The organism is Sinorhizobium sp. 6-70 (genome assembly GCF_030124375.1).
Classification (GTDB): domain Bacteria; phylum Pseudomonadota; class Alphaproteobacteria; order Rhizobiales; family Rhizobiaceae; genus Sinorhizobium.
Genome location: NZ_JASKLS010000008.1, coordinates 223,994 through 280,407, shown reverse-complemented (window position 1 = coordinate 280,407; position 56,414 = coordinate 223,994). Strand labels below are relative to the sequence as shown.

At 61.8% G+C, this 56,414-nt stretch carries 52 protein-coding genes and 1 pseudogene (2 of these 53 running past the window's edge); 25 read left to right on the top strand and 28 right to left on the bottom strand.

Going from position 1 to position 56,414, the window contains the following annotated elements; all coding sequences use genetic code 11:
• The 4 genes from rplI to rpsF all read right to left on the bottom strand — a co-directional run.
• Window positions 1-458: the 5' portion of a 50S ribosomal protein L9 gene (gene rplI, locus QN222_RS17860; RefSeq protein ID WP_283961432.1), read on the bottom strand. Its footprint begins 118 nt before the window's first position; only the first 458 of its 576 coding nucleotides appear in the window; it begins with the start codon at window positions 456-458; the stop codon falls past the left edge of the window.
• A 35-nt stretch (window positions 459-493) separates the two neighbouring features.
• Window positions 494-1,447 carry a DUF2232 domain-containing protein gene (locus QN222_RS17855; RefSeq protein WP_283961431.1) on the bottom strand — a complete coding sequence of 318 codons (954 nt, stop codon included), beginning with the start codon at window positions 1,445-1,447 and terminating at the stop codon, window positions 494-496.
• Window positions 1,448-1,633: 186 nt separating this feature from the next.
• Complete coding sequence (gene rpsR / locus QN222_RS17850) at window positions 1,634-1,882, bottom strand: 30S ribosomal protein S18 (RefSeq protein ID WP_025426448.1); 249 nt, start codon at window positions 1,880-1,882, stop codon at window positions 1,634-1,636.
• Window positions 1,883-1,906: 24 nt separating this feature from the next.
• On the bottom strand, window positions 1,907-2,353 hold the full coding sequence (rpsF, locus tag QN222_RS17845) for a 30S ribosomal protein S6 (protein WP_034854248.1): 447 nt from the start codon (window positions 2,351-2,353) through the stop codon (window positions 1,907-1,909).
• Between the two features lie 356 nt (window positions 2,354-2,709).
• On the opposite strand from rpsF, the gene QN222_RS17840 reads away from it, so the two are divergent.
• The gene (locus tag QN222_RS17840; protein WP_283961430.1) at window positions 2,710-3,042 is read left to right on the top strand and encodes a four-helix bundle copper-binding protein; all 333 of its coding nucleotides are present in this window, start codon (window positions 2,710-2,712) and stop codon (window positions 3,040-3,042) included.
• A gap of 25 nt (window positions 3,043-3,067) precedes the next feature.
• Here the strand turns inward: QN222_RS17840 and QN222_RS17835 are convergent, their stop codons facing one another.
• Window positions 3,068-4,111 (bottom strand): aldo/keto reductase, encoded by a 1,044-nt coding sequence (locus tag QN222_RS17835; RefSeq protein WP_283961429.1) that lies wholly within the window; start codon window positions 4,109-4,111, stop codon window positions 3,068-3,070.
• A 301-nt stretch (window positions 4,112-4,412) separates the two neighbouring features.
• Between QN222_RS17835 and fabD the strand changes: the two genes are divergently transcribed.
• The 7 genes from fabD (at window position 4,413) to gmk (ending at window position 11,462) form a co-directional block, all read left to right on the top strand.
• The gene (gene fabD / locus QN222_RS17830) at window positions 4,413-5,357 is read left to right on the top strand and encodes an ACP S-malonyltransferase (RefSeq protein ID WP_283961428.1); all 945 of its coding nucleotides are present in this window, start codon (window positions 4,413-4,415) and stop codon (window positions 5,355-5,357) included.
• Window positions 5,358-5,383: 26 nt separating this feature from the next.
• Window positions 5,384-6,121, top strand: coding sequence for a 3-oxoacyl-[acyl-carrier-protein] reductase (gene fabG, locus QN222_RS17825; RefSeq protein ID WP_283961427.1), 738 nt, complete (start codon window positions 5,384-5,386; stop codon window positions 6,119-6,121).
• A gap of 333 nt (window positions 6,122-6,454) precedes the next feature.
• Entirely contained in the window at window positions 6,455-6,691 is a 237-nt protein-coding gene (locus QN222_RS17820) for an acyl carrier protein (RefSeq protein WP_003531676.1), read from the top strand.
• A 220-nt stretch (window positions 6,692-6,911) separates the two neighbouring features.
• On the top strand, window positions 6,912-8,177 hold the full coding sequence (fabF, locus tag QN222_RS17815) for a beta-ketoacyl-ACP synthase II (RefSeq protein ID WP_180940617.1): 1,266 nt from the start codon (window positions 6,912-6,914) through the stop codon (window positions 8,175-8,177).
• 326 nt (window positions 8,178-8,503) lie between these two features.
• Window positions 8,504-9,709 carry an endolytic transglycosylase MltG gene (gene mltG / locus QN222_RS17810; protein ID WP_283961426.1) on the top strand — a complete coding sequence of 402 codons (1,206 nt, stop codon included), beginning with the start codon at window positions 8,504-8,506 and terminating at the stop codon, window positions 9,707-9,709.
• A gap of 202 nt (window positions 9,710-9,911) precedes the next feature.
• A complete protein-coding gene (locus QN222_RS17805; protein ID WP_283961425.1) occupies window positions 9,912-10,799 on the top strand; it encodes a YicC/YloC family endoribonuclease in 888 nt (295 codons plus the stop codon).
• 3 nt (window positions 10,800-10,802) lie between these two features.
• Complete coding sequence (gene gmk / locus QN222_RS17800) at window positions 10,803-11,462, top strand: guanylate kinase (RefSeq protein ID WP_283961424.1); 660 nt, start codon at window positions 10,803-10,805, stop codon at window positions 11,460-11,462.
• A gap of 37 nt (window positions 11,463-11,499) precedes the next feature.
• Here gmk and rsmA read toward each other — a convergent pair whose 3' ends face one another.
• From rsmA to lptF, 6 genes are all read right to left on the bottom strand, one after another.
• Window positions 11,500-12,330 carry a 16S rRNA (adenine(1518)-N(6)/adenine(1519)-N(6))-dimethyltransferase RsmA gene (rsmA, locus tag QN222_RS17795; protein ID WP_283961423.1) on the bottom strand — a complete coding sequence of 277 codons (831 nt, stop codon included), beginning with the start codon at window positions 12,328-12,330 and terminating at the stop codon, window positions 11,500-11,502.
• The gene (gene pdxA, locus QN222_RS17790) at window positions 12,330-13,358 is read right to left on the bottom strand and encodes a 4-hydroxythreonine-4-phosphate dehydrogenase PdxA (RefSeq protein ID WP_283961422.1); all 1,029 of its coding nucleotides are present in this window, start codon (window positions 13,356-13,358) and stop codon (window positions 12,330-12,332) included. The genes rsmA and pdxA overlap by 1 nt, the downstream gene beginning before the upstream one ends.
• 9 nt (window positions 13,359-13,367) lie before the next feature.
• Complete coding sequence (locus tag QN222_RS17785; RefSeq protein WP_283961421.1) at window positions 13,368-14,306, bottom strand: peptidylprolyl isomerase; 939 nt, start codon at window positions 14,304-14,306, stop codon at window positions 13,368-13,370.
• A 296-nt stretch (window positions 14,307-14,602) separates the two neighbouring features.
• Complete coding sequence (locus tag QN222_RS17780; RefSeq protein ID WP_283961420.1) at window positions 14,603-16,951, bottom strand: LPS-assembly protein LptD; 2,349 nt, start codon at window positions 16,949-16,951, stop codon at window positions 14,603-14,605.
• Entirely contained in the window at window positions 16,951-18,033 is a 1,083-nt protein-coding gene (gene lptG, locus QN222_RS17775) for an LPS export ABC transporter permease LptG (protein ID WP_180940625.1), read from the bottom strand. Before lptG ends, QN222_RS17780 begins: the two co-directional genes overlap by 1 nt.
• Window positions 18,030-19,202 carry an LPS export ABC transporter permease LptF gene (gene lptF, locus QN222_RS17770; protein WP_283961419.1) on the bottom strand — a complete coding sequence of 391 codons (1,173 nt, stop codon included), beginning with the start codon at window positions 19,200-19,202 and terminating at the stop codon, window positions 18,030-18,032. Before lptF ends, lptG begins: the two co-directional genes overlap by 4 nt.
• 306 nt (window positions 19,203-19,508) lie before the next feature.
• Here lptF and QN222_RS17765 point away from each other — a divergent pair, with 306 nt between their 5' ends.
• On the top strand, window positions 19,509-20,996 hold the full coding sequence (locus QN222_RS17765; protein ID WP_283961418.1) for a leucyl aminopeptidase: 1,488 nt from the start codon (window positions 19,509-19,511) through the stop codon (window positions 20,994-20,996).
• A gap of 33 nt (window positions 20,997-21,029) precedes the next feature.
• On the top strand, window positions 21,030-21,479 hold the full coding sequence (locus QN222_RS17760; protein WP_283961417.1) for a DNA polymerase III subunit chi: 450 nt from the start codon (window positions 21,030-21,032) through the stop codon (window positions 21,477-21,479).
• 65 nt (window positions 21,480-21,544) lie between these two features.
• On the opposite strand, the gene QN222_RS17755 is transcribed toward QN222_RS17760, so the two are convergent.
• Complete coding sequence (locus tag QN222_RS17755; protein ID WP_283961416.1) at window positions 21,545-22,471, bottom strand: Gfo/Idh/MocA family oxidoreductase; 927 nt, start codon at window positions 22,469-22,471, stop codon at window positions 21,545-21,547.
• A gap of 199 nt (window positions 22,472-22,670) precedes the next feature.
• On the opposite strand from QN222_RS17755, the gene QN222_RS17750 reads away from it, so the two are divergent.
• Entirely contained in the window at window positions 22,671-23,513 is an 843-nt protein-coding gene (locus QN222_RS17750; RefSeq protein WP_283961415.1) for a GNAT family N-acetyltransferase, read from the top strand.
• A gap of 56 nt (window positions 23,514-23,569) precedes the next feature.
• Here the strand turns inward: QN222_RS17750 and QN222_RS17745 are convergent.
• A pseudogene (locus QN222_RS17745) lies at window positions 23,570-25,458 on the bottom strand (ABC-F family ATP-binding cassette domain-containing protein).
• A 309-nt stretch (window positions 25,459-25,767) separates the two neighbouring features.
• Here QN222_RS17745 and QN222_RS17740 point away from each other — a divergent pair.
• Window positions 25,768-26,061: a hypothetical protein gene (locus tag QN222_RS17740; RefSeq protein ID WP_336621032.1), complete on the top strand. Its 294-nt coding sequence runs from the start codon at window positions 25,768-25,770 to the stop codon at window positions 26,059-26,061.
• Window positions 26,062-26,134: 73 nt separating this feature from the next.
• Window positions 26,135-26,419: a hypothetical protein gene (locus QN222_RS17735; protein WP_283961413.1), complete on the top strand. Its 285-nt coding sequence runs from the start codon at window positions 26,135-26,137 to the stop codon at window positions 26,417-26,419.
• 104 nt (window positions 26,420-26,523) lie between these two features.
• On the opposite strand, the gene QN222_RS17730 is transcribed toward QN222_RS17735, so the two are convergent.
• Window positions 26,524-27,600, bottom strand: a complete 1,077-nt coding sequence (locus QN222_RS17730) for a GGDEF domain-containing protein (RefSeq protein ID WP_283961412.1) — start codon at window positions 27,598-27,600, stop codon at window positions 26,524-26,526.
• 254 nt (window positions 27,601-27,854) lie between these two features.
• Here QN222_RS17730 and QN222_RS17725 point away from each other — a divergent pair, with 254 nt between their 5' ends.
• Window positions 27,855-30,503 carry a non-ribosomal peptide synthetase gene (locus QN222_RS17725; RefSeq protein ID WP_283961411.1) on the top strand — a complete coding sequence of 883 codons (2,649 nt, stop codon included), beginning with the start codon at window positions 27,855-27,857 and terminating at the stop codon, window positions 30,501-30,503.
• On the opposite strand, the gene QN222_RS17720 is transcribed toward QN222_RS17725, so the two are convergent.
• Window positions 30,444-30,956 carry a DinB family protein gene (locus tag QN222_RS17720; protein ID WP_283961410.1) on the bottom strand — a complete coding sequence of 171 codons (513 nt, stop codon included), beginning with the start codon at window positions 30,954-30,956 and terminating at the stop codon, window positions 30,444-30,446. The two genes, QN222_RS17725 and QN222_RS17720, sit on opposite strands and share 60 nt — an antisense overlap.
• Window positions 30,957-31,253: 297 nt before the next feature.
• Here QN222_RS17720 and ndk point away from each other — a divergent pair, with 297 nt between their 5' ends.
• Entirely contained in the window at window positions 31,254-31,676 is a 423-nt protein-coding gene (gene ndk / locus QN222_RS17715; RefSeq protein WP_153441477.1) for a nucleoside-diphosphate kinase, read from the top strand.
• Between the two features lie 229 nt (window positions 31,677-31,905).
• Here ndk and QN222_RS17710 read toward each other — a convergent pair whose 3' ends face one another.
• Both QN222_RS17710 and QN222_RS17705 read right to left on the bottom strand, forming a co-directional pair.
• A complete protein-coding gene (locus QN222_RS17710; RefSeq protein WP_283961409.1) occupies window positions 31,906-32,409 on the bottom strand; it encodes a hypothetical protein in 504 nt (167 codons plus the stop codon).
• Complete coding sequence (locus tag QN222_RS17705; RefSeq protein ID WP_283961408.1) at window positions 32,406-32,966, bottom strand: CGNR zinc finger domain-containing protein; 561 nt, start codon at window positions 32,964-32,966, stop codon at window positions 32,406-32,408. The genes QN222_RS17710 and QN222_RS17705 overlap by 4 nt, the downstream gene beginning before the upstream one ends.
• Before the next feature lie 67 nt (window positions 32,967-33,033).
• Here QN222_RS17705 and QN222_RS17700 point away from each other — a divergent pair, with 67 nt between their 5' ends.
• Window positions 33,034-33,930 carry a branched-chain amino acid ABC transporter permease gene (locus QN222_RS17700; RefSeq protein ID WP_283961407.1) on the top strand — a complete coding sequence of 299 codons (897 nt, stop codon included), beginning with the start codon at window positions 33,034-33,036 and terminating at the stop codon, window positions 33,928-33,930.
• On the opposite strand, the gene QN222_RS17695 is transcribed toward QN222_RS17700, so the two are convergent.
• The 5 genes from QN222_RS17695 to QN222_RS17675 form a co-directional block, all read right to left on the bottom strand.
• Window positions 33,931-34,401, bottom strand: coding sequence for a molybdenum cofactor biosynthesis protein MoaE (locus QN222_RS17695; RefSeq protein ID WP_283961406.1), 471 nt, complete (start codon window positions 34,399-34,401; stop codon window positions 33,931-33,933). It lies immediately after the preceding gene.
• Window positions 34,402-34,405: 4 nt separating this feature from the next.
• Window positions 34,406-34,666, bottom strand: coding sequence for a molybdopterin converting factor subunit 1 (moaD, locus tag QN222_RS17690; RefSeq protein ID WP_283961405.1), 261 nt, complete (start codon window positions 34,664-34,666; stop codon window positions 34,406-34,408).
• A complete protein-coding gene (gene pgsA / locus QN222_RS17685; RefSeq protein ID WP_283961404.1) occupies window positions 34,663-35,250 on the bottom strand; it encodes a CDP-diacylglycerol--glycerol-3-phosphate 3-phosphatidyltransferase in 588 nt (195 codons plus the stop codon). Before pgsA ends, moaD begins: the two co-directional genes overlap by 4 nt.
• Window positions 35,251-35,652: 402 nt before the next feature.
• The gene (gene uvrC / locus QN222_RS17680) at window positions 35,653-37,677 is read right to left on the bottom strand and encodes an excinuclease ABC subunit UvrC (protein WP_283961403.1); all 2,025 of its coding nucleotides are present in this window, start codon (window positions 37,675-37,677) and stop codon (window positions 35,653-35,655) included.
• Window positions 37,674-38,438 carry an SDR family oxidoreductase gene (locus QN222_RS17675; protein ID WP_283961402.1) on the bottom strand — a complete coding sequence of 255 codons (765 nt, stop codon included), beginning with the start codon at window positions 38,436-38,438 and terminating at the stop codon, window positions 37,674-37,676. Before QN222_RS17675 ends, uvrC begins: the two co-directional genes overlap by 4 nt.
• A gap of 362 nt (window positions 38,439-38,800) precedes the next feature.
• On the opposite strand from QN222_RS17675, the gene QN222_RS17670 reads away from it, so the two are divergent.
• On the top strand, window positions 38,801-39,439 hold the full coding sequence (locus QN222_RS17670; protein WP_283961401.1) for a porin family protein: 639 nt from the start codon (window positions 38,801-38,803) through the stop codon (window positions 39,437-39,439).
• A gap of 165 nt (window positions 39,440-39,604) precedes the next feature.
• Here QN222_RS17670 and QN222_RS17665 read toward each other — a convergent pair whose 3' ends face one another.
• Genes QN222_RS17665 through QN222_RS17650 form a run of 4 tightly spaced genes read right to left on the bottom strand, consistent with a single transcriptional unit; the run spans window position 39,605 to window position 42,278 of the window.
• On the bottom strand, window positions 39,605-40,198 hold the full coding sequence (locus QN222_RS17665) for a glutathione S-transferase (RefSeq protein ID WP_283961400.1): 594 nt from the start codon (window positions 40,196-40,198) through the stop codon (window positions 39,605-39,607).
• Between the two features lie 17 nt (window positions 40,199-40,215).
• Window positions 40,216-40,929, bottom strand: a complete 714-nt coding sequence (locus QN222_RS17660) for a ribonuclease T(2) (RefSeq protein ID WP_283961399.1) — start codon at window positions 40,927-40,929, stop codon at window positions 40,216-40,218.
• Window positions 40,926-41,357: a hypothetical protein gene (locus QN222_RS17655; RefSeq protein ID WP_283961398.1), complete on the bottom strand. Its 432-nt coding sequence runs from the start codon at window positions 41,355-41,357 to the stop codon at window positions 40,926-40,928. The genes QN222_RS17660 and QN222_RS17655 overlap by 4 nt, the downstream gene beginning before the upstream one ends.
• Window positions 41,358-41,408: 51 nt before the next feature.
• Window positions 41,409-42,278 (bottom strand): 23S rRNA (adenine(2030)-N(6))-methyltransferase RlmJ, encoded by an 870-nt coding sequence (locus QN222_RS17650; RefSeq protein ID WP_283961397.1) that lies wholly within the window; start codon window positions 42,276-42,278, stop codon window positions 41,409-41,411.
• 69 nt (window positions 42,279-42,347) lie between these two features.
• Here QN222_RS17650 and QN222_RS17645 point away from each other — a divergent pair, with 69 nt between their 5' ends.
• From QN222_RS17645 to QN222_RS17630, 4 genes are all read left to right on the top strand, one after another.
• A complete protein-coding gene (locus QN222_RS17645; RefSeq protein WP_283961396.1) occupies window positions 42,348-44,480 on the top strand; it encodes a molybdopterin oxidoreductase family protein in 2,133 nt (710 codons plus the stop codon).
• 67 nt (window positions 44,481-44,547) lie between these two features.
• On the top strand, window positions 44,548-45,144 hold the full coding sequence (locus tag QN222_RS17640) for an NUDIX domain-containing protein (RefSeq protein ID WP_283961395.1): 597 nt from the start codon (window positions 44,548-44,550) through the stop codon (window positions 45,142-45,144).
• A gap of 99 nt (window positions 45,145-45,243) precedes the next feature.
• Window positions 45,244-47,853 (top strand): bifunctional lysylphosphatidylglycerol flippase/synthetase MprF, encoded by a 2,610-nt coding sequence (gene mprF, locus QN222_RS17635; RefSeq protein WP_284005516.1) that lies wholly within the window; start codon window positions 45,244-45,246, stop codon window positions 47,851-47,853.
• Window positions 47,850-49,223 carry an AcvB/VirJ family lysyl-phosphatidylglycerol hydrolase gene (locus tag QN222_RS17630; RefSeq protein WP_283961392.1) on the top strand — a complete coding sequence of 458 codons (1,374 nt, stop codon included), beginning with the start codon at window positions 47,850-47,852 and terminating at the stop codon, window positions 49,221-49,223. The genes mprF and QN222_RS17630 overlap by 4 nt, the downstream gene beginning before the upstream one ends.
• 12 nt (window positions 49,224-49,235) lie before the next feature.
• Here the strand turns inward: QN222_RS17630 and purN are convergent, their stop codons facing one another.
• Window positions 49,236-49,898, bottom strand: coding sequence for a phosphoribosylglycinamide formyltransferase (purN, locus tag QN222_RS17625; RefSeq protein WP_283961391.1), 663 nt, complete (start codon window positions 49,896-49,898; stop codon window positions 49,236-49,238).
• Window positions 49,895-50,965, bottom strand: coding sequence for a phosphoribosylformylglycinamidine cyclo-ligase (purM, locus tag QN222_RS17620; protein WP_283961390.1), 1,071 nt, complete (start codon window positions 50,963-50,965; stop codon window positions 49,895-49,897). The genes purN and purM overlap by 4 nt, the downstream gene beginning before the upstream one ends.
• 251 nt (window positions 50,966-51,216) lie before the next feature.
• On the opposite strand from purM, the gene QN222_RS17615 reads away from it, so the two are divergent.
• The 4 genes in view from QN222_RS17615 to ppx are tightly spaced (at most 58 nt apart) and all read left to right on the top strand, a layout consistent with a single transcriptional unit that may run on beyond the window.
• Complete coding sequence (locus QN222_RS17615) at window positions 51,217-52,338, top strand: AI-2E family transporter (RefSeq protein WP_283961445.1); 1,122 nt, start codon at window positions 51,217-51,219, stop codon at window positions 52,336-52,338.
• Between the two features lie 25 nt (window positions 52,339-52,363).
• Window positions 52,364-53,053: a DnaA regulatory inactivator HdaA gene (gene hdaA / locus QN222_RS17610; RefSeq protein WP_283961389.1), complete on the top strand. Its 690-nt coding sequence runs from the start codon at window positions 52,364-52,366 to the stop codon at window positions 53,051-53,053.
• 58 nt (window positions 53,054-53,111) lie between these two features.
• A complete protein-coding gene (locus QN222_RS17605) occupies window positions 53,112-55,304 on the top strand; it encodes an RNA degradosome polyphosphate kinase (RefSeq protein ID WP_336621031.1) in 2,193 nt (730 codons plus the stop codon).
• Between the two features lie 11 nt (window positions 55,305-55,315).
• Window positions 55,316-56,414, top strand: partial view of an exopolyphosphatase gene (gene ppx / locus QN222_RS17600; RefSeq protein ID WP_283961388.1) — the 5' portion only. It continues 425 nt past the right edge of the window; 1,099 of the gene's 1,524 nt are visible here — the first part of the coding sequence; its start codon is at window positions 55,316-55,318; its stop codon lies off the right edge, out of view.

The following is a 56,414-nucleotide window of genomic DNA, read 5'->3' as shown; positions in this document are numbered from 1 at the left end:
CGCTCGGCTTCTTCGGCCGAACGGGCGACATTGACGTCAACGGCGATTTCGACTTCCGCATGCAGGTGCAGCGTCACCTTGTGCAGGCCGATTGCCTTGATCGGGTGGTTGAGGTCGACCTGGTTGCGGTTGATGGCGAAGCCTTCGGCAGCAATCGCCTCGACGATGTCGCGGGCAGCAACCGAGCCGTAGAGCTGGCCGGTTTCACCGGCGGAGCGGACGATGATGAAGGACTTGCCGTCCAGCTTGTCTGCGACCGTCTGGGCTTCGGACTTGCGCTCGAGGTTGCGGGCTTCGAGCGTTGCGCGCTCGGCGTCGAAACGTGCCTTGTTGGCGGCGTTGGCGCGCAGCGCCTTGCCGAGCGGCAGCAGGTAGTTGCGTGCGAAGCCGTCGCGAACCTTTACGGTTTCGCCCATCTGGCCGAGCTTGGCGATGCGTTCGAGGAGAATGACTTCCATTTCGATTTCCTTTCGGTTTGTCGTTGTTTCGTTGGTCAGTTTTTTCCCGCCGGCGTGACCGCGATGGTGCGTCGCGTGTCGGTCAGGCCGGACAGGAGGAAGAACACAGCCGGGATCGTGAAGACGAGCACCGACAGATAGGCGATCCACAGAACGGGAAGCCGCCAGGACTTGCCACGCGTGCGGAAGTGGAACGAGGCAAAGCCGGAGAGCAGGAAGCCCGCGCCGAACGTGCCGCAAATGAGCGCCCCGACGGCCGCCGGCGCTCCGCCGAGAAAGGCGAGGACCAGGCCGGCGAGAAACACGAAAATGGCATTGCGAGGCATCCTCAATGACGAGGGAATGTCTTCGCGCGGACGCAGCGACCTTGCCGACGTCTGGACGATCCGGGTTGCGAGGTAGTAGGCGGCAAACAGCATCAACACCCAGATCGCGCCCTGCACGAGCGGCAGGGCGAGCGTGAACATCGACTTGATCTGCGCGATTGCCGCGGCATCCGGATTGTAGAGCGGCTCCTGTGCCTTAACGGCCTCGATCACCATGTCGATCATGCGGTCCGAGACGCCGGAATCGTAACCGACGATATAGCCGACGATGATCATGCCGACGGTAACGAGCCCGGCGAGGTGGCCGAGGATGTCGGACAACGGATACCAGGCGAGCGCGCCATCGGGGCCGCCGAGTTCGGAGGCCGGGCGCGCAAGGTTTGCGAGGTGGCTGAGCCAGCCGGCCGGAACAAGCGTCACGAGCAGGATCAGCAGCGCGAAATAGGCGGAAACGAGCGTGGCAGCAGTCGCGCCGGCAACGATGATCGCGACGATCGCGGCTGCGTTGCCCCAACCGAGGCCGGCAATCAGGATAGGCAGCGCGGAAGCGGCGTAAAGGACGATCGCAAAGGACGACTGCGTGTTCGCGCCCATCGACAGAAGGGCGGCGGTAATGCCGGCGAGGGCGCCGGTGATCAGCGATGTCCTGTTCCAGATATTCACGTTCGCTGTCCTGCTTCAACGCAGTTAGGGGTCGACTGGGCCCCAACATGGGATTTTGGCGCATGCGCCGGTTCCGATCCGCGCCCACCGCGGAAGGGAGAGAGGCAAGGCACTTACCTGAGGGAAAAGCCTTGCCCCGGAGTCAATTGCCGTCGAGTCATTCGACTGACGGAGAGTCAGTCCACCTTACGATACGACGTAGGGCAGCAGGCCGAGGAAGCGCGCACGCTTGATCGCCTGGGCGAGTTCGCGCTGCTTCTTCTGGGAAACGGCCGTGATGCGGGACGGAACGATCTTGCCGCGCTCGGAAATGTAGCGCTGCAGGAGGCGGATGTCCTTGTAGTCGATCCGCGGAGCGTTCGCACCCGAGAAGGGGCAGGTCTTGCGGCGACGGTGGAATGGACGGCGTACCGGAGCGGAAGAAACTTCAGCCATTGTTTTTATCTCCTAAGCTTCGGGTTACGCGCGGTCTTCACGCGGACGGCGCGGACGGTCTTCACGGTCGCCACGGTCCGGACGCGGGCCACGGTCGAAACCGCCTTCACGCGGGCCACGGCCTTCGCCGCGCGGACGATCGTCGCGATCACGCTTCTGCATCATCGCGGACGGGCCTTCCTCGTGCTTTTCGACGGCGATCGTCATGTAGCGCAGGACGTCTTCGTTGATGCGCATCTGGCGCTCGACTTCGTGGACGGCCGGTGCCGGAGCATCGATGTCCATCAGGACGTAATGAGCCTTGCGGTTCTTCTTGATACGGTAGGTGAGGGACTTCAGACCCCAGTTTTCGACGCGACCGACCTTGCCGCCGTTCGCTTCGATGACGCCCTTGTACTGCTCGACGAGGGCATCGACCTGCTGCGGCGTGATATCCTGCCGGGCAAGGAATACGTGTTCATAAAGAGCCATTGTGGCTTGCCTTTCTTGCGTTAATCAGCCCGGACCTCGGCGGCTAAGCCTCAACGACTGTTCTTAAGGGCCGCGAGGCGGCCGGCAAGAAAGTGTTGTATCGAGACGGTCGAGAGCGGAGACACGGGAGGCCGGAATGCCTTGCATTCCTGGCGGCTTCCAACGCGGAAACCGGCCCTCCGTTCAGCCACCAGCCAGAAGACCGGGTGTTTCGAACAGCGCGCTTATACGGATTTTCTGCCGAAATGCAAGCCGCGATCCGAACTTCGGCGTCCGGGCGCTGTCAGGTACTCCGCCGGAACAATCGCCGGGCATTGCTGTTGGATATCGGCAACTCAAAACAGCGGGAGCCGACGATGGCCCATGTTGATCCAAAAATGCAAGCGTGCATCGACAATTGTCTGGACTGTTATGGCGCTTGCCTGTCGACCGCGATGAACCATTGCCTCCAGGCGGGCGGCGAACATACCGAACCGGCACATTTCAGGCTGATGGCGGCCTGCGCCGAGATCTGCCGGACCGCGGCGCATTTCATGTTGATCGGCAGCCCCCATCACGCGCATCTGTGCCGGGAATGTGCGGAGATCTGCACCGAATGCGCCAAGGATTGCGAGCGCATCGGCGACATGGCCGAATGCGCCGAAGCCTGCTGGCGCTGCGCCGAGAGCTGCCGCCAGATGGCGGCTTAAGTCCGCGCTTGGCGGCGAGAGCCGCTCAGATCGGCGCCGGGTAGAGCCGGTGGAGGCGCCGGAGGCCATTCATCACATCTTGCGAAAGCGTGACAGCCGCACCGCCGATATCGGTGTTCAATTGTTCCATCGACGTTGCGCCGATGATGACCGAAGCCATGAACGGACGTGTCAGGCAGAAGGCGATCGCCATCTGTGCCGGGTCGAGGCCATGCTCGCGGGCAAGCGCCACATAGGCGGCGACGGCGGGCTCCTGGTGCGGCGTGAAGCGGCCGCCAAGATCGCCGTTGATCGATAGGCGGGATCCTGCGGGCTTTGCCCCCTCGACGTATTTGCCGGTCAGAAGACCAGCCGCGAGCGGCGAATAGGCAAGCAGGCCGACATCCTCGTGATGGGACAGTTCCGCCAGATCGAGGTCGTAGGCGCGATAGAGCAGATTGTATTCGTTCTGGATCGTAGCAACGCGCGGCAGGCCATATCTGTTGGAGAGATCGAGCATCTTCATGGCGCCCCAGGCGGTGTCGTTCGAAAGCCCGACGGCGCGAATCTTGCCGGCCTTCACGAGTTCGCCAAGCTTGTCGAGTATCGCTTTCAGGTCGGCGGCGACGTGCTCCTGGTCTTGCCGCGACGGGTCGTAGGTCCAGGCGTTGCGGAAGTGATAATGGCCGCGATTCGGCCAATGAAGCTGGTAAAGGTCCACATAGTCCGTCTTCAGCCGCTTGAGGCTGGCGTTCAGGGCCTCTTCTATACCTTCGGGTGTTGTTGGTCCGCCGTCGCGGATATAGGGACGGCCGGGGCCGGCCACCTTGGTCGCGAGCACCACATCGTCGCGCCGGCCGCGCGCCGCCAGCCAGTTCCCGATGATGCGCTCGGTGTTGCCGTAGGTTTCGGCTGAAAGCGGTGTCGTCGGATAGAGTTCGGCTGTATCAACGAAATTGACGCCGCGGTCGAAGGCGTAATTAAGCTGTCCATGGGCTTCGGTCTGCGTATTCTGTGAGCCCCAGGTCATTGTGCCGAGGCAGATCTCCGAAACCTTGATGCCTGTGCGGCCCAGCGTGTTGTAGCGCATGAAGTAATGTTCCTCGTGGAGGCGGTTTCGCGCCGGCGGGAGGGAAGGGCGCGCCGCCAAATGAATTGAGTGGCGCCGCGGTTGATGGCTTGTCAGCCGGCGCGGCAGCAATGCGCGGCAACTTACGCCTTGATTGACGAAGATCAAGGGCAAAAGCCCGCCGGGAATCGCGAAGGTCAGCCTCTGCGCTTGACTCGCTGTTCAGGAATGTGAATGGAGAGAGAAAATTGGCGCGGATGAGAAACGACCGCGAGAGTTCCGCTTCGCTGCAATCGTTTCGTGATCCAGGGAAGGGCATCCCATGAGCATTGCATTCACGTTCCCCGGGCAGGGCAGTCAGGCTGTCGGCATGGGCAAGGATCTGGCCGACGCCTTTCCGGAGGCGGCAGCCGTCTTCGCCGAAGTCGATGAAGCGCTCGGCGAAAAGCTGTCGGAGGTCATGTGGAACGGGCCGGAGGAAACGCTGACGCTGACGGCAAACGCGCAGCCGGCGCTGATGGCCGTCTCCTTAGCCGTGATCCGCGTGCTTGAAGCCAGGGGGCTCGATCTCAAGACCAAGGTTTCGTTCGTCGCCGGCCATTCGCTCGGCGAATATTCCGCACTTTGCGCTGCCGGAACATTTTCGCTCGCCGATACGGCACGGCTCTTGCGCATTCGCGGCAATGCGATGCAGGCGGCCGTTCCGGTCGGCAAAGGTGCCATGGCAGCCATCATCGGCCTGGAACATGCCGATGTCGAAACGGTTTGTCGCGAAGCAGCGTCGCTCGGCTCCTGCCAGATCGCCAACGATAACGGCGGCGGGCAGCTGGTGATCTCGGGCGAGAAGCAGGCAGTGGAGAAGGCGGCCGCACTCGCCTCCGAAAAGGGCGCCAAACGCGCGCTGATGCTGCCCGTCTCCGCACCCTTCCATTCGTCGCTGATGACGCCCGCCGCCGACGCCATGCGCGATGCACTCGCCAAGGTTGAGAAACGCGATCCCTCCGTTCCGCTCGTGGCGAATGTGCTGGCTGCTCCGGTGAACGATGCCGGCGAGATTGCCCGGTTGCTCGTCGAGCAAGTGACCGGCCAGGTACGCTGGCGCGAGACGGTCGAATGGTTCGCGGCCAATAATGTCACGACGCTTTATGAAATCGGCTCGGGCAAGGTGCTGACGGGACTTGCCCGACGGATCGACAAGACTGTCAACGGCATCGCCGTCAATACGCCCGCCGATATCGACACGGCGCTCGCCGCCCTTCTGGCCTGAGCGCTCCAGTTATAAGGAACAAGCCCATGTTTGATCTTTCCGGCCGCAAGGCTCTCGTCACCGGCGCATCCGGCGGCATCGGCGAGGAAATCGCCCGCATCCTGCACGCACAGGGCGCCATTGTCGGCCTGCACGGCACCCGTGTCGAGAAACTCGAAGCGCTCGCCAACGTGCTTGGCGAGCGTGTCCAGATCTTCCCTGCCAATCTTTCCGATCGCGCCGAAGTCAAGGCACTTGGCGAGAAGGCCGAGGCTGAACTCGGCGGGGTCGATATCCTCGTCAACAATGCCGGCATCACCAAGGACGGCCTTTTCGTCCGCATGAGCGATGAAGACTGGGACAACGTCATCGAGGTCAACCTCACGGCGGTCTTCCGCCTGACCCGCGAGCTCACGCATCCGATGATGCGCCGCCGCTTCGGCCGCATCGTCAACATCACCTCCGTCGTCGGCGTCACCGGAAACCCCGGCCAGGCCAACTATTGTGCCTCGAAGGCCGGCATGATCGGGTTCTCCAAGTCGCTCGCGCAGGAAATCGCCACCCGCAACGTTACCGTCAACTGCGTCGCTCCGGGCTTCATCGAAAGTGCGATGACCGGTAAGCTCAATGACAAGCAGAAGGAAAGCATCATGGGTGCGATCCCGATGCGGCGCATGGGCTCGGGTGCAGAGGTCGCATCCGCCGTTGCATATCTTGCTTCGACCGAAGCGGGCTATGTCACCGGCCAGACCATTCACGTCAACGGCGGCATGGCGATGATCTGATCCGACACCGGTGAAGAACGGCGCGTGTGACCCGTCGCTGACGCTTGGTTCGCCGCCTTCACCGGTCGGTGCCAAATGCCTGAAATTCAATGTTGACCAAGCGAATGTCGGGCATTTTCGCCCTTTGCGGCAGACTTAAACCGTGTTAATCGGGCCATGACTGTGCGCAGTCGACCGGTCCGGCCAGGTGTCCGGCAGCCCTTGCTGCCCTGGGTTTTCCGCGGGTTCGGTTGGATGGATTGCCCGGCGGACCATCTTGGTCTATCAGGCTTGATTGAAAGTGACGGCGCCAACAATGGCGCCGCAGAGAAACGAAGGTCGAGGAACTCCGACATGAGCGATATCGCAGAACGCGTGAAGAAAATTGTTATTGATCATCTTGGCGTCGACGCCGAAAAGGTCAGCGAAGGCGCAAGCTTCATCGATGACCTCGGCGCGGACTCGCTCGACACCGTCGAACTGGTCATGGCATTCGAAGAAGAATTCGGTGTCGAGATCCCGGACGACGCGGCAGATTCGATCCTGACCGTCGGCGATGCCGTCAAGTTCATCGAGAAGGCTCAGGCCTGATTCTTACGGTCCAGGCCGTTGACGGGCCGCTTTGTCGCGGCCCGTACCAGCCCAGGGGAAGTGGGCTGACCTGCGTCGACCGCGGGTCTCGATCAGCAAAGCGTTCCCGCCTTTCCCTCTGATCGTCACATGAGAAATTTACAATGGATGCACGGATCGGGGTCGTCACGCGTGGTCCGGTCCGGCTCTGGAACTGAACAGTCAGGGTGGGTCACGGGTTATGAGACGTGTCGTTATCACCGGTACCGGCATGGTATCTCCTTTGGGTTGCGGAACCGAAGTCAGCTGGTCGCGTCTTATCGCGGGCCAGAATGCTGCGCGCAAGGTGACCGAATTCGAGGTTGAGGATCTTCCTGCCAAGATCGCCTGCCGTATTCCTTTCGGCGACGGCTCGGACGGCACCTTCAATGCCGACGACTGGATGGAGCCGAAGGAGCAGCGCAAGGTCGACCCCTTCATCGTTTATGCGATGGCGGCTGCCGATATGGCCCTGGCCGATGCCGGCTGGAAGCCGGAAAGCGATGAGGACCAGATTGCGACCGGCGTGCTGATCGGTTCCGGCATCGGTGGTCTCGAGGGCATCGTCGATGCGGGCTATACGCTGCGGGACAAGGGACCGCGCCGTATTTCTCCGTTCTTCATTCCCGGCCGCCTGATCAATCTCGCGTCGGGCCAGGTCTCCATTCGCCACAAGCTGCGTGGCCCGAACCATTCGGTCGTGACAGCCTGCTCGACGGGCGCACACGCGATCGGCGACGCGAGCCGGCTGATCGCGCTCGGCGATGCCGATGTGATGGTGGCGGGTGGCACGGAGTCGCCGATCTGCCGCATCTCGCTCGCAGGTTTCGCCGCCTGCAAGGCGCTTTCGACCCAGCACAACGACAACCCGGAAAAGGCATCGCGCCCCTATGACGCCGATCGCGACGGTTTCGTCATGGGTGAAGGCGCAGGCGTCGTCATCCTCGAAGAGCTCGAGCATGCGAAGGCACGCGGCGCCAAGATCTATGCCGAAATCGTCGGCTACGGTCTTTCCGGCGACGCCTTCCACATCACCGCTCCGTCCGAGGACGGCGACGGCGCGTATCGTTGCATGCAGATGGCACTGAAGCGGGCCGGTCTGATGGCCGACGACGTCGACTATATCAATGCCCACGGCACCTCGACGATGGCCGATACGATCGAGCTCGGCGCGGTCGAGCGGCTGGTCGGCAACAGTGCGTCCAAGATATCCATGTCCTCGACAAAGTCGGCAATCGGGCACCTGCTCGGCGCCGCGGGCGCGATCGAGGCGATCTTCTCGGCGCTTGCGATTCGCGACAACATCGCTCCGCCCACTCTCAACCTCGATAATCCATCCGTCGAGACGAAGATCGACTTGGTGCCGCATGTCGCGCGCAAGCGCGAGATCAACGTCGCTCTGTCGAACTCCTTCGGTTTCGGCGGCACGAATGCCTCGCTGGTGCTGCGCCGCTATAACGGCAACTGAAACCGGCTGCGCGACGCGATCGATCACGACGATTCTCGGCTGATTCTGCCGAGGATCGTCATCCTGTCGGAAATCCGCTTCCGACCTCCGGTGCGGTTCAAACACCGGCTTGTGATCCTGCTTTTTGCCGCATTGCTCGCTACAAGCTGTAGTCGGAGGATTCGCCGCCGCCGGGCGGCGACGCCGAGACTATGTTCGCGCAAGGCATTTCTGACAATTTGTAGAATATCCATTGCTCTGACACATTCAGCTTGCCGTCGGTCTAAGCCGAAATTCGCACCGGCGGCAGCTCGATTGAAGTTGCGAATTTCGGATTCGGGATAATCGTGAGCGACTCAAGCGATAACAGCGGGGCACAATTCGGCCGCAATGAAACCGGGAGCAACGGGCCGATCATCCCGAAATCGGCAAGCGAGGCCCTGCGCCCCGAAAAGGTTCCGCAACCGCCGAAGCGCTCGCGCAAGGCGCGCAGCCAGGTCGTCATCTTTCTCAATTTCGTGATGACGGTCATCGTCTTCGTGGCGCTCGCGGCCGCCGGCGCGGTCTATTATGCGATGCACGAATACGAAAAGCCCGGCCCGCTGGAAGCCAACAAGAACTTCATTGTTCGCAATGGCGCGGGCATCAGCGAAATTGCCAGCGGCCTTGAGCGCAACAGCATCATTACCGATGGCCGCGTGTTCCGTTTCGTGTCTGAAGCCTATCTCGACAACGAAACGCTGAAGGCGGGTGAATACGAGATCAAGGCCGGGTCGTCGATGCAGGAAATCATGCAGTTGCTGAAGTCCGGCAAGTCGATCCTGTACGCCGTTTCGCTTCCGGAGGGACTGACGGTCAAGCAGATGTTCAACAAGCTCGCCAACGATCCGGTGCTGGTCGGCGACTTGCCACAGGATGTGCCGTCGGAGGGCACGCTCAAGCCGGACACCTACAAATTCACCCGCGGCACCAAGCGCGCCGAGATCGTTCAGCAGATGATCGCAGCACAGAAGGCTTTGGTCGATCAGATCTGGGAAATGCGCGACCCCGACCTTCCGGTCTCGACCGTCGAGGAGTTCGTGACGCTCGCCTCGATCGTCGAAAAGGAAACGGGCCGCGCGGACGAGCGTCCGCGCGTGGCGTCGGTATTTATCAATCGCCTCGAAAAGGGCATGCGGCTACAATCCGACCCGACCATCATATATGGCATCTTCGGCGGAGAGGGGAAGCCGGCGGACCGGGCGATCCTGAAGTCGGACCTTGATAAGGAAACGCCTTACAACACCTATCTCATCAAGGGCTTGCCGCCGACCCCGATCGCCAATCCGGGCCGCGCGGCACTTGAAGCCGTCGCCAACCCCTCGCGTACGCCGGAACTTTATTTCGTGGCGGACGGAACGGGCGGCCATGTCTTTGCCGCTACGCTGGACGAGCACAACGCCAACGTAAGGCGTTGGCGGAAGCTCGAAGCGGAGAAGGCGGCAGAGGCAGCGAAGGCGGCAGAGGCGGCCAAAACCGCCGAGCCGACGGCGACACCGGTCGAGGCGCAGTAAACGGCCCTTATTGTGGACGGACAGGGTACGGCGCGGATATCCCTTGCGGGATGCCGCGCCGTCGCCCTATTGCTTTTGCGACTGCAGTGCCGTGCGTCTCTTCAGACGCGAAAGGGTCGCCGTCGCACTTTGAAACGCTGCATCGGTTCATCCTCAATCGGCTTCGATTCCAGGAAACATGCAGCAGCGGACGGAGGTAATGATGCCGCTCCAATCGATGACTGGCTTTGCGAGGAGAGAAGGCAGCAGCGGACGCCATCGCTGGGCCTGGGAACTGCGGTCGGTTAACGGCAAGGGGCTCGATATTCGCCTTCGCTTGCCACAGGGTCTTGAACGCTTCGAGCCCGACTGTCGGCGCCTTGCCTCGGAATATTTCGCCCGCGGCAATCTGCAGATCGGCCTCAACGTCAGCGGCGCCGAGGCCGCCGTCGAGGCCGTCGTCAACCAGGGTGCATTGTCCGCCGTATTGAGACTTCGAGAGCAGCTTGGCGATCTCGTTGATCCCGCGCCGCTGAAGTTCGATACGCTGCTCTCGATCCGCGGCATCGTCGATTTCCGGGAGCCGGAAGAAAGCGAAAGCGAGCGTGCCGCGCGCGACGCCGATATCCTCTCCGGCTTGGGGCTCGCCCTTGGGGACCTGCGGTCCATGCGCGAAGAGGAGGGGACGGCGCTCGGTCAGATCCTGCTTGCGCATGTGGATCGCATCGAGCAACTGACGGCCGGCGTGGAGAGCGACCCGTCCCGGAGCCCGTCCGCGATCGCCGAACGGCTGGCGCAGCAAGTGGCGCTTTTGATGGAGGGCGTGTCCTCCCTCGACCGCGAAAGACTGCATGCGGAGGTCGCGTTGCTTGCCACGAAGGCGGACCTCAGAGAAGAAATCGACCGTCTCGGTTCGCATGTCGCCGCTGCTCGCGATCTTCTGGCAAAGGGCGGCCCCGTCGGCCGCAAGCTGGATTTCCTTGCACAGGAATTTAACCGCGAATCGAATACGATCTGTTCGAAATCGAATGCCGCCGCGGTCTCGGCCGCCGGAATCGAGTTGAAGGTCGTGATCGACCAGTTTCGCGAGCAGGTTCAGAATCTGGAGTAAGACATGAAGCCGGCGACCACTTCGCCCATCAAGATCGCCCGCCGTGGGTTGATGCTCGTGATTTCGTCGCCTTCGGGCGCGGGGAAGTCGACGATCGCCCGCAACCTTCTCGAGGCCGATCCGGAACTCAGTATCTCGGTGAGCGTGACGACGCGTTCGCGGCGGCCGAGCGAAATCGAGGGACGGCATTATTTTTTCAAGTCGATCCGCGAATTCGAGGCGCTGCGAGCGACGGACTCGCTCCTCGAATGGGCGGAGGTGCACGGCAACTTCTACGGAACCCCGCGCGATGCCGTCGAGGCGGCGATGGCCGAAGGTCGCGACATGCTCTTCGACATCGATTGGCAGGGCGCCCAGCAGTTGCAGGAAAAGATGGGTGGCGACGTCGTCTCGATCTTCATTCTGCCGCCGTCCATGGCCGAACTGCAGTCGCGGCTGCACCGGCGCGCCGAGGACAGCGAGGAAGTGATTGCGACCCGGCTCGCCAATTCACGCGCCGAGATCGAGCATTGGCGCGAATACGACTATATCGTCGTCAACGACGATCTTGATCGGGCGTTCTCGGCCGTCCGTGCAATTGTGGACGCCGAACGCCTGCGCCGCGACCGCCGCCCCGGCCTGTTCGAGTTCGTCAACGGACTGCTGACGGAAAACCCTTTTTAATCAAGCGGGGCGGGGCGCGTCTCACTGAACCGGACGGCTAACCGCTGAGGCAATTCGCCAATCGGCAGAATTCCTCGACCGTCAGCGTTTCGGCGCGTCTTTGGGGATCGATGTCGGCCCTTGCCAGCAGCGCCTCACCACCCAGGCTTTTCAGACTCTGGCGCAGCATTTTGCGGCGTTGGCCGAAGGCGGCCTGCGTCACTTTCTCAAGCGTGGAGACAGAGCACGGGATCGGATCGGCAATCGGCTCCAGATGGACGACCGACGAGGTGACCTTAGGCGGCGGTGTGAAGGCTTGCGGCGAGACGTCGAAAGCCGTGCGCGCCTTCGTTCGCCAGCCGCACAGAACGCCGAGCCGGCCATAGTGATCGTCGTCGGCACCCGCCACGATCCGCAGACCGACCTCGCGCTGGAACATCAGCGTCATCGACTGCCAGAACGGCGGCCATTGCTCCGGCAGCAGCCAGTTGACGAGAAGCTGCGTGCCGACGTTGTAGGGCAGGTTGGCGATGATGCGCACCGGACCGTCGGCGAGCGTTTCGAAAGGCACCTTCAGCGCGTCGCCCTCGATCACATCGAGCCGTCCAGGATAATGGGCGGCGATTTCGGCGAGCGCCGGGAGGCAGCGGGCGTCGCGTTCGATCGCGACGACCTTCTTGGCGCCCAGCGCGAGGATAGCCCTCGTGAGGCCACCCGGTCCCGGGCCGACTTCGATGACGGTCACGCCGTCGAGCGGACCGGCCGTGCGGGCGATCTTCTGGGTGAGATTGAGGTCCAGGAGGAAATTCTGACCGAGCGCCTTCTTCGCGTCGAGACCGTGACGCTGGATGACATCTCTGAGCGGCGGCAGACCATCGAGCGCCGCCATCAACGATGCGTCCCGTCCGTGTTGGCGGCGAGCTCGGCGGCAAGGTGAAGCGCCGCCAGAAGGCTGTCTTCGCGCGCGATACCTTGTCCGGCGATGCCGAAAGCGGTGCCGTGGTCCGGCGACGTTCTGATGAAGGGCAGCCCCAGCGTGACATTCACGCTGTCGTCGAAGCCGAGCGCCTTCGCCGGTATTAATGCCTGATCATGATACATGCAGATCGCGGCGTCGTAGGTCTCCCTCGCGCGATCGTGGAACATGGTATCGGCCGGGAGCGGGCCGACGACGTCCAGCCCCTCGGCGCGGAGCCGGTCGATGACGGGGCGGATGAGTGCATCGTCCTCGAGGCCGAGCGCACCGCCTTCGCCCGCATGCGGGTTGAGACCGGCAACAGCAAGGCGCGGCCTCGACAGGCCGAAGCGGTTCTTGAGATCGGCAGCAGTTATCGTGCAGGTTTGGTGGATGAGTTCCTGCGTCAGCGCGCCGGGAACGTCCTTGAGCGGAATATGGATCGTGACTGGAACGGCGCGCAGCTTCGGTCCGGCCAGCATCATCACCGGCAGGATGGGCGTCCCGGTTGCTTTCTCCGCGAGGTGCGCGAGGTATTCGGTGTGACCAGGAAAGCGGAAGCCGGCCTCGTAGAGCACAGCCTTCGCAATCGGGTTGGTGGCTACCGCCGTTGCTTCGCCGGCCATGGCGAGCCGCACGGCGGTGTCGATGGCGGCGGTGACCGCGGAGGCATTGGCCACATCAGGCCGGCCCGCGACGACCGGAGCCCCGCAGCGCACCGGCAATACCGGCAAGGCGCCCGGGAAGACCGCGCAGGCGCCGAGGCAATCGGTTTCCGCTATCCGCACCGCCTGGCCGAGCGCCTTTGCGCGGGCCGAAAGCACCGCAGGGTCGCCAATAAAGAGGAAAGGCGGCGTCGGCCGCGTCTCGCGTCTCGCCCACACGGCCAGGCTGATGTCCGGGCCAATACCGGCCGGGTCGCCCATCGTCAGGGCGATCGGCCTGCCGCTCGTCTTGTTCATGGCCGCCCGTTACTTGTTGACGATCTGCGCCTTTTCACGCAGCTCTTCGAGGTACTTCTCGCTGTTCGGGTCTTCGCCGCCAGCCTTCTTCTTGCCGAGGTCCTCCGCACGGAAGACGATTTCGGCGGCCGTGTCGTCGTTGACCTGACGCTTCTTGCAGATTGCAAGATATTCGACACCTTTTTCGGTGACGCGCGTGCCGGTGGTCATGCCGTCGCCAGCCTTTTCGACGAGCGGCTTCCAATCTTCCGGCAATTGCTGGGCAAGCACGCGGCCAAGGCTGCGAATCGAGACGTCGCGATAATTGGCGGCAAAGACCTTGGATGTCTCACAGCCCGGGAACTGCGATCGCGAAGCGTTTGCTTCGGCCTGCCGTTTTGCCGTAATCGCGCCGCGCTTGGATGCCGGGATGACGAAAATGACCTGCTGGAGGAAATATTCCGTCGTTACAGGCTTGTTGCCGCCACCTTCCATCATGCGCTTCACAAGGTCGCCGCCGGTGAGGCGATTGGCGTTGCCGTAGCGGAAATTGACGACGCGAGGCCAACTCATCTGGACAGCGATATACTGCTTGAAATGATCGACGCCGACGCCAGACTGGTCGAGGATCTTGCCGAGTTGCTCAGGCGACATCTTGTTTCCAGCGGCAAATCGCGCAAAGGCGGCATCGACGTCCTGGGTACTGACCGACTGCTGGACGCGTGCGATCTCGCTGCGTTTCAGCACTTCGTCGACAAGTTGCTGCTTCGCTTCCTCTGCGCCGCCGCCTTGGCGTTGGAGGCGCAGGAAGGCCACGCGCTTCGCGATGTCGCCCGAAGTGATTACGACATTGTTGACGATCACCTTGACTCCGCTTGCGGCCTGTGCCGGCACGCATACAGCGACACTCAGCGTGCCGGCAAGCACCAGCGCCGATATCACCCTCAAGATCGATTTCCCGCCCATCATATTTCCTTGTCCGTCCCGCGCCCCAACCGCCCGTGGTCCGCGTCGGACCGCCAGCCTGCGCCTTCCCTGTGCCAGTTGGAGGAAATGCATAATACATGCGGCCAAACGATGACAAGACCACATGATCAATCCTTGCGAGTTGCACGTCTTCGGGAACGCGCAGCCGGCCGAACAAAGTTGCAGGCGTCTGGCTAACGCATCCCGCTTTCAGGTGGACGCTGAAAGCGGATAAGATGCTCCGAAATCAGCGTCCTTTGTGCGTTCATTTGAACGCACGGCGCTCTTCGGCCTGGACCTCAATAGTAGTCCAGCTCTTCGAAGGTGGTGTCGCCAACGTCGATGTCGCCAAGCGTGCGGAAGCTGATGCGCGCGCCGATCGACCAGTCGTTCGCGACCGAACTGTCGGTATCCCGCTCCTGCTGGTAGACGATCGAGAACAACGTATCCTGATCATCATAGGTGATACCGAAGCCGTTGCGGGAAATGACGTCATTGTTGATGTCATAGGTCAACGCTCCGAACACCGACCAATAATCGTGGAATCGGTAGGCAGCGGCCGTCTGGATTTCGTCCTGGTCTGAGGGCGATCCGTAGGTCGGTTGTGCTTCGATCCGCGTATAGGTCAGGGCCGCCTGCCATGTCAGGCCCAGATAGCCGACCGTGGCGTCGGCGCGGCGCAGGGCAAAGTCGCTCTCGTCGAGCCGGCCGGAGAGACTTGCCATCAGACCGTAGGGCGCGTCGACGCCGACCATCGCCACATAATCCGAACTCTTGGTTTCCAGTCCCGAATCCGCCCCGACCTTGACGAGATCGTCGGTTGCGAAGGAGTTGAGCCCGCCGAGGTGGAACGACTGGCCGGCGATCGCGCGCAAGCCGTAACCGTTGTCGAAACTTCCGGTATAGCGAATGCCAAGATTGGCGCGCGTACCGCCTTCGATACGATCGAAGCCGGAGAACTTGTCGCGATCGAAAAGGTTGGTTGCATCGAAGACGAAGCTCTGCGCGTCTTCGTTCGGGAGCCCGCCGGCATGCTGTTCGTCCGGCCGAACATAGATCTGGCCGATCGGCTCCAGCACGTGGCTGCTGTTCTCGCCGGCAAACAGGATCGGGTAGCGTGCTTCGAGACCAGCGGTCAGCATGCGCCGCGTTGCGGCGTCACTATTCGTGTAGTCGCCGGTGTAGCCGGGGCCGGGATCGTCCATGTTGAGGCCCAAGGCATCGCCGCGTGCCGCCAGCAATGGCGTCAATACGAGACCGCCCGGCGCAATGAATGTCCGCTTCCATTCGAGGTCCGCGGTCAGACGGTGCGCGGTGCCTTCAAGGCCGCGGAAACGCTCGACGCCGAGGACGTTGATGCTGTCCAGCCGGTTGCGCTTGACGTTCGTGAAGTTCACGTCTGCGCTGAGCTCGCCGCCCAGCACAGATTCCGGCGCGAAGTAGGAGTAGTCGAGGACCTGAGCCGCAGGCTGCTGATTTTCCTCGAGGCTGTCGGGGTCGGCGTCCTGGATGTCGAAATAGAAGGCGCGCAGGTCGAAGTAATTGCGTTTGCCGAGGCCGGTCAGGTAGGCCTGATTGGTATAGGTCGTGCCGTCGAAGCTCTCCAGATCATAGGTCTTGGCGAAGTTGGCGTCCGATTGGACGAGCACGTTCCAGCCAAAACTCCAACGCGGATTGATCTGGAATTCGCCCTTCGACGCCACCATCCCGCGATTGGTTTCCTCGGCATCGACGGTTCCCGGCGTGAACCGGTCCCTGTCGAGCTGGCTGATGCCGGCCACGTTCAGCGTGTGCAAACCGTTATGGAACGATTGACGGAACTCGCCCTCGAGCAAGAACCCTTGCCGCGTCAGACCCGTCGCGGTGACAGTTGCGTCCATATAGGGCGAGATCGCCCAGTAGTAAGGGACGCCCACGCCGGCGCCAAGTTTCTGCGTATAGCGGAACTTCGGAAACAGAAACCCGCTCTTGCGCTTGACCGTGTGGTCCGGGATCTCCATTGCCGGAATATAGGCGATCGGCTTGCCGAAGAGCTCGAAATAGGCGTGTTCCAGCCGAATCGTGTGAGTCCTGCCGTTCTGGATCACACGCTCCGCCTTGATGTGCCACAGGGAACGGTGCTCCGGCTTGATATTGCAGGGCGTGCAGGCGGTGTAGACAGCCTTGTTGAGAATGAATTCTTCGCCGTTGCGCCGCTCACCGCTTTCCGCCGCCAGCCGCGTCAGATCGGTCGTCTCGATCCGCAGGGCCTGGACGAAACCGTTGCCGAAGTCGTCGGTGACGTCCATCTTGTCAGCGTAGACAATATTGCCATCCGGCTCGACCAGCTGGATCTCGCCGGTCGCGATGATCCGCCCCGACTTCTGGTCGTATGTGACTTGACGGGCGACCATCCTGTAGCCGCCGTATGCGATCTGAACGCTACCGCGCGCGGTGACGGTTTCCGCGTCGCGATTGTAGATGAGCTCATTGGCCGACAGCAGCAGCTTTGCGTCAGCCGGAATGTTCGGCTGCAGCGAATCGATTCGCGCCGATGTGTCCTGCGCCAGGACCGGCGCATTCATTCCCATGGCAAGTGTATGCAATGCGACGCCTGCGAGCAGGGCAGCATTGGTCAGCTTCATGCGTTTGCGGTTGCCTGCCGCCACTAGCCATCCTCCTGATGCAGTAGAATCGTCGAGCCCAGCGCCATCGCTACAACAACTGGCAACCAGGCTGCAACGAACGGAGGCACAATACCGCTGCTCCCGAATGCTTTGACAAGCACGGTGACGACATAAAGCACGAAGCCCGAGACGATGCCACCGAGAATTACGGAGCGCGATTGGTTGAACCGGCTAAATTTCAAAGAGACGCATGCCGCGATCAGAGTCATCGCTACAAGCAGCAACGGCAGAGAGAGCAGGGAGTGGAATTGCGTTTCCATGCCGGCGGTGGAAAAGCCGAAGGATCGGGCCACCTCGATCTTCCGCGGAAGGTCAAAAAACTGAATGGAATCAGCCTTTGCCAGACGTTCCTGAACGAACTCCGCCTTGAGGTTGGTGGGGATCTGTGCCGTTTCCTGACGACGAGGCAGCTTGCCGCCACCTGTTTCGGTAACGTCGTTAAGAAGCCAGTAACCATCTTCGAGTTTGGCGGACTTCGCGTCCTGCCTCTTGATGATGGTACCCTGTGGATCAAAGTGGATGACGGTGACGTTGATCAGCTCCGTTCCGCCGTTCTGCACGGAGCGCGCACCGATGATCGTATCAGTGCCGTCGTAGATCTGGCGGAGCCAGGGAATCGAATTCGCTTGGGCCGAACGGGACGAGCCCCACTCGGCTTCGAGCGCCTCGGCCTTCTTCGTTCCCCAGGCTGCAAGCGGGTTGAGCACAGCTACGGCGAGCAGCCCGAAAAGAAACGCGCCGAGCACGAAGGGGCGAAGGAACTGCCAGACGGAAATGCCCGCCGCCCGCGTGACGACCAATTCATAACGGCGGTTCAGCGAGATCAATGCGGCCATCGCCGAAAAGAGCGCGATGAAGGGGACCGTCTGCTGCATGATCGTCGGGATGCGAAACGTCGTCATCAGCAGTGCGCCGCTCACCGTGTAATGCGGCAGCGCCGACATGCGGCTGGCGAGTTCGCTGAAATCGATGATGAAGATCAGGGCGAAAATACCGACGAGGAACCAGAAGGTCGTGATCGTGTAGCGCTTGAAAAAATAGCGTCCGAGCGTGTTGAGGATCATGAAGCCTGTTCCCCGTCAGGGCCCGCCGGCCGCATGACGCGGAACCGGATCATGAGTTCGGACAGTTTTTCCCGCCATGTCATCGGTATGTCGAGCCTACGATTGCTGACAAGCTGGTGGATCGCAAATGCGCCGGCTGCGAGCGGAATGAAATACATGAGCGGAATGAACCAGACGGAATCCTCGGCACTGTTTGCGGCATAAAACGTCATCCACCGGATCACAAGCGCCGCTCCGAGCGCACTGATCATCGGGTGCACGCGCGCCTCGCGGTGAGAGCGCGCATCGCTGCTGACGACCAGCGCAATGAGGGCGAACAGCAGCGGGTAGGTCCATTCGGTGAAGCGCTTGTGGAGTTCCGCCGTGAAGGCCAGCGGCGCCCGCTTGTAGGCCGGATCGTTGGGGTCCGGGTTCAGCAGGTAGAAAAGGTCGCGATCCTTGGCGCGGATGTTGGCCTCGCCCACGGCCTTGGTCATGTCGGTCAGGTCGAAGGCATAGGAGTCGAACTTGATGACAGAGACGCCGCCATCCGGCAGCTTGCGGTGGACCTCGCCATCCTTCATCACCAGAGCCGAGCTTTCCTCGTCGACGGCGCCCTCGCGAGCGTAATAGACGAGCTCGAAATTCGGATTGCGCGAATCAGCAACGAAGATGCCCTGCAGGACGCCGCCGCTGCGGCGGGCGCCCACCTGCACGTAAAGCCCGTCGGTGATCTTGCGGAAGGCGTTCTCCTGGACAACGGCGGAGAGCAGGTCGGCATGGGCCGTCGCGATCATCCGACGCACGGCGACGCGTGAATAGGGCTCGACGAAGTTGTCGATGGCAAAGGACAGCACGCTCAATCCGGCGGCAAGATAGATGACCGGCCGGATAATCGCCATGCGTGAGCTGCCGGCTGCGTTCAGCACCGTCAACTCCGAATCGGTATTCATTGCGCTGAGCGTCTGCGTCACGCCGATCACGAGCGCGAACGGGAGTATGATCGGAACGACCGACGGCAGAATCAGCGTCGCAAGTTTCAGGAAGGCGAAGATCGACTGGCCGCTGTCGGTGACCAGGTTCACGTTCGTGAGCGCCTGAGTCGTCCAGACGATACCCATCAGCGGCAGGAGCGTTGCGAGGAACATGGTCGCGGCGCGCCGGAAGATGTAGCGTTCAATCAGCTTCATGTCCGCATCCGGTCCAAATCCTGCTCAATTCTTCCATCCCGCGGCCCTGAGCTTGATGGCTCATTCATGACCGACCGGGTCTCCGCCATTGTGCCCCAAGAATCCGATTCTCGAACAACAGGGATAATATAAGGCCAACAACTGCGGTTAACTGCATGTAAACACGTGTGGGCATCTTGCCAAGCGGCTGAAAAGCGAGAAGGGTGCGCGCCACAGCTTTGACGGTGGCCGGCGTCGCGAATGTTTGCCACTGTAACCGTCCGGTAACAGAGCGGGCGGATCTAACAGAAATGCCCGGAGTGTTAAATGCCGATGAAATTCGAATTCGCTTTCAGTAAGTCCCACCGCCCCGCTGGCGGCGTCGCCGTCCTGGTCGCCGGTGCCAAGGAAGCGGCCGGTGCGGCGGTCGCCGATCCGGAAGGCGTTTTGCCGAAAGCGGCAAAGGTCGGCAAATTTACGGGCAAGGCGCTCAAGACCCTCGACATCGTCGCTCCTCACGGATCGTCGGCCGATCGGATTCTTCTTCTCGGGCTCGGCGACGGGTCCGCTCTGACGGGTCATGACTGGCTGAAGGCCGGCGGCACGGTTGCCGCGAAGTTGCGTTCTGCTGAAAAGGTCACGGTCTTTCTCGATGCTCCGGGGGTCGATGTCACGGGTAAGGCCGCCGCTGACTTCGCTCTCGGCATGGAGATGAACGCCTACTCCTTCGACAGCTATAAGACCAAGAAATCCGACGACGAGCCAAAGTCTCAACAAAAACCGGTCAAGGTGACGATCGTCACGGGTATGGTTATCGCCGCCAAGAAGGCGTTCGCCGTCGCTCAGGCGATTGGAGAAGGCGTCTTTCTCGCACGCGATCTCGTCAACGAGCCGGCGAACGTGCTCGGGCCGGTCGAATTCGCTGCCAAGGCGAAGGAACTGGAAAAGCTTGGCGTCGAAGTCGAGGTCCTCACCGAGCGGGAGATGAAGAAGCTCGGGATGGGCGCTCTGCTTGGCGTTGCCCAGGGCTCTTCCCGACCGCCGCGCCTGGTCATCATGCAGTGGAAGGGCGGAAAGGCGAAGGAGAAGCCAATCGCCTTTGTCGGCAAGGGCGTCGTTTTCGACACAGGCGGCATCTCGATCAAGCCCGCGTCCGGCATGGAGGAGATGAAGGGTGACATGGGCGGCGCCGCGGCGGTCACCGGCCTTATGCATGTGCTCGCCGCGCGGCAGGCAAACGTCAACGCGGTCGGCATCATCGGGCTCGTTGAAAACATGCCGGACGGCAGCGCCCAGAGACCGGGCGACATCGTCACCTCGATGTCCGGCCAGACGATCGAGGTGATCAATACGGATGCCGAGGGCAGGCTCGTCCTGTGTGACGCGCTCTGGTACTGCAACGATCGCTTCAAGCCGCAGGCGATGATCGATCTGGCGACGCTCACCGGCGCCATCATGGTCGCGCTCAGCAGCCATTATGCCGGTCTGTTCTCGAATGATGATCGCCTGGCCGAACGGTTGCTCGCAGCCGGCATCACGACGCAGGAACGTCTCTGGCGGATGCCGCTCGGCAAAGAATTCGACAAGATGATCGACAGCAAGTTCGCCGATATGAAGAACACCGGCGGTCGTCACGGCGGCTCGGTGACCGCTGCCCAGTTCCTGAAGCGCTTCGTCAAGGATACACCTTGGGCGCATCTCGATATCGCCGGAACGGCGATGGGCTCGCCGACCGACGAGATCAACCAGTCCTGGGGATCCGGTTTCGGCGTGCGCCTTCTCGACGAGCTGGTCCGCACGAGCTACGAAGCCTGATTGCGTCACAGCCGATGTCCGGGAGCGATCGGCATGACCGAGATCCTTTTCTACCACCTGACGGAATCGAAACTCGAGGATGCGCTGCCGCCGCTGCTCGACAAGAGTGTCGAGCGCGGCTGGCGGGTCGTCGTGCAAACGGTCGATGCGGAGCGACGCGACGTGCTGGACACGCACCTTTGGGTCTATCGCGACGACAGCTTTCTGCCGCATGGTACCGATGCCGGCGATTTCGCGGCAGACCAGCCGATCCTGATCGTTGCCAATGAAAGCAACGAGAACGCCGCGACGGTGCGCTTCCTTGTGGATGGCGCGGAGCCGCCGCCCGTCTCGGATTACGAGCGCGTGGTCTTCATGTTCGACGGCTATGACCAGCAGCAGCTCGAGGCGGCACGCGCCCAATGGAAACGGCTGAAAGGGGAGGGGCACAACCTCACCTACTGGCAGCAGAACAGGGACGGAAGGTGGGAGAAGAAGGCGTAGGCCTGTTTGGCATTGGCAATACAGAAAGCCCGGCGTACGCCGGGCTTTCTGTTGGAGAAACAAGGTCAGTCGTGGAAGGCGTCGACGAACTTGCGGCGGCCGAGCATGAAGGCGTCGGCGACATGACGCAGAGGCGCTAGATCAACGTCGGATTTGCCGGCCTTGATGAGTTCGGCAAAGCGCCGGTACAGCATTGGATATTCCTGTTCCGGTTCCTCGTGCACGAGCTTGCCGTCGACGGCCAGTTTGGCGCCACCTTCGGAGAGAACCATCTCGCCGGCATCGGTTTCCGCGACGATATCCCAGCTCTGCTTGCCGGTCTGGCGCCAGTCGAATTCAGCCGAGACGCTGAGCTTGCCCGCATCGCTGAAAGCGATCGTCGCGGCGATCGGTGCGTCGCGGTTTTCCGGAAACTCCAGCGTCGCCGACGTGATGAAGATCGGGCGGGGCAGGATGTGGGTGACGATCGAGAGCGCATTGATGCCCGGGTCGAACACGCCAAGTCCGCCGGCTGCCCAGATCCATTCCTGATTCGGATGCCAGTGGCGGACATCCTCCTTCCAGATGATCTTGACGTTGCGGATCGTAGTCGACGCGAGAAACGCCTTGGCGGCTTCGACTGCCGGCGCATAGCGCGAATGCCAGCTTGCAAAGAGCGAAACGCCCTTCGCCGCCGCGAGCGCCTCGAGATCGGCAACCTCGCTCAAGGTCGCGCCCGGGGGCTTCTCGAGGAAAACATGCTTGCCGGCCTGAAGCGCCACATGTGCCGCCTCATAGCGATATTGCGGGGGCATGCACAGCGAGACGGCGTCGATTGCCGGCACTGCGTCCAGCATCGCCTCGATCGACTTGAAATTGTCGATGCCGTCCACCGTTCCGTGGCGGCTCGCCGCCGCGATCAGTCGGTACTCGGCGTTCTTTGAAATGGCCGGCAGGTGCTGGTCGCGCACGATCTTGCCGACGCCGACAATCGCAATTTGAATGGGGGTCATGGTGCTTCGCTCGAATTAGTATGATTTATTCTCGATCCTTGTAGCAGATTGGAGGCAGCGGGCAAGCACGGTTCGCGCGTGCATCACTGTCATCCTGAGCGCACAGGATGTCGGCGTCCCTTGTCGTCGGCGAGGAAAAATTGGTTGTTTCGCTGGCAGACGGTATCTGTACCGTAAAGCGGGCTGTTGAGGATTTGCAATGACAGAAACCATTCGCCATGCGACGCGTGCGGAACTCGACACGATTATCGACTGGGCTGCGCGAGAGGGATGGAACCCCGGTCTGGAGGATGCCAACGCGTTCTGGGCGGCCGACCCCGAAGGTTATTGGGTCTCGACCGAGGAAGGTGCGCTTGCTGCGGCGATCTCTCTCGTGCGCTACGGCACCGATTATGCGTTTCTTGGCTTTTACGTCGCTCACCCGGCCTATCGCGGCAGGGGCTTTGGCTTGGCTCTGTGGACACGGGCGATCGCGGAGGCGGGCGAGCGGACCATTGGGCTCGACGGTGTTGTGGCGCAGCAGGAGAACTATCGAAAATCGGGCTTCGTCCGGTCTCACGCGAATATTCGCTATGGCGGCGTTGTCGATGTGAAGGATCCGCCGGGCACGAACCTGATCGATGCAGCGCCGATCCATGCTCCCGCCTTGATCGAATACGATCGCAGCTTCAACCCGGCAAGCCGGGACGCTTTTCTGCGCGAATGGGCGAAGCAGTTGAAGACGCGCAGAAGCGTCGTGCTGCTGCGCGATGGGACGATCACCGGTTACGGAACGCTGCGGGCCTGCCGGGAAGGGTTCAAGATCGGCCCGCTCTTCGCCGACACGGAGACCGGTGCCGATCTCATTTTTCGCAAGCTTGCCGCCGGTGCCAAAGGCGGCCAGATCTATCTCGACATTCCCGAGCCGAACGCGTCCGCAAAAGCACTTTGCGAACGGTACAACATGAAGCCGGTTTTCGAGACCGCCCGCATGTACCGCGGTCCGGCACCGGATCTTCCGCTGGAGCGGATCTATGGCATCACGACATTCGAGCTTGGATGACTACAGTGCCGCGGTATCAGAGGCGTAACGGCGTGCAGCATCCCGAATGCAGCGGATCAACTGATCATTGCCTCTTCGTATTCGGTCGATAGTTCCAACCACTGCTCCTCCGCCTCGGCGAGCTTCGCAGCGGCCTCCGAGCGTTCCTTGGCCTTCTGCGCAGCCTTTGCCGGCGCCTTTTCATAAAGGCCGGGATCTGCAAGCTCGGCATCAAGTGCTTGAATCAGTTTCTCCAGTTTCCCGGTCAACGATTCGATCTCGTTGATCTTTTTCCTGAGAGGCGCCAGCGACGCGCGCTTGTCGGCATTGGCCTTGCGCTGATCCGCTTTCGACAGAGCCTCGTCCGATCCATTGATCTTCAGCTTGTCGTCCCGGGGCTTGGGACCGCCGACGATCAGGCTGCGGTAGTCTTCGAGATCGCCGTCGTAACCGGCCACGGTTCCATCGCGCACGAGCCACAGCCGGTCGGCAGTGGCCTCGATCAGATGCCGGTCGTGCGAGATGAGGATGACTGCACCGGAATAGCATTGAGTGCCGTGATCAGTGCGTTGCGGCTGTCGATGTCGAGATGGTTGGTCGGTTCGTCGAGGATCAGCAGGTTGGGCGCGTCGAAGGCGGCAAGTCCCATCAGAAGCCGCGCCTTTTCGCCGCCGGAAAGATCTTTCGCCGCCGTGTCCATTTTTTCTGTCGCAAGCCCCATTTGTGCGACGCGCGAGCGAACCTTTGCTTCCGGCGCATCCGCCATGCGGCGGCGGACATGCTCCACCGCGCTTTGCGTCGGCACCAGATCGTCAAGCTGGTGCTGGGCGAAGAAGCCGATCTTCAGTCCCGGGGCGATCCGGACATCGCCCGCCTCCGCCTGGAGCCGGCCGGAAATGAACTTGGCGAAGGTCGACTTGCCGTTGCCGTTCGAGCCGAGCAAGGCGATGCGATCGTCCGCGTCGATGCGGAGATTGAGGCGCTTGAGGATCGGCTTGCCCGGTTCGTAGCCGACCGCACCGCCCTGGATGGCGACAATCGGAGAAGCCACCTGTTTCTCAGGATCGGGAAAGGAAAAACCCTGGACGTGTTCCTCGATCACGGCCGCCACGGTGCCCATGCGCTCCAGAGCCTTGACGCGGCTCTGCGCCTGGCGGGCCTTCGACGCCTTTGCCTTGAAGCGATCGATGAAACTCTGCAGATGCTTGCGCGCCGCTTCGTTCTTGGCCTTCGCCTTCATCTGCAATTCATCGGCTTCCGCCTTCTGCCGCTCGAACTGGTCATAGGAGCCGCGATAGAAGGTGAGCTTCTTCTGATCGAGATGAACGATTGCATTGACGGCGGTGTTCAGGAGGTCACGATCGTGGCTGATGATGATGACCGTATGCGGATAGCGGCGAATATAGTCCTCAAGCCACAGCGTGCCTTCGAGGTCGAGATAGTTGGTCGGCTCGTCGAGAAGCAGCAGGTCGGGTTCGGAAAAGAGAACGGCCGCCAGCGCCACGCGCATGCGCCAGCCGCCGGAGAAGGACGAGGCCGGCCGCCGCTGCGCCTCATGGTCGAAGCCGAGACCAGCAAGAATGCTTGCGGCGCGCGCTTCCGCGGAGTGGGCACCGATGTCGGCAAGCCGCGTCTGGATGTCGGCGATCCGGTGCGGATCGGTCGCGGTCTCGGCCTCGGCGATGAGCGCCGTGCGTTCCTTGTCCGCCTTGAGCACGATCTCGATCAGCGGCTCCTCTGTCCCGGGGGCTTCCTGCGCAACCTGACCGATGCGCGCATTTTTCGGCAACGACACACTTCCGGCTTCCGCCGAAAGCTCGCCGGTTATCACCCGGAAGAGCGTCGATTTACCCGCCCCGTTGCGTCCGACGAGCCCTGCCTTCGTGCCCGCCGGTAGCGTCACGGAAGCATTTTCGATGAGAAGACGGCCCGCAATGCGGGCGGAGAGACCGGCGATCTGGATCATGCCGCGCCTTTTGCCCGGACTTTTCCGGGAAGGCAAGGGGTGCGACGGAGACCGAGGTTGTCGCGCGGTGGGAGCCCGTTTGTGCTTTTCAAGAGGCGATTGTTATCGAATCGTGGACAACGTGTTCTGATAATCAATACTTCTAAACATCATCATGAGGGCCCACATGTAATCATGGAAGAGCGCTCCCAAGCTCCTCCGACTTACCGGATCAGATCGAATGCCATCGGCAAGGCCACCGCATTCGAAGGAAACCGCTCCGGCCAATCTTTACGAAATCGTCGTTCAAGCAACGACCGCTCAGGAGAGATGATCATGAAAAATGCAATTCATACTGCGCTTGCTGCAGCCCTGGTTGCCACTGCCGTTCTCGGCGGCGCATCGGCCGCCTTTGCCGGCGGCAGCTACTATGAAGGCGTCAGCGACAAGCCGCTTTTCACGGACCGTGCGCCCAAGGCGCGTGAGGGTTCGGGCGATGTCGTCCGTGGCGGCCGCAACGGCTCCCTCGATGGCACGTCCACCGGTTCGGTATCGAGCTACGGCTCGACGCCTGCCTACGTTTCTGGCGGCGAAGGTGAATATTATCAGGGCATTAGCCGCTAACCAGACCTCCTCCCAAGCGCGGGCACGGCGTGAGAACGCCGCGCCCGCATCCATTTCATCAAGGAACGATCCTATGAACAAGTCCATTGCAGCCCTTCTCGTTGCCGTCGCTGTGACTGGTGCCGCCTCTACGGCAAGCGCCGGCGGCAGCTACTACGAAGGCGTAAGCCAGAAGCCGCTTTTCACGGGACGCGCGGCGGCCTCGGCCGGCGCCGGCGTTTCGGCGAGCACCGCCGACAATGGTGATTTTTATGCCGGCGTTGACAACAAGTCTGTCGATGCGGCATCGACCGGCGCGATTGCCAGCGGCCGCGCAGCGGTGAACGTCTCCAGCGACGGCGACCAGAACGTCCGTTAATCCACGCCAATAGGCGCATCGAGAGACCCGGCACCGCCGAGCGCGGAGCCGGGTCTCTTCATGTGTGGCGGTCGTTTCCGAAACCTGCCGCCAGATCCATCGTCTCAGGCGGCATCCGGCACATAGGCCTTGCCGCTCGTCCTTTCGATGTCTGACGAATAGACCCGAATGCCCCCATTCGCCCGCGCCGCGGTCAAAGCAAGTTCGGCCTGACCCAGCAGCTCAGCGGCGCTTGTTGCTGCCGTGGTCAGCGCGATGCCGGCGGAAAGGGAGAGTGTTTCGCTTGTGAAAGCACGGCCGGGCGGTGTGATTGCCAGCTCTGCGACACTTTGATGGATCCGCCGCGCAATCGCCTCGGCGTTTTCCGCAGTGACGTCGTTGCAGACGAAAGCGAACTCCTGTGGCCCGACCCGCGCAACGAAGTCATTCTTCTTGATCGTCTTGCGGAAGATCGTGGCGAGATCGCTCAGTACCTTCTGTGCCAGCGCGCCGCCATGTTGTTCGCCAAGGTCTCGCAATCCTTCAACCGTTGCCACGACAAGCGCCGCGGATTGACCGGATGGCTGATCGAACACGGCCGCAAGCCTTTTCGAAAGGGCCGCCTGGTTCGGCAGACCGGTCAACCGATCCCGCGTCAGGGCCATGCGGCTTTCTTCGAGATCGCCTTCCAACTCGCCTAAACGTTGAGAATGCATCTCTATCGCTGCACGAAGTGCGGTTTCTTCATTCATCAGCAGCCCTGCCGCGTCGCGCAACTGTGCCGCTTCATCTGCGAATTCCGACATGGCTGTGACCGGATCGGAGGCGAGTCGAGCCGCGAACCGTTTCAGCTGACCGTTGAAGGCATGCTTTCGCGCCAACGTGTCGCCGAGCATCGTCGCCAGCTCGCCGAGTGCCTGCTGCGCCTCGGCGCGTGCGCGGTCCGCCGCCAGCGCGCTATGGCCAATGATCTTGTGCTTGATGCCAAGCTCGTCCAGGGCTTCCTGTGTCGGCTCCGGGCCCAGGGCGGCGAGATCGCGTGACAATTGTGGCATCTGACCGGACAGCGCTTCATAGATCAGCTCATAATTGCGGGGGAGGGCGGCGACGCCGAGCCGCATCATCGAATGCGCCAGCTTTTGGATGATCGCCGCATTTCGTACCTGCGATCGGCCGCGCGCCGTTGGAAGATGCTGGGTCATGGCGGTGCCTTTGATAACGGTGTCGAACTCGCCTCGCACTATCTCCAGCGCGAATTTAAGAGATCCTGAAAATAGCCGAGCAACGAAGGTAAAATGCACGATATGGTTGCTGAATCATGATCAGTCGCGGCGAGGCGGTCGGTGCTGCTGTTTGCCGCACCGATTGTCACAGAAGTTGTCGCCTTTGCCGTCCCTTTATACTTGACTGTTAAAGTCAGCAATTATATGCCGCCTCGCTGAAATAGGAGGCGGTCTTGAGCGCAGGCGATTTGTCGAAATTCCCCTTGTTCGCTGCGAACCTTACTGCCTGGGGAGAGCGGCCGGCGCTGCTGCTGCCTGGAAGGCGGATCGTAAGCTATCGCGATCTGGCGGAGCGCGTCGATCGCCAGGCATCGCATTGGCGCGGTGAGCGCGGCCTAGCCATGCTGGAGGCTGATCTCTCGGAACACGCAATCGTCGCCTACCTCGCGGCGCTTAAAGCCGGGCATGCGATTGCCATCCAGGGCCCCGGTACTCCGGATCGAAAATCTCTGGAGCCTGAGTTTTGCTATCGCCGCTGTGACGGCCGATGGCGGACGGAGCGTCTGGCGGGAAGCAAATCGCAGCTTCATCCGGATCTTGCGGTCCTGCTCTCGACTTCCGGCAGCACCGGGCACGGAAAATGCGTGAGGCTGTCTGCCGCGAACATTCAATCGAACGCACTTTCGATCGCCGATTATCTCGGCCTGACGGCTTCAGATCGAAGCTGCCTTATCCTACCGTTCCACTATTCCTACGGCCTTTCCGTGCTGAACGCTCACTTGTCGGTGGGCGCAAGCCTCTACATTCCGGGCTCCTCCATCCTCGATGACGGCTTTCTCGATGGACTTGCCGAAAGCGGCTGCACCAATCTTTCAGGCGTTCCCTATTCTTACGAACTTCTGGAAAAGGTGGGCTTCCGGGAGCGGAAATTTCCTGACCTGCGCTTCATGACCGTCGCCGGAGGACGCTTGGCGTCCGAGCGGGTCCGTCTCTACAACGAACACCTCACCGCGCGTGGCGCTTCTTTCTTCGTCATGTACGGCCAGACGGAAGCGACCGCCCGCATGGCCTACGTTCCCCCAGACCGCCTCAAGGGCAGGGAGGATCGGATCGGCATTGCTATACCGGGCGGGAGCCTGAGCATCGAGAATGACGAGGGCCAACTGGTCACCAGCATGGATATGCTCGGCGAGCTTGTCTATCGGGGGCCGAACGTGATGATGGGTTATGCTTCCTCACGCGCCGATCTCGCGCGCGGATGCGAGCATGCCGAATTGCGCACCGGCGATCTGGCGACGAGGGATGCCGACGGGTTCTTCCGCATAGTTGGGCGGACGAAGCGGATATCGAAGATCGCCGGCCTGCGGATTGCGCACGATGGTCTGGAGGTCATGCTCGAGCGCCGGGGTGTTACGGCCGCCGTCGTCGGGGACGATAGCTGCATTCATGCCTTCTATGTCGGCCCGTACGATCGCGATGATATCCGCGGCATGCTGGCTGCCGCGAGTGGATTGACGCTTTTGCAGGTGAAGGCTTCGCGCGTCGATGCGCTGCCGCGGCTTGCCTCCGGGAAGATCGATTACGAGGCTCTCCGCAAGGCGACGAAAAAGAATATCGGCTCCGTCGCCGACGAGGACGGTATCGAGGCGCTTTTCAACCAGGTCTTCTGCCCGAAAAGGGTGCGGTCCGACGACAGCTTCCTGTCGCTTGGCGGCGACTCGCTGCGCTTTGTCCAGCTTTCGATCGGCCTGGAGAAACGTCTTGGCGATGTACCCGAGGCCTGGGAAAGGATGTCGGTCGCCGAACTCGCGGTGTTGGGACGGCGCGAAACCAAAAGCAGGCGGATCGGCACGGACCTGCTCATCCGGGCGTTGGCGATCCTGCTCGTCGTCCTGCACCACGAGACCCTGTGGCCCATCCCCGGCGGATCGGCGGCGATGGTCATTCTTGCGGGCTTCGGCCTCGCGCGGTTCCAGCGTGGCGTCCTGCTGTCTGGTGCTGTCTTGCGGCTGTTGCGGCCGCTAACGCAGATTCTCGTTCCCTATTATCTGATTGTCGCAGCCTACGCCCTTGCCTGGGGAAAGGTCCCCTGGGCGTCGGTGTTCCTCGTCGGCAACTTCGGTTTTGCCGATCCCGAACGCCACAGCATGGTGCCTTACCTCTACTGGTTCATCGAGGCGTATTGCCAGATGCTCCTCGTGTTCGTGGCGTTGTTCGCGGTGCCATCGGTGCGGCGCGCGGCGGCCTCGAGACCATTGGCGCTCGGAATGGCGTTGCTCGTGGCAGCTCTTCTTGCCCGCCTGGCATTGCCGCTGGTCGTCGAGATGGGCAACCGTCAGATTTTCACGCTGCCGTGGATTTTCTATCTGGCGGTCATCGGCTGGTGCGCTGCGCTAGCCACAACGCCGCTTGAGCGCGGCATGGTGATGCTGGCCGGAACGGCCACCTTCCTGTTCTTCGGGCTCTATGAAGGCGTGTGGATTGGGACGAAGATCAAGTATCTGTTGCAGATCGCGGTCCTGGCCGCTCTGCTGTTCCTGCCGCAAGTCAGGATGCCGCAATGGAGCGCGCGACTTATCCTGCCCATCTCGGCTGCCGGCTTTCATATCTATATTCTACATCGTTTCGCGCCGGAGCTCCTGCTGCTACCGGTGCAGCCGTTGGTGTCGCCGACCGTCTATCCGCTGTGCTCCATAGGCGGCGGAATAGCGCTGGGAATGGCGGCCTGGTCCGGCCAACGCCGCCTCATGAAGCGGTGGGCGCAGCTCACGGACGGCGGTAGTTTGGCCGATTGGCAGAAGCGGCTCGCCGGACAGCTTCCCTCAGTCCGCCCATTTCTCGCCATCGGTCCGCAGGAAGAAAACCAGATCCAGCGTCAGTGACGGGCGCCCGAGGGCCGTCAGGGTCGCGTGCGCTTGGCCGCGGTGATGTGTCTGATGGTTGAAGAAATGGGCGAGCGTTGGTCCGAGCCTCTGGGTGATTTCGCCTGGTACGCTGAGCGGTGAATACGTGATTGGCGCCGCCAGGCGGGTTTCGTCGAGGCTATCCGCCCAGGCGATGATGCGCTCGTCTTCCGCTACGCGCGCTGCCGTCAAGCCGGCGAGGTCGTCGTGGAGGATCGCATCGAGCATCGAGGGAGCCTCGCCCTCCTTGGTGAACCGCTTCATCCAGATCCGATCCGCTGCCAGCAGATGGTTGAGGGTCCCATGGAGCGAGCCGAAGAACGCGCCTTTGTTCTGGCGAAACTCCGCATCCGAAAGCTCATTTGCCGCGGCGTAGAGCCGCCGGTTGGCCCAACGGTTGTAGTCGGCGAACATGCGATAGTGGTCGAGCATCGGCGATCTCCCCTGTGCGATCGGCCGAGCCTAGCGCAATTCGACATTCCAGTGTCGAATGTCACTGATGAAATTTGCTGATTTTGTCTGCGGCGGCGACCCACCAGCCGCCTGCTTTGCCCGGATCGCATCATTGGGTTCGAACGCCGCGTCGATCTTCACGGCGCGTTTGGGCGTTCCGTGACAGCACCATGAAACTCGCGCCGGCCGGGCCGAAACATCGCCGCGCCCCCTTGTTTTGCACGGAATTGGCGGCTAATGAACCGCCACTTCTCAAGAAACAAGGGATTTGAGCCAATGGCGATTGAACGTACTTTTTCGATGATCAAGCCGGACGCGACGAAGCGCAACCTGACCGGCGCCATCACCAAGATGCTGGAAGACGCCGGCCTCCGCGTCGTCGCTTCGAAGCGCGTCTGGATGAGCCGCCGCGAAGCTGAAGGCTTCTACGCCGTACACAAGGAGCGCCCGTTCTTCGGCGAACTGGTCGAGTTCATGTCCTCCGGCCCGACCATTGTTCAGGTGCTCGAAGGCGAGAACGCCATTGCCAAGAACCGCGAAGTCATGGGCGCCACCAATCCGGCAAACGCTGCCGAAGGCACCATCCGCAAGGTCCATGCCCTGTCGATCGGGGAAAACTCGGTCCACGGTTCGGACGCTCCGGAAACCGCCGCTGAGGAAATCGCCTACTGGTTCTCCGGCACCGAGATCGTCGGCTGATTCACTTTTCTTCGTTTCGGCCGGCAAAGGCTTGAAATGACTCCTACAGCGCCGTGCGTCTTTTCAGACGCACGGCGCTGTAGGACTTTGAAGTGCTGCATGTTCTTGTCCTTAACTCGGCTCGAATTTAAGGGAACATGCAGTACACTTGGGTGGCGACGCCCCGGTTTTTTGAGGCATGCCGCTCAGAAGCGTGCAGCGGTTTGGTACAACGACATGCAAGCCGCCTTTACGTCGGGCAGGCCGCCGTCTCGAAGCGCTCCGGCGCTCGGCCGCCCACGAAGACTTCCGGGTTCTTATCGTAAGCCGGACCTTCGACGAGGGGCTTTGCCGGCAGGACATCCTGATCGACGTCGGAAGTTACCGTCGTCTCCAGTTTCTGCAGCATCGCGCCATCCGGCCCCTTGACCTCGATTGTCACCGCGTAGGGCCTCTCCTTCTTCACGCAGCTTATCTCCGGACTCTCCAGCACGACCCTGTCGAGCTTCGGAAATAGTTTCCGTTCCAGCGTCAATGCTTCACCACCGGCCGGGTTTTCGAAACGTGCCACGACGACGCTGCCGTCCGGCACCGGCTCTGACTTGTTGAGCGTGATCATGTAGGCGGCATAGGCGAGCCGGTAGTTGAAGACGAACATCTTGCCGGTCAACTTCAGTGGGTCCGGCCCCGTTTCGCGCTGGCAGCCGACAAGCACCGCCGCGGCAAAGAGAGCGGATATGATGACGCGGTTCATGGCTGATCTCCCTGCCTGTTGCGGCGATAATGGCGTCTTGCTTTCGTGCGGTTGCCGCAGACCGCCATGTCGCACCAAGTGCGGCTTCTGTTGCGGCTGCGGTCGAGAAACAGCCAGCAGCAGTTGGGGCATATTTTCAGGCGGTCCGGCTCGGGGTTGGCAACAAGGCTGAGTGCCGAATGCGCGGTCGCCACATCGAGTGCTGTGCCTTGGCTGTTGCCCGCCCGCTGACGCAAGACGGCGGCAATCGTCTCGAGCAGGTCTGCCAGCAGATCGGGCCGATCTTCGGCCTCGACTTGCGCCCGAAAATGGCGGTCGGTCGCCTCGCGCAAGCCAATGAGTGACTTCCGGTTCTCGGGCGGCGCCGGAACAAGCATGCCGAAACGCTCTCTTTCGGCGCTGTAGAGACTTGCTGCCTCGGCAAAGGAGTCCATCGCCGCGGGATCCGCGAAGCGATCGACGCGACGCTCGGGATCGAAGCGCAGAACCACGGAATTGGCGACATCCAGCGCCAGCGCGCCGCCCGAGAATCTGTGTGCGGTCCAAGTGAAACTCATGCCGAAATCCTAACTGGTCAAACGGATATTACCAGTTATATTGCTTCTGTCACCACGCGGATGTGCCATGGCCTATTTTCTTCAGCAGATCGCCAACGCCGTGCCCGTAGCAGCCCTCTACGCGGCGCTGGCCTTCGGTTACGCGATTGCCTTTGCGGTCACGCGGAGGGCAGACCTCACCTATGGCGCGCTCTTTGCCTTCGCCGGTCAGATGTTCGTGCTTTTCGCGGATTTCGGCTGGAATCGGCTCTGGCTGGTCCTGCCGGCGGCGCTTGGTGTCGGGGCCGTGGCGGCACTGACATTCGGACTTGGCGCCGGTCTCGTCGCAGGGCGCTATGTCATGCGGCCGCTGGCGTTTTCCTCGGCCAATGCCGTCGTCGTCGCGTCGCTCGGCAGTCTGCTCGTGCTCATGGAAACGGCACGGCTCGCGTCGGACACGCGAAGTTTGTGGCTGCCGCCCTTTCTGAACCAGGTCATCGTTTTCTGGCCGAACCCCGACTTTCCGGTGGCATTGACCGCCGTCCAGATCATTAACACCGCTCTGATGGCGGCACTGGTTGCGGCCGGCCATTGGATTCTCGCCCATTCCCATGCGGGGCGCTACTGGCGCGCCGTGTCGGAGGATCGCGAGGCGGCTGCGCTTTGCGGCATCGATCCGGCCACGGTCTATATCCTGGCCTACGGCACGGCGTCGCTGATTGCCGCCTTTTGCGGAATTCTCGCTGCGTCCTATTACGGCAATATGGATTTCGGCACCGGCTTGACCTTCGGCGTCAAGGTGCTGTTCATTGCCGCGATCGGGGGGCAGACAGCGCCGCTCTTCGCCGCTCTGGGCGCAGCCGGCGTCGGCCTGCTCGAGACGCTTTGGAGCGCCTACGGTCCGATCCTTTGGCGGGATTTCGCGATCTTCGGCTTTCTGGTGATCGTGCTGGTGGTGACGCGGCGGGAAAAGGCAATTCCCTGATCAGTTCGTTTGCGACCAGCGATCCCGGGCCGTGTCGTCCGCATCCTTGGCGCTGACCCAGCCGCCGGCGCTGCCATCGGCATGATACTCCTTCTTCCAGAAGGGAGCCGAAGTCTTGAGGAAATCCATGATGAAACCGGCGCCGTCGAAGGCGGCTTGCCGGTGTGAGGACGCAGTCACCACGAGTACAATGTTTTCGCCCGGCATGATCTTGCCGAAGCGATGAATGGCCACCGCCGCCTGCAGGCCGAAGCGTTTGACCGCCTCACGGCAGATGCGCTCGATCTCGGCCTCCGCCATACCGGGATAATGCTCCAGTTCGAGCGCACTGAGTGCGCCCGCCTCGTCGCGGCAAAGCCCCGAGAATGTCACCACCGCGCCGATGTCCGCACGACCGCGAGAAAGCGCGGAGATTTCGGCGGCGACGTCGAAGTCGCCTCGCTGAACGCGCACCGTGACGGCGCCGTTCATCGCCTCAGCCGCCCGTCATCGGCGGAAAGAGGGCAATCTCGCGCGCGCCGGCAATTGGCTCGCCGTGATCGACATGCTCCTGGTTGATCGCCGCGCGAATGACGTTCTGGTGTTCGAGCGCCGTCTCGTATTGCTCGCCGAGTGTTTTCAGATGCGCAAGCAGATCGGCGACCGTCACGACATTCGCGGGAAGCTCCAGCGTTTCCTCACCCTTGCCGATACGCTCGCGAACCCAGGAGAAATAGACGAGGTTGATCTTGCTCATTCATTGACCACGTGTTTCAAACCGGCGCGGAAATAATCATAGCCGGTATAGAGCGTGATTGCAGCCGCGATCCACAGAAGCACGATACCGGCTTCGGTGGTGTAGGGAACGATCTTGTCACCGGCCGGCCCGGCCAGAAGAAAGGCAATCGCCACCATCTGGATGGTGGTTTTCCACTTGGCGATGCGCGTCACCGGCACACTGACCTTGAGTGCAGCAAGATATTCGCGCAGGCCGGACACGAGAATCTCGCGGCAGAGAATGATGATCGCGGCCCAGATCGACCAGCCGGCAATCGTACCGTCGGCGGCAACGAGAAGCAGGATCGAAGCGACAAGCAGTTTGTCGGCGATCGGATCGAGCATCCGGCCGATATTCGACGTCTGCTTCCAGATACGCGCAAGATAGCCGTCGAAGAAGTCTGTGATCGAAGCCGTGATGAACAGGATGAGCGCGGTCCAGCGTGCGAAATCCGAGCTGTGGAGGCGGCCCTCGATGAAGAAGCAGAAAACGATCAGCGGCACGATCAGGATACGGAAATAGGTCAGCAGATTCGGGACGCTGTAGGCGATGGGCGTTGGCATGGACTCGGTTTCTCTGGACACGACAATCCCTCATTTCCCGCGATCTGGGGCTATCGGCGCGATCGATTCAAACAGTCGGAGCGGGATGCGGGCGGAGGGCGCCGGGACGCCTTTCCTCATCTCCTCCGGGTTTCAGGTGTACAGAATGACTTTGCGACCATAAGGTCAACAGGTCATTATGTACCGGCTGTCATATTTGGCGGATTTCATCTGAACGCAGGCTGAACTGCCCCGCCCTGCCTACTGCATGTTTCCTTAAATCGTAGCCGGTTTAAGGATAAAAACATGCCGCAATTCACAGTGCTACAGCGTCCTTGCGCGCCCGATTAGACGCGCGGCGCTGTAGTGCCCCCGGATCGAAACTGGCACAGCCAACTTCGGGCGCGCGGCGCTGCCGGACAACTATTTGACGCCGTCCTCGTGAAAATGCTCGTAGACAAGACGGGCAACCGCTTCCGAGATGCCGTTCACGGCCATCAAGTCGTTGATGCCCGCCCGGGAAACCGCCTTGGCCGTGCCGAAATGCGTGAGCAGGGCGCGCTTGCGCGTCGGTCCGATACCGGTGATTTCGTCGAGCGGGTTTTTGACCATTTCCTTCTTTCGCCGGGCACGGTGCGAGCCGATGGCGAAGCGATGCGCCTCGTCGCGCAGTCTCTGGATGAAATAAAGGACCGGATCGCGCGGCGGCAAGGTGAAGCTCTCGCGGCTCGCGGCGAAGAAGCGCTCGCGGCCGGCGTCGCGATCGACGCCCTTGGCGACGCCGATTGCAGTTACGCAGTCCTCGACGTCGAGTTCCTTGAGTATTGCGCGGACGGCGGTCATCTGGCCCTGGCCGCCGTCAATCAGGATGACGTCCGGCCAGGCCGGGAATGCGCTGTCGTCGCCCGGTTCAGCGCTGCGGTCGGGTTTGCCTTCCTCTTTCAGGAGGCGCGAGAAGCGTCGGGTCATGACCTCGCGCATCATCCCGAAGTCGTCCCCCGGCGTGATATCGGTCGATTTGATGTTGAACTTGCGATACTGGCCTTTGACGAAACCCTCGGGGCCGGCGACGACCATGCCTCCGACGGCATTTGTTCCCATGATATGCGAGTTGTCGTAGATCTCGATGCGGCGCGGTACCTGTTCCAGTTGGAAGGTCTTGGCAAAACCTTCGAGCAGCCGCGATTGCGATGCGGTCTCGGCAAGCTTGCGGCCATGGGCCTCGCGCGCATTTGCGAGCGCGTGATCGACGAGATCCTTCTTCTCGCCGCGCTGCGGCACCAGGATCGATACCTTGTAGCCGGATTTCTCGCTGAGCGCCTGACCGAGCAGTTCCTGTTCCTCAACTGCCTCGCAAAGCAGGATCTGCCGCGGACAGGGCTTGTCGTCGTAGAACTGGGCGAGAAAGGCGCTGAGCACCTCCGACGAAGGAAGCGACGGATCGGCCTTCGGGAAATAGGCGCGGTTACCCCAGTTCTGTCCCGTCCGGAAGAAGAAGACCTGGATGCAGGAAATCCCGCCTTCGTGGTGGATTGCGAAGACGTCCGCCTCCTCAACGCCTGCCGGATTAATGCCTTGGTAGCTCTGCACGTGGCTCAGCGCGGCGAGGCGATCACGGTAGAGCGCGGCGCGCTCGAAATCGAGATTCTCCGAGGCTTCGCTCATGGCGGCAGCGATCGTCGCTTTCACGGCCTGACTCTTGCCGGAGAGAAAATCCTTTGCCTCGCGAACGAGCTCCGCATAGTCGGCATCGCTGATTTCGCCGGTGCAAGGCGCCGAGCAGCGCTTGATCTGATAGAGCAGGCAGGGGCGGGTGCGCGTCTCGAAGACGCTGTCCGTGCAGGTCCTGAGGAGAAAGGCCCGCTGCAGCGAGTTGATCGTTCGGCCGACGGCGCCGGCAGAGGCGAACGGGCCGAAGTAGTCGCCCTGGCGGCTGCGTGCCCCGCGATGCTTGAAGAGCGCCGGCGCCCTGCTGTCACCGGTGACGACGATGTAGGGGAAGGATTTGTCGTCGCGCAGCAGCACGTTGAAGCGCGGACGCAGCCGCTTGATGAGGTTGGCTTCGAGCAGCAGCGCCTCGATCTCCGTCCGCGTCGTGACGAACTCCATGTTCGCCGTCTCGCGAATCATCCGCGAAATACGGTTGGAGTGACCGCGACCCTGCGCGTAGTTGCTCACCCGCTTCTTGAGGCTGCGGGCCTTGCCGACATAGAGCACGTCGCCGGCGTCGTTGAACATGCGGTAGACGCCCGGGCCGTTCGGCAAAAGCTTGACGAAGGCCTGAATGAGTTCCGCGCCCTTGAGGCCCTGTGTTTCCGCACGGTTTTCCGCCCAATCGATCGCCGGCGCCGGTCGCTCGCTTTCCGTCACGCCGAGCAGATCGTCGTCGTCATCGGTTTCGCTGCCGTCGTAAAGGATACCGCCGTCCGTGGGCGTCTGCCCGTTCATTCCACTATCTCCCGAATATCTGGCGTCTCCCAGGCAAGATGCTGGCCGCCGTCAAGCGCGATCATCTGTCCGGTAACCGACGGCGTGTCGAAAAGGAAGCGGATCGCGCGTCCAAACTCGTCGAGCGCCGGACCGCGCTTGAGGATCAGGGCGTCGACCTGCGCCCGGAAGTCGCTCTGATTCTGCCGTTCGTTCGGCAGCGTCGGCCCCGGTCCGATGCCGTTGACGCGAATATGCGGGGCAAGCGCCTGCGCCATCGTCTGGGTTGCCGTCCACAGTGCGGACTTGGACAGCATATAGGAATAAAATCGCGGATTTGGAGACCAGACGCGCTGATCTATGACGTTGACGATAAGGCCGGAAACGTCGTCCGGACGCTGCCGGGCAAAGTCGCGTGCTAGCAGGGAAGGGGCCTTGACGTGCAGCGCGAAGTGACGTTCCCAAACATCTTCGTCGAACGCGTCCAGGCTGTCCTTCTTGAAGATCGAGGCGTTGTTGACGAGCAGGTCGAGCGGGCCAAGCAAGGCCGTCGCCTCCGCGATGACCCGAGATGCGGCGGCGGAATCGGTAAGGTCGGCTTTCAGGGCGACGGCCTTGGTCCCGTTCGCCGTGAGGCTCTTCGCCAGCGCATCCGCCTCGGTGATCGATCCGTTTGCATGAATGGCGACGGCGAAGCCGTGAGCCGCCAGATCTTCAACTATTGCCTTGCCTATGCGCCGGGCGCCGCCGGTTACGAGCGCCGCCTTCAGTGTTCTCGTCAACTTTTTTCCCGTCCCTCGAATCCTGTTCTGATTGGACGAAGATATAGGCAAGAAACACCGGCCTGAAACTATCCTGAAGGATTCATTTCAGAAAAATTAATGCAAAGCGGATAAATTGTATTATTTCGAAGTGTTATAGTATAGATTTCGTTAATCTAGAATTATGGTTAATAAATACCCTGTGTCACGAAGGCAACATCTAATTTCAGCCGCGTTCGTGCCGCCAAAATTTCACATTTTAGCTCTTGAGATTCCGCATTTTCTGATCAATTTCCGCTCAACCGGGCGGGTTAATCACAGAGTGTCCGGTGTTCCGCAAAGATACAATTGCAATCGGAGCATCGGTTGAAAAGGAGAATAGTATGCGTACGCTGACCACCACCCTCATGGCTTCGGCTATGGCTTTCGTTGCCTTCCAGGCCGCCCACGCCGCAGACGTCGTCGAGGAAGTTCCGGCTGCTCCGGCTGCCGAATATACCGAACCGGCGACCAAGGACTGGTCGGGCGCCTATGTTGGCGGCACGGCCGACTGGCGCCACGGCGAGGCTGACGCCACGGGTGGAAATCCCTCCGTCGGTTTCGGCGGCGGTCTTTACGGCGGTTACAACGTGCAGAGCGGCCAGATCGTTTACGGCGGTGAAGCCGATATCGGCTATGCCGGTAACGATTCTCACTCCAGTGGCCGTCGCGTCGAGCAGGGCGTCAATGGCTCGATCCGTGGCCGCGTCGGTGTCGATGTGAGCCCGGTTCTCCTCTATGGTACGGCTGGTCTCGCTGTCGGCAGCGCCAAGCTTTCGACCCCGAGCGGTTCCGACAAGAATACGATGGTTGGCTGGACGGCCGGTGCCGGTGCGGAAACCTTTGTTACCGACAACATCACCGCACGCGTCGAATATCGCTATACCGACTACGCTTCCAAGGACTTCAACGTTGGAAGCAGCACCGTCACGTCCGGTTATGACGAGCACAGCGTGCGCGTCGGTATGGGCGTCAAGTTCTGATCGGCGGACACCGCTTCAGCGAAAAGGCCGGGGTGACCCGGCCTTTTTCATGCTTGGATCACGACGATTTGGGTCGATCCGACCCAAATCGTGAACGTGATCGATACTAAATCGATACTAATAAGTTAGAGCGGGATGCGGGCGGAAAACCGCGCACACTTTTCCTCATCCCGCTCTAAATTTTGAATAGTCCGCAAAGTGCGTCTCGAACTTCGCCGGCCAGTTCTTGAGCTTCGGCCGTCCCCGCTGCCACTCGCCGGCAAAACGCAATTCGATATAGCGCAACAGCGCCGCCAGCGCGAAATGTCCGGCGTTGAGCTTGCCGCTGGTCTTGGGCAGGTTGGCGTTCAAGTAATCCAGCCCGCGCTCGACCTTCTCCCATTGGCGGTCGATCCAGGGTTGATGCACCTTTTCCGGGGGGTGAAAACGCTTCTCGTAGACGATTGCCAGCAGGCTGTCACAGACGCCGTCGCAAAGCGCCTCGAAGATTTCCACTTCGGTGCGCTTGGCTGCGTTCTTCGGATAAAGCTTGCCCTTCGTTTCACGGTCGAGGAAATGCATGATCGCGCGGCTGTCGTAGATCGCCTTGCCGTCCGCAGTAATCAAGGTCGGGATCTTGCCGAGCGGATTGTTGGCGATCAGTTCCGGCGGGTTGGCGTTCGTATCCGTCAGCACGCTTTCCGCGGCGATCCCGATGTGGTGCGCGGCCATGCGGACCTTGTTCGAATAGGGGGAGGCAGGAGAATAGAGTATCTTCATTCGAAGTCTTTCCGTTGTCATGGGGCAGGGGGCAGGGAAACTGCATCCCGTCTGCAGGCTTGGCGATCCACTTCGGGGCACGCCCTGAATTTCAGTGTCTTGTCGAAGCAGATTCTGATTTCTTCAAGAAGCCTGGCTTCGCAGGTAACAGCGATCGTCTCTGCCGTCATGCCGGGATTTTTCGCGATGAGCGCAGCCTCGATCGTCGATACCGGAAGATCGTGCGATCCTTCCGGCGATGCGAGTTCCGGCGGGATTGTGAGCCGTTCGCGCGCGGCGCGCGCCACGGCGAAATAGTCCGCTTGGCTGAGGCCTGAGCAGGTGCCGTGCTTGCGCCACTGATGGCCGATCAGGCCCATCGAGGGAATGAGATCGAGATACTTCCGGCCAAGCGCCTCCGGGACGCGATCGGATTGCCGTGTCGGACAATATTCCGGATAGCCCTCTTCATTTTGTGGCCAGAGCCCGTGCACGATGAGGCCGCGGCGGCTGCCGGCCTCGCATTGATCGGACTTTCCGGAGGGATCGTTGCTGCCACACCATGTGGGCGACCAGGACAGGGAGAGGACGTAAAAGTCGAAGCCTTTGCCGACGGGAAGCGGAACGGCCGCCACAGTCTTCATCCCGCCGGTTCCGGAATTCGGGGCGAGTTTTTCAGCGCCTTCATCGCTGCAGGCGGCGATCGTCAGAACGCCGACGATCGCCGGCAGCAGCCTTTTCAATACGGTCAACGAAGCGAAGCGCAATGGGCGCCGTACACGTACCAGGGATCGAGGCCGCCGACGCAGAACTCGATGCTCCTGCCGACACCGGCAAAGCCCCATGGGCGTTCGATCAGATACCAGAGCGGGCGTCGCTCGCCGTCGGTCATCACCGCAGTCGCGTAGCAATATTCGCGCTCGACGAGGTGGGTATAGTCACGCGGCTCGAACCGATTTTGGCCCATGTCGCGAATCTCGGCTATGGCGAGGTTCGCATGAAGATAGTTTGCGGCCTTGTAGTCGAAGCGCCGGGTAATGAAACCCAGAACGGAGGCGTTGCCGCAGGCGCCGACATCATAGACTGCACGGGGAGCGGGTTCCCCGATATAGTCGGCGGCGGTAGCACCGGTGGTGAGGGAAAGCGAGAGCAGAAGCGATGCGGCAAGCGTACGAGTCATGGCCATCTCCCTGAATCCTTTCAGGAGATTGACGCCTTCGCCCTCGATCCGTCAAGGCCCCGGGTTGAGAGGCGCTTCACCTCGCAGCCAGAAGCAGCGGGCCGAAGCGAAGCGATCCTGCGCCAGTTGTGTTTTCAGGAAGGGCAACAGGACATCGAACTCACCCTTTAGCGTGAAGGGCGGGTTGACGATGACCAGCCCCGAGCCGGAAAGACCGGTCGTGTCGCGATCACTGCGCACCGAGAGTTCCACGCAGAGCATTTTTGGAATCTCCAGCGCCTTCAGTGCCGCGTGGAAATCCTTTATCGGCGCGCCTTTCTTCAGCGGATACCAGAGGCAGTAGATGCCGCCGGCGAACCTGCGGTATCCCTTTGCAAGGCCATCGACCAGCCGCTCGTATTCGCCCTCGATCTCGAACGGAGGATCGACGAGGATGAGGCCGCGCTTCTCCTTCGGCGGCAGGTGGGCGCCGAGCGCCAGCCAGCCGTCGAGATGCGTGATGCGGCTCTGGAAGTCGCCGTCAAACTGGCGGTGCAGCGTCTCGTAGTCGTCCGGATGCAGTTCCATCGCCGAGAGCCGGTCCTGCGGCCGGAACAGCATGCGGACGAGTTTCGGTGATCCGGGATAATGGGTGAGGCCGCCGTCGGGATTGAGGTCGCGAACGGCTGCGAGATAGGGTTCGAGAATCGCGGCGATCGGAGCGGGGAGTTCAGCATCCAGCAATCGGCCGATGCCATCACGCCATTCGCCGGTCTTCTGCGCTTCTTCGCTCGAAAGGTCGTAGAGCCCGATGCCCGCATGCGTGTCGAGCACCCGAAACGCCTTGTCCTTTTGCTTGAGGTACGTGACGAGCCGCGCCAGCACCGCATGTTTCAGGACATCGGCGAAATTGCCTGCGTGATAGACGTGCCGGTAGTTCATGAGCGTTGCCGATGGCTCTGATCAATTGTTTCGATGGATTGGCGAATGGGGCTTTGAGCCCTTTGGCGGATGCCATATAGAAAAGCTATGAACGTTGCGACCCCCATCCAAGCAGAAAAATCGATCGGCTATTCGGTCTGTCCGCACGACTGTCCGTCAGCCTGCGCGCTTGAAGTCGATCTCACGGCCGAAGGCCAGATCGGTCGCCTGCGCGGGGCGGCCGGAAACAGCTACACAGCCGGCGTCATCTGCGCCAAGGTCGCGCGCTACGCCGAACGTATCTATCATCCCGGCCGGCTGATGGTGCCGCAGCGCCGCACCGGCGCCAAGGGCGAGGGACGCTGGCAGGAGATTTCCTGGGAAGCGGCGCTCGATGAGATCGCCGACCAGTTCGTCAAGGCCGAACAGAAGCACGGTGCGGAAGCGGTCTGGCCCTATTTCTACGCCGGCACGATGGGACAGGTCCAGCGTGACTCCATCGAGCGGTTGCGCCATGCCAAGCGTTATTCCGGCTTCTTCGGCTCGATCTGTACCAACATGGCCTGGACCGGCTTGACGATGGCGACCGGAGCCTTGCGCGGTCCCGACCCGCGCGAGATGGCCAAGGCCGACTGCGTCGTGATCTGGGGTACCAATGCGGTCGCGACGCAGGTCAACGTAATGACCCATGCGGTCAAGGCGCGCAAGGACCGCGGCGCGAAGATTGTCGTCATCGACGTTTACGAGAACCCGACCGTCAAGCAGGCCGATATGGGGCTCGTCCTGAAGCCGGGCACAGATGCTGCGCTCGCTTGCGCGGTCATGCACATCGCCTTCCGCGACGGTTATGCCGACCGCGCCTACATGGCGAGGTTCGCTGACGATCCGGCCGGTCTAGAAGCGCATCTCCAGACACGCGGCCCGGACTGGGCCTCCGCCATCACCGGTCTGTCGGTGGAGGAGATCGAAGCCTTCGCCAAGCTCGTCGGGACCACGCCCAAAACCTATTTCCGCCTGGGCTACGGCTTCACCCGCCAGCGTAACGGCTCCGTCGCCATCCATGCGGCCGCTTCGGTTGCCACGGTGCTCGGCTCCTGGAAGCACGAGGGAGGCGGCGCGTTCCACTCGAACAATGACATCTTCAAGCTGGACAAGCGTGAACTCCTCGGTTCCGCGTTCCACGATCCCGACGTGCGCATGCTCGACCAATCGCAGATCGGCCGTGTGCTGACCGGCGATGCCGAGGCGTTGCGCCATCGCGGTCCTGTGACCGCGCTCCTTATCCAGAATACCAACCCCGCCAATGTCGCACCCGAGCAGCGACTGGTGAAACAGGGCTTCCTGCGCGACGACCTCTTTGTTGCCGTGCATGAACAGTTCATGACCGATACTGCCCGGCTCGCGGACATCGTCCTGCCTGCCACCATGTTCCTTGAACACGACGATCTTTATCGCGGTGGTGGTCACCAGCATATTCTCATCGGTCCGAAGGTCGTTGAGCCGCCGCCGACCGTGCGCACCAATCTCTTCGTCATCGAGGAGTTGGCAAAGCGCCTCGGGGTATCCGACCACCCGGGCTTTGGGCTCACCGAACAGCAGCACATCGACCTACTGCTGTCTAATTACGGCATCGGTTACGAGCGGATGAAAGAGGAGAAGTGGCTCGATTGCCAGCCGGCTTTCGAGGAGGCGCATTTTCTCAACGGCTTCGGGCATCCCGACGGCAAGTTCCGCTTCAAGGCCGATTGGACCGGCACGCCGGCACCGAACCGGCCGCCGAAATCGATGGGCCCGCAAGGTCCGCACGGCAGGCTGCCGGAGTTTCCGGACCATGTCGATCTGATCGAAGTGGCCGACGAACGTCATCCATACCGACTGGCGACGTCCCCGGCGCGCTCGTTCCTGAATTCGACCTTCTCCGAAACGCCTTCTTCCAAACAGAAGGAGGGACGACCGGAGGTCATGATCCATGCCGAAGATGCAGTTGCGCTCGGCATTGCCGAGGGTGACGTCATCATGCTCGGCAACGACCGCGGCGAGGTCCGGCTGCATGCGAAGGTCGGCGGCGGGGCGCGTCGCGGCGTCGTCATCGCCGAAGGGATTTGGCCGAACGGCGCCCATCTCGACGGCGAGGGGATCAACGTCTTGACCGGCGCCGATGCCGTCGCGCCCTACGGCGGCGCGGCTTTCCACGATAACCGGGTCTGGGTGCGTCGCGCCTGAAGATCGGCCCGGCGAGCACGCCTCGTCGGGTGCTTCGGCCAGGTTCCCCTTTCGACAAGGATCTCTCATGACGGAACATGCCGACCCGCGCGTCCGGATCATTGACCGCAAAACCCTCTGGAAAGGCTTCCTCAGCCTCGAAGAGGTCACGCTCGAACAGGAAATGTCCAACGGTCAAACCGCCCGGCTGGTTCGTGAGATTCACGACCATGGTCGCGCTGCAACGATCCTTCTCTTCGATCCGGAGCGGCAGTCGGTGGTCCTCGTCAGGCAGCTTCGCATTCCCGTCTTCCTGCAGGGCGAGCCGGGATATCTAATCGAAGCGCCAGCTGGCCTTCTCGATGGCGAAGAGCCGGCAGTGGCGATTTGTCGCGAAGCGATGGAGGAGACCGGTTACAGCATTGAAAGTGCCACACATCTCTTCGACGCCTATATGACCCCGGGTTCGGTGACGGAACGAACGAGCTTCTTCTTCGGCCGCATCGATGCCTCGAAGAAAGTGGCTGCGGGCGGCGGGCTTGCGCATGAAGGCGAAGATATCGAGGTGCTGGAATTTCCTCTCGAAAAGGCTGTCGCCATGATCGGCACTGGTGAGATCTGCGACGCCAAAACGATTATGCTGCTGCAATGGGCCATGTTGAACCCTGCCGCGCTGGCTGTATAACTGGCCAGCATTACTATCTCACATTACCGATCTTTCACTTTTTGATCGGGAAGCGCTGCGTTAAAGCTTACGTGTCTTCTTCAACTGCACGGGCGAAACATGGCGTTCAGCTCTTCCCACGAGATTGAAGCTCAAGACCAGCAGGCCGACAGTGGGTGGAGGTCGTTTCTGAGGCGCAATCAGCGCTATCTTTCCGCCGTCGGTACGCTTCTTATCATCGCGCTCTTCGGAGCGGCCATCTTTCATCTGACCGCCGAGGTGCATTATGACGAAGTCGTCTCGGCACTGGCGGACACGAGTTGGAAGTCGGTCGCAGCCGCAATCCTGTTCACCGGCTTGAGCTTCCTCGCGCTCACCTTTTACGACGTCGCCGCCCTCGATTACATCAAGCGCAAGCTGCCTTACGCGGATGTAGCGCTCACGGCCGCCTGTGCCTATGCCGTCGGCAATACGGCCGGTTTCGGACCCTTGAGTGGCGGGGCTATCCGCTACCGGTCGTACTCCCGGCTCGGGCTGCAGCCGGAAGAGATAGCCCGCGTCGTTGCGTTCGTGACGCTCGCCTTCGGGCTTGGCCTTGCCACGGTCACTTGCCTCAGCTTGCTGACGGTCGGCGAATACGTCGCTCCGCTGACCGGGCTCGAACCGTTCTGGCTGCGCATGATCGCCATCGTTGTGCTCGGCGGCCTGTTGACCACCTTCATCCTGGCCGGAGAGGGCCGCGAAGTCAGCATCGCACGCTTTTCCCTGCGTCTGCCCGACTCCAGAACCGCCTCCCGCCAGTTCCTGGTAACAGCGCTCGATCTTGCGGCATCCGCAAGCGTTCTTTACGTCCTGTTGCCATCGGGGACGATCGGCTGGCCCGCCTTCCTGGCGGTCTATTCTTTTGCTGTCGGCATCGGCGTACTCAGCCATGTACCGGCGGGCCTCGGCGTCTTCGAGGCGGTGATGATCGCGACGCTCGGTCGGACAGCCGACGTCGATACGATCCTCGGCGCGCTGGTTCTCTACCGTCTCATCTATCACGTGCTGCCGCTGCTGATCGCGATTGTGGTGATCATTGGCGTGGAGGTTCGTCAGTTCGCCGGTCACCCTGCGGCTTCGAGCGTCCGCCGCATAGGCGGCCGGATGGCTCCACTGCTCCTCGCTACGCTGGCGCTCGTGCTCGCCATCATGCTGGTGCTATCGAGCGTGACGCCGACGCCCGGCGAGAACCTGGCGTTTCTTGAAAGCTATGTTCCGCTGCCGCTTGTCGAAGGCGCGCATTTCCTCGCGAGCCTGCTCGGCCTGGCACTGGTCATCGTCGCACGGGGACTGGCGCTGCGCCTCGACGGTGCCTGGTGGGCATCAGTGGTGATCGCGGCGGCTGCACTGCTGCTGTCGTTGCTGAAGGCGGTGGCGCTGGCGGAAGCGGGCATGCTCGCATTCTTCGTCGTCGGATTGCTTGCCAGCCGTCGGCTTTTTATTCGCCCCGCGTCGCTGTTCGGTCAGGCCCTGACGCCGCCGTGGCTCATGGCGATCGGCGTCATCTGCCTGGGCGCGTTCGTCGTCCTGCTCTTCGTTTATCGCGATATCGAGTATAGCCATGAGCTCTGGTGGCAGTTCGAGTTTTCCGCCGAGGCGCCGCGCGGGCTTCGCGCCTTCCTGGGGGTGACGATCGGTGCGAGTACCATCGCCATCTGGAGCCTGATGCGTCCGGCCACGACCACGGTGGAGCCGGCATCGGAGGAGGCGTTGGAGCGGGCGATCGCCATTGTCGATGCCCAGGATATGTCGGACGCCAACCTCGTGCGGATGGGCGACAAGAGCGTCATGTTCTCTCCCGATGGCAGCGCCTTCATCATGTACGGTCGGCGGGCGCGTTCCTGGATCGCTCTCTTCGATCCCGTCGGTCCCCTGGAAGCTTGGCCGGATCTTATCTGGCAATTCATGGAGACCGCCCGGGCCAACGGTTGCAGGGCGGTCTTCTACCAGGTTTCGCCGCTGGGGCTCGCCTACTACGCCGACGCCGGTCTACGGGCGTTTCGATTGGGCGAGCTTGCCGAGGTCGATCTGACGCGGTTCGAGTTGAAGGGCGGAAAATGGGCAAACCTGCGCCAGCAGGTCAGCCGTGGCCAACGCGACGGGCTGGAATTTGCGATAGTTGAGCCCGGGGCCGTGCCGGCAATCCTGCCGGAGCTCGCGGCTATTTCGGATGCGTGGCTCGCACATCACAGCGCACGGGAGAAGGGTTTTTCCCTCGGAGCCTTCGATCCCCAATACCTTACAGCTCAGCCGGTTGCTGTCCTCAAATGCGGCGGACGCATCGTTGCCTTTGCCAACATCCTCAAGACTGCGACCAAAGCGGAGGGCTCGATCGACCTGATGCGCTTCTCGCCCGACGCGCCCAAGGGTTCAATGGACTTCCTGTTCGTGCAACTGATGGAATACCTCAAGGCGCAAGGTTACCGGCGCTTCAATCTCGGCATGGCGCCGCTTTCCGGCATGTCTTCCCGGCAGATAGCGCCCGTCTGGGATCGAGCCGGCCGAGCATTTTTCGAACACGGCGAACGCTTCTACAACTTCAAGGGCCTGCGCGCCTTCAAGTCCAAGTTCCACCCACGTTGGCAACCGCGCTACCTTGTGGCTAGCGGCGGGCTCAATCCGATCCTCGCTTTGATGGACGCGACGTTCCTCATCGGCGGCGGTCTCAAGGGAGTGATAAGGAAATGACCGGCATGCGGAAGATCTGGAAGGCCGCCCTTTCCGCGGCACTGATTGCGGGTGCCTCGTTGCATGCGTGGGCCGACGGTGCGCCGCAGTTCGACACCGGCATGATCCCGTCGCCGCATATCCTTTTCCCCAAGGAGCAGGCTTCCGCGGTTGTCGTGCTCCTTTCGGATGTGGCCGGGTGGACGACGAAGGAAGACGGGGTTGCGCGTGCGCTTGCAGACGAAAAGGCGCTCGTCATCGGCATCGACCTCAAGGCCTATCTCGCTTCGCTTGCGAAGGATGACGGCGACTGCATCTACACGGTCTCGGATATCGAATCGCTGAGCCAGCAGGTCCAGCGCGCTGCCAAGAGCAATGCCTATCGGCCTCCGATCGTCGCGGGTGTTGGCGCCGGCGGGGCGATGGCGCTGGCGATCGCCGCGCAGTCCCCGGCTGCGACCATCGGTCAGACGCTTGCGGTCGATCCCGAAGAGGGCATCGCACTGACGAAGCAGCTCTGTACACCTGCCGAGAAGGTTCGAAAGGGCGACCGCATGGTCTATGGCTTGACCGACGGGTCGCTGCCCGATCCCGTCACCGTTACGTTTTCTCCCGCTGCCTCCGCTGCGGGGAAGGATCACGTGACGGCACTTGCCGCCAAACATCCGGAGATCGAAAAGCGCGATAGCGGGGATGATGCCTATACGGCGCTTTCGGATGCGCTGTCCGGGTCGCTCGCCGAGGGCGGCGAGACGGAAAACCCTTTCGGCCTTCCGCTGACGATCCTCGATGCGAAGCCCACACGTGACACGATGGCCGTGATCTATTCGGGAGACGGCGGCTGGCGCGACATCGACAAGGAGGTCGGCAATGTCCTGCAGCGAGAGGGCGTTCCGGTCGTCGGAGTGGATTCGCTGCGTTATTTCTGGTCCGAACGCCAGCCGCAAGCGACCGCCGATGATCTTGCGCGGATCATCACCTATTATCGAAAGCGATGGAGTGTCCGAAACGTCCTGCTGATCGGCTATTCCTTCGGTGCCGACATCCTGCCGCGCACCTACAACCTGCTCCCGCCAGCGGATCGTGCGCGCGTGCGCCAGCTCACGCTCATGGCGCTCTCGCATCATGCCGACTACAAGATCTCGGTTCTCGGCTGGCTGGGTGCAGAGGGCGAGGGAGGTGACCCGGCCGATGACGTCAAGGCAATCGATCCGTCGCTCGTCCAATGTATCTACGGTACGGAGGAGGACGATGACGCTTGCCCGGGTCTGAAATCTTCGGGCGTGGACGTAGTCGCCATCGAGGGTGGCCACCATTTCGACGAGGACTATCCCGCCTTGACTCGCCGCGTACTCGACGCGCTCGACCGCCGCCTTGCGTCAGCGAGGTGACGCGCAACGACCTCAGATTGCGGGAGAAACGAGGATGCCCGATGCCTCACCGACGGCATGGCTTGCAGCCCTCCCGTCTTTCATTTCGATCTTGCCCTCGGCAACGAGCCGGAGCGCCATCGGGTAGGTCTTGTGTTCAACCGTCAGAACGCGCGCGGCAAGCGTTTCCGCCGTGTCGCCGGCTAGAACCGGAACCGCGGCCTGGGCGATGATCGGGCCGTCGTCCATGCCTTCGGTGACAAAATGAACCGTGCAGCCGGCGAGCCTCATGCCGGCATCGATCGCCCGCTGATGGGTGTGGAGCCCGGGAAATAGAGGCAGAAGCGACGGATGAATATTGAGGATGCGGCCTTCATGACGCTGGATGAATGCTGCCGACAGCAGCCGCATGTAGCCGGCAAGGCAGATGACGTCCGGCCGAAGCCGGTCCAATTCCGCGAGGATCGCCGCTTCGTGCGCTTCCTTGCTGTCGAAATCCTTTCGGACGAACGAAAAGGTCGGGATGCCGAGGGCGGCCGCCTTGGCCAGGCCACCGGCTTCCGCCTTGTCAGCAATCACGGCAACGACTTCGGCGGGGAAGTCCGGCTCCGCTGCTGCCTTCGCCAGCGAAAGCATGTTCGAGCCGCCGCCGGAAATGAAGACGACGACCCGTTTCTTAGCCGTAGTCGCGCTCATAGAGAGAGGCTGCCCTTGTAAATCGTGCCCGCGGCGCCCTCGGCACGCGCGACCATGCGGCCGAGGGTGAAGACCGTCTCGCCTTCGCCAGTGAGTATTGTCGCGACCTTTTCAGCCTCGGTCGCCGGAACGACGGCGATCATGCCGACGCCGCAGTTGAAGGTGCGCAGCATTTCGTTGGCGGCGACCCCGCCGGTCTTGGCAAGCCAGGAGAAGACCGCCGGCGGCTTGATTGCGTCGAGGTCGATCTCGGCGGCAAGATGCTTCGGCAGTACGCGCGGAATGTTTTCGGGAAATCCGCCGCCGGTGATGTGCGCGAGCGCCTTGATCGCGCTCGTCTCACGGATCGCTTTCAGCAACGGCTTCACGTAGATGCGCGTCGGCGTCAGCAGAAGATCGGCAAGGGTGCCGTCGCCGAACGGGGCGGGCGCGTCCCAGGCCAGCCCCGAGAGCGAGACGATCTTGCGGACCAGCGAGTAGCCGTTCGAGTGTACGCCGGACGATGCGAGCCCGAGGATGACGTCACCTTCGGCAATGTCGCCCGCCGGCAGCAGCTGACCGCGCTCGGCCGCGCCGACGGCAAAGCCGGCGAGGTCGTAGTCGCCGCCGGAATACATGCCCGGCATCTCGGCCGTCTCCCCGCCGATCAAAGCGCAGCCCGCATCGCGGCAGCCGGCGGCGATGCCGGCAACGATCGCCGCACCCTGGTCCGGGTCGAGCTTGCCCGTCGCAAAATAGTCGAGGAAGAACAGCGGTTCCGCCCCCTGCACGACGAGATCGTTGACGCACATGGCGACGAGATCGATGCCGACTGTGTCGTGCTTGTTCGCGTCGATGGCGATCTTGAGCTTGGTGCCGACGCCGTCGTTCGCGGCAACCAGGACCGGATCGGTGAAACCGGCGGCCTTGAGATCGAAGAGACCGCCGAAACCACCGATCTCTCCATCGGCGCCCGGGCGTCGCGTGGAGCGCACATGGGGTTTGATCTTCTCCACCATCAGGTTGCCGGCATCGATGTCGACGCCCGCGTCGCTATAGGTGAGACCATTCTTGCCCGACTGGCTCATGCTCGTTCTCCAAGGCTCGCCGTATTTTGCGGATGCGATTGGCACGGCGGGGCAAGGAGTGCAAGCCAACTGCCAACGCTTGACGGCTTTTTTTGCCATTTTACCCGCATCTCACCGCGTTTCGACCGGCGAGGGGCCGATTTGCCTCCGCATCAAAGGCGGCGGGCTTGACCAGCGTGCGCACCGCGCCCTATCTCGTCCAAATGGATGAAACGCAAGGCGCTTGCGCCGGACGCGGGACGGGGAGCGCAATGGGCAGTCAGGTCAGCGGTGTGAGTCTCAAGCGCCAGATCGTCTTCTGGCTGCTGGTGCTCGGCGGCTTCATTGCCTTCCTGACGCTCTTCAGTTCGATCCTGCTGCCGTTTCTCGCCGGTATGGCGCTCGCCTATTTCCTCGATCCCGTCGCCGACCGGCTGCAGCGTTTGGGCCTTAGCCGGCTGATGGCGACGATCGTCATCCTTGTTGCCTTCGTCGTCGTGCTGGCGCTTTCGCTGATGATCATCATCCCGTTGATCTTCACGCAAGCGGCCGACTTCGTCCAGAGGATGCCCGGCTATATCGCCAGCCTTCAGGCCTTCCTCACCGATAGCCAAACGACGCTGCTCCCGGACTGGCTTGCGGACCAGATGGTGGCGATCAAGCAGAATTCGGCCAAGCTGCTCGAACAGGGCGCAAGTTTCCTCGGCACGCTGTTCCAGCAATTGTGGAACTCCGGCATGGCACTGCTGGACATTCTTTCGCTCTTTATCATCACGCCAGTGGTGGCCTTCTATCTGTTGCTCGACTGGGACCGCATGGTCGATAAAGTCGACAGCTGGGTGCCGCGCGATTATGTCGATATCGTCCGCCAGATCGCCCGCGAGATGAACACGACCATCGCCGGCTTCGTGCGCGGCCAGGGTTCGCTGTGCATTATTCTCGGCCTCTACTACGCCATCGGCCTGTCGCTCGTCGGCCTCAATTTCGGGCTGCTGATCGGCCTTTTCGCCGGCATGATCAGCTTCATCCCCTATGTCGGCTCGATGGTAGGGCTGGTGCTGGCCGTTGGCGTGGCGCTGGTCCAGTTCTGGCCGAATTACATTACGATCCTGCTCGTCTTGGCTGTGTTCTTCAGCGGCCAGTTCCTTGAGGGCAACATTCTGCAGCCGAAGCTGGTCGGCAAGAGCGTCGGTCTGCACCCCGTCTGGCTGATGTTCGCGCTGCTCGCTTTCGGTGCGCTCTTCGGCTTCGTCGGCCTTCTCGTCGCGGTCCCCGCCGCCGCCGCGATCGGCGTCCTTGTCCGTTTCGGCATACAGCGGTACCTTGATAGTGATCTCTATCACGGGCATAGGACAGCCGCGGAGAAGCAGCCGGAAGGCCAGGAGCCCCGCTGAGCCGCGCCATTGTCCAGAGTACAGCATGACAAGACGTCCGTCCGAACAACTGCCGCTCGCTTTCGGCCATGATCCGGCCACCGGTCGCGAGGATCTGCTCGTCTCCGACCGGCTGAGCGCTGCCATCGCCATCGTAGACCATTGGCCCGAGTGGCCATCACCTGTCGTCATCATCGGCGGACCGGTTGGCTCCGGGAAGTCGCACCTTGCCAGCATCTGGCGGGAGAGGGCGGGAGCCGAGACGATCCATCCCGTCGTCGGTTCGGATGCCGCCGACATCGCTGCGAAAAGACCGGTTCTCTTCGAGGATGCTGATCGTCAGGGCTTCGACGACACGGCGCTCTTCCATGTCATCAACAGTGTGCGCCAGCACGGCACTGCCCTGCTGATGACATCGCGCCTGTGGCCGATGTCATGGCCGGTGACGCTTCCGGATCTGCGCTCGCGCCTGAAGGCCGCTACGGTCGTCGAAATCGGTGAGCCGGACGACGAGCTGCTGACGCAGGTGCTCGTGAAGCTCTTCGCCGACCGCCAGCTCTTCATCGACGAGCGTCTCGTCGGTTATATCGTGGCGCGCATGGAGCGTTCGCTGGAGGCAGCCCAGACGATCGTCGAGCGACTGGACCGCCTGGCTCTTGCCCGCGGCACGCGGCTGACACGCACCCTGGCGGCGGAAGTGCTGGCAGAGCTTGGAAATCCCCACCTGCCCGATTGACTGTCACAGTTCCGTCGTCAAAGTGGGATAGCTCGTGCGTTTGGAGTAATGGGGTCTGATGGGCATGGATAAGGCGACGTCTGCAATCATCGAACAGGAGACGTCTGCGGAGCAGATAGACCTGCTGACGAGCCCCGAGCGCTTCATCAATCGCGAATTCTCCTGGCTTCAGTTCAACCGCCGCGTCCTCGAAGAAACGCTGAACACGGCGCATCCTTTGCTGGAGCGTGTCCGCTTCCTGTCGATTTCCGCCGCCAACCTCGACGAATTCTTCATGGTCCGCGTCGCAGGTATTGAAGGCCAGGTGCGTCAGGGCATTGCGCTTCGCAGCCCCGATGGCAAGACACCGGCCGAACAGCTCGACGACATCCTCAAGGAAATAGACAACCTGCAGATGGAGCAGCAGGCGTCGCTCGCCGTGCTGCAGCAATATCTCGCGAAGGAAGACATCCTCATCGTCCGGCCCGCCTCCTTGTCCGCTCAGGACCGGAGCTGGCTCGCCAACGAATTCGACCAGTCGATCTTCCCGGTTCTGACGCCGCTGTCGATCGATCCGGCGCATCCTTTCCCGTTCATCCCCAATCTCGGCTTTTCGATCGGGCTGCAACTGGTCAGCAAGACGGGCCGCGAGCCGATGACGGCGCTGTTGCGCCTTCCGGTGGCGCTCGACCGGTTTATCCGCCTGCCGGATGTGAAGAACGTCATCCGTTACATCACGCTCGAGGACGTGGTCAGCCAGTTCATCGACCGCCTCTTCCCAGGCTACGAGGTGCAGGGTTCGGGAACCTTCCGCATCATTCGCGACAGCGATATCGAAGTCGAGGAAGAAGCGGAAGACCTCGTCCGCTTCTTCGAGACCGCCCTCAAGCGCCGCCGTCGCGGTTCGGTCATCCGCATCGAGACGGATTCGGAAATGCCGGCATCACTGCGCCAGTTCGTGGTGCAGGAGCTCGGGGTTCCGGATAACCGCATCGCGGTGCTTCCAGGCCTTCTCGCCCTCAACACGCTTTCGGAAATCACCAAGGCGCCGCGCGAGGACCTGCGCTTCGAACCTTACAATCCGCGCTTCCCTGAGCGCGTGCGCGAGCATGCCGGCGATTGCCTGGCGGCAATCCGCGAAAAGGACATGGTCGTCCATCACCCGTACGAATCATTCGATGTCGTCGTGCAGTTCCTGCTGCAGGCGGCGCGCGATCCGGATGTGCTGGCGATCAAGCAGACGCTCTACCGCACCTCGAACGACAGCCCGATCGTGCGTGCCCTGATCGACGCCGCCGACGCCGGCAAGTCGGTGACGGCGCTTGTCGAGCTCAAGGCGCGATTCGACGAAGAAGCGAATATCCGCTGGGCGCGTGACCTTGAGCGTGCGGGTGTCCAGGTCGTCTTCGGGTTCATCGAGCTCAAAACGCACGCCAAGATGTCGATGGTCGTTCGCCGTGAGGAAGGCAAGCTCAGGACCTATTGCCACCTCGGCACCGGCAACTATCACCCGGTCACCGCGAAGATCTACACCGACCTGTCGTTCTTCACCTGCAATCCGGTGATCGCTCACGACATGGCGAACATCTTCAACTTCATCACTGGCTATGGCGAACCGGAAGCGGGCATGAAGCTGGCGGTCTCGCCGCACACGCTGCGCCCGCGGATTCTCAAGCATATCGAGGAAGAGATCGGGCATGCGGCAGCGGGCCGTCCTGCCGCGATCTGGATGAAGATGAATTCGCTTGTCGATCCGGAAATCATCGACGCCCTCTATGGGGCCAGCCGCGCCGGCGTCGAAATCGACCTCGTCGTGCGTGGGATCTGCTGCCTGCGTCCGCAGGTGCCCGGCCTCTCCGACAATATCCGTGTCAAATCGATCGTCGGTCGCTTCCTTGAGCATTCGCGCATATTCTGCTTCGGAAACGGTCATGGCCTTCCGTCCGAAAATGCACTTGTCTATATCGGCTCGGCGGATATGATGCCGCGCAATCTGGATCGGCGGGTCGAGACGCTAGTGCCTCTCATCAACCGGACTGTGCACGAACAGGTTCTTTCGCAGATCATGCTGGGCAATCTCATCGACAACCAGCAGAGCTACGAGATTCTTCCGGACGGCACGTCACGCCGCATGGAAGTCGGCAAGGATGCCGAGCCGTTCAATGCGCAGCATTATTTCATGACCAACCCCAGCCTCTCGGGCCGGGGCGAGGCTCTGAAATCCAGTGCACCAAAGCTGATTGCCGGCTGGAAAAGCGGTTGGCACAAGTAAACTGGAATTGCATGGTAGAATCTGAAGCGCAGGGGCGTCTGCCCGGCATCCGCCCGGTGTCCGTCGTGGATATCGGTTCCAACTCTATTCGACTTGTCGTCTACGAAGGGCTCAGCCGCTCGCCGGCGGTGCTTTTCAACGAGAAGGTGATGTGTGGCCTCGGCAAGGGGATTGATGCGACCGGCCGGATGGCGGAGGAGAACGTCGAACGGGCGCTGAAGGCGCTTCAGCGCTTTCGGGCGCTGTCCGATCAGGCGCGCGCCACGACGATGTATGCGCTGGCGACGGCCGCCGCGCGCGAAGCCTCCAACGGTCCGGCTTTCATCGAAAAGGCGGAGGCCATCCTCGGGTGCAAGGTTCGCATTCTGACGGGCGAGCAGGAAGCCCATTACTCCGCCATGGGCATCGTCAGCGGCTATCATGATCCTGACGGGATTGTCGGCGACCTTGGCGGTGGTTCCCTCGAGCTCATCGACGTCGAGGGCAAGCGCATCGGCAAAGGCATCACGCTACCTCTCGGCGGCATCCGTCTCTCCGAGCACAGCAACGGCTCGCTGCCGAAGGCGCGGACCTGGGTTCGCAAGTTCATGAAAGAAGCGGCCGTGCTGAAGGGCGGCACGGGACGCACGTTCTATGCCGTCGGCGGCACATGGCGGTCGATCGCCAAGCTTCATATGGAAGCACGCAACTACCCGCTGCATATGATGCAGGGCTATGAGATTTCCTATGGCGAGGCGATGTCTCTGCTGCCCGAGGTGATCGAGCCGAAGAACATCAAACCCTCCGCCTACGCGACAATCTCCAAGAGCCGCCGCAGCCTGTTGCCCTTCGGGGCGGTCACGATGCAGGAAGTCCTCTCGATCATGAAACCGGGGCGGATCTCGTTCTCAGCGCTCGGCGTTCGCGAAGGGTATCTTTTCTCGCTGCTTTCCGAAGCGGAGCGTGTGCTGGACCCGTTGTTGACGGCCGCCGACGAGATCGCGATCCTGCGCGCCCGCTCACCCGAGCACGCCCGTGAACTCGCGGAGTGGACCGGGCGCATGGTGCCGCACTTCGGTGTGGAGGAGACGGAAGAGGAGAGCCGATACCGCCAGGCGGCCTGCCTGCTCG

Coding starts and splice junctions, on each gene's coding strand:
- QN222_RS17670 (WP_283961401.1), top strand. CDS start 38,801: ATGCGTACGCTGACCACCACCCTCATGGCTTCGGCTATGGCTTTCGTT.
- purM (WP_283961390.1), bottom strand. CDS start 50,965: ATGAGCCAGTCGGGCAAGAATGGTCTCACCTATAGCGACGCGGGCGTC.
- moaD (WP_283961405.1), bottom strand. CDS start 34,666: ATGAGCAAGATCAACCTCGTCTATTTCTCCTGGGTTCGCGAGCGTATC.
- QN222_RS17640 (WP_283961395.1), top strand. CDS start 44,548: ATGACGGAACATGCCGACCCGCGCGTCCGGATCATTGACCGCAAAACC.
- QN222_RS17735 (WP_283961413.1), top strand. CDS start 26,135: ATGAACAAGTCCATTGCAGCCCTTCTCGTTGCCGTCGCTGTGACTGGT.
- purN (WP_283961391.1), bottom strand. CDS start 49,898: ATGAGCGCGACTACGGCTAAGAAACGGGTCGTCGTCTTCATTTCCGGC.
- gmk (WP_283961424.1), top strand. CDS start 10,803: ATGAAGCCGGCGACCACTTCGCCCATCAAGATCGCCCGCCGTGGGTTG.
- QN222_RS17755 (WP_283961416.1), bottom strand. CDS start 22,471: ATGACCCCCATTCAAATTGCGATTGTCGGCGTCGGCAAGATCGTGCGC.
- mprF (WP_284005516.1), top strand. CDS start 45,244: ATGGCGTTCAGCTCTTCCCACGAGATTGAAGCTCAAGACCAGCAGGCC.
- QN222_RS17710 (WP_283961409.1), bottom strand. CDS start 32,409: ATGAACCGCGTCATCATATCCGCTCTCTTTGCCGCGGCGGTGCTTGTC.
- rpsR (WP_025426448.1), bottom strand. CDS start 1,882: ATGGCTGAAGTTTCTTCCGCTCCGGTACGCCGTCCATTCCACCGTCGC.
- QN222_RS17750 (WP_283961415.1), top strand. CDS start 22,671: ATGACAGAAACCATTCGCCATGCGACGCGTGCGGAACTCGACACGATT.
- QN222_RS17630 (WP_283961392.1), top strand. CDS start 47,850: ATGACCGGCATGCGGAAGATCTGGAAGGCCGCCCTTTCCGCGGCACTG.
- fabD (WP_283961428.1), top strand. CDS start 4,413: ATGAGCATTGCATTCACGTTCCCCGGGCAGGGCAGTCAGGCTGTCGGC.
- QN222_RS17615 (WP_283961445.1), top strand. CDS start 51,217: ATGGGCAGTCAGGTCAGCGGTGTGAGTCTCAAGCGCCAGATCGTCTTC.
- QN222_RS17835 (WP_283961429.1), bottom strand. CDS start 4,111: ATGCGCTACAACACGCTGGGCCGCACAGGCATCAAGGTTTCGGAGATC.
- QN222_RS17785 (WP_283961421.1), bottom strand. CDS start 14,306: ATGATGGGCGGGAAATCGATCTTGAGGGTGATATCGGCGCTGGTGCTT.
- QN222_RS17695 (WP_283961406.1), bottom strand. CDS start 34,401: ATGAACGGCGCCGTCACGGTGCGCGTTCAGCGAGGCGACTTCGACGTC.
- QN222_RS17665 (WP_283961400.1), bottom strand. CDS start 40,198: ATGAAGATACTCTATTCTCCTGCCTCCCCCTATTCGAACAAGGTCCGC.
- pdxA (WP_283961422.1), bottom strand. CDS start 13,358: ATGAACAAGACGAGCGGCAGGCCGATCGCCCTGACGATGGGCGACCCG.
- QN222_RS17820 (WP_003531676.1), top strand. CDS start 6,455: ATGAGCGATATCGCAGAACGCGTGAAGAAAATTGTTATTGATCATCTT.
- uvrC (WP_283961403.1), bottom strand. CDS start 37,677: ATGAACGGGCAGACGCCCACGGACGGCGGTATCCTTTACGACGGCAGC.
- QN222_RS17805 (WP_283961425.1), top strand. CDS start 9,912: ATGCCGCTCCAATCGATGACTGGCTTTGCGAGGAGAGAAGGCAGCAGC.
- rsmA (WP_283961423.1), bottom strand. CDS start 12,330: ATGGCGGCGCTCGATGGTCTGCCGCCGCTCAGAGATGTCATCCAGCGT.
- QN222_RS17605 (WP_336621031.1), top strand. CDS start 53,112: ATGGGCATGGATAAGGCGACGTCTGCAATCATCGAACAGGAGACGTCT.
- QN222_RS17840 (WP_283961430.1), top strand. CDS start 2,710: ATGGCCCATGTTGATCCAAAAATGCAAGCGTGCATCGACAATTGTCTG.
- QN222_RS17645 (WP_283961396.1), top strand. CDS start 42,348: ATGCCATATAGAAAAGCTATGAACGTTGCGACCCCCATCCAAGCAGAA.
- ndk (WP_153441477.1), top strand. CDS start 31,254: ATGGCGATTGAACGTACTTTTTCGATGATCAAGCCGGACGCGACGAAG.
- hdaA (WP_283961389.1), top strand. CDS start 52,364: ATGACAAGACGTCCGTCCGAACAACTGCCGCTCGCTTTCGGCCATGAT.
- QN222_RS17730 (WP_283961412.1), bottom strand. CDS start 27,600: ATGACCCAGCATCTTCCAACGGCGCGCGGCCGATCGCAGGTACGAAAT.
- rpsF (WP_034854248.1), bottom strand. CDS start 2,353: ATGGCTCTTTATGAACACGTATTCCTTGCCCGGCAGGATATCACGCCG.
- QN222_RS17650 (WP_283961397.1), bottom strand. CDS start 42,278: ATGAACTACCGGCACGTCTATCACGCAGGCAATTTCGCCGATGTCCTG.
- lptG (WP_180940625.1), bottom strand. CDS start 18,033: ATGATCCTCAACACGCTCGGACGCTATTTTTTCAAGCGCTACACGATC.
- QN222_RS17655 (WP_283961398.1), bottom strand. CDS start 41,357: ATGACTCGTACGCTTGCCGCATCGCTTCTGCTCTCGCTTTCCCTCACC.
- fabG (WP_283961427.1), top strand. CDS start 5,384: ATGTTTGATCTTTCCGGCCGCAAGGCTCTCGTCACCGGCGCATCCGGC.
- QN222_RS17760 (WP_283961417.1), top strand. CDS start 21,030: ATGACCGAGATCCTTTTCTACCACCTGACGGAATCGAAACTCGAGGAT.
- QN222_RS17700 (WP_283961407.1), top strand. CDS start 33,034: ATGGCCTATTTTCTTCAGCAGATCGCCAACGCCGTGCCCGTAGCAGCC.
- lptF (WP_283961419.1), bottom strand. CDS start 19,202: ATGAAGCTGATTGAACGCTACATCTTCCGGCGCGCCGCGACCATGTTC.
- QN222_RS17740 (WP_336621032.1), top strand. CDS start 25,768: ATGATCATGAAAAATGCAATTCATACTGCGCTTGCTGCAGCCCTGGTT.
- QN222_RS17720 (WP_283961410.1), bottom strand. CDS start 30,956: ATGCTCGACCACTATCGCATGTTCGCCGACTACAACCGTTGGGCCAAC.
- QN222_RS17705 (WP_283961408.1), bottom strand. CDS start 32,966: ATGAGTTTCACTTGGACCGCACACAGATTCTCGGGCGGCGCGCTGGCG.
- fabF (WP_180940617.1), top strand. CDS start 6,912: ATGAGACGTGTCGTTATCACCGGTACCGGCATGGTATCTCCTTTGGGT.
- QN222_RS17765 (WP_283961418.1), top strand. CDS start 19,509: ATGCCGATGAAATTCGAATTCGCTTTCAGTAAGTCCCACCGCCCCGCT.
- pgsA (WP_283961404.1), bottom strand. CDS start 35,250: ATGCCAACGCCCATCGCCTACAGCGTCCCGAATCTGCTGACCTATTTC.